The 56,435-nt window shown below is 59.5% G+C and carries 53 protein-coding genes and 6 pseudogenes (1 of these 59 cut by a window edge); 22 read left to right on the forward strand and 37 right to left on the reverse strand.

The genetic code is table 11. The annotated features are described in order from the left end of the window. The 5 genes and pseudogenes from AC1DLT_RS01340 to AC1DLT_RS01360 form a co-directional block, all read right to left on the reverse strand. Positions 1-568, reverse strand: a pseudogene (locus AC1DLT_RS01340) (ISKra4 family transposase); its annotated part reaches 825 nt to the left of the window's first position; the annotation flags it as partial. Between the two features lie 161 nt (positions 569-729). Beyond that, positions 730-1,218: an ureidoglycolate lyase gene (locus AC1DLT_RS01345; protein ID WP_477485623.1), complete on the reverse strand. Its 489-nt coding sequence runs from the start codon at positions 1,216-1,218 to the stop codon at positions 730-732. Then, positions 1,215-2,261 (reverse strand): L-idonate 5-dehydrogenase, encoded by a 1,047-nt coding sequence (locus AC1DLT_RS01350; protein WP_477485624.1) that lies wholly within the window; start codon positions 2,259-2,261, stop codon positions 1,215-1,217. The genes AC1DLT_RS01345 and AC1DLT_RS01350 overlap by 4 nt, the downstream gene beginning before the upstream one ends. Before the next feature lie 37 nt (positions 2,262-2,298). After that, positions 2,299-3,069: an SDR family oxidoreductase gene (locus tag AC1DLT_RS01355; RefSeq protein WP_477485625.1), complete on the reverse strand. Its 771-nt coding sequence runs from the start codon at positions 3,067-3,069 to the stop codon at positions 2,299-2,301. A gap of 13 nt (positions 3,070-3,082) precedes the next feature. Beyond that, a complete protein-coding gene (locus tag AC1DLT_RS01360) occupies positions 3,083-4,282 on the reverse strand; it encodes a mandelate racemase/muconate lactonizing enzyme family protein (protein WP_477485626.1) in 1,200 nt (399 codons plus the stop codon). 171 nt (positions 4,283-4,453) lie between these two features. Between AC1DLT_RS01360 and AC1DLT_RS01365 the strand changes: the two genes are divergently transcribed. The 7 genes from AC1DLT_RS01365 to AC1DLT_RS01395 all read left to right on the forward strand — a co-directional run bounded on the left by AC1DLT_RS01365 (position 4,454) and on the right by AC1DLT_RS01395 (position 11,235). After that, on the forward strand, positions 4,454-5,209 hold the full coding sequence (locus AC1DLT_RS01365) for a GntR family transcriptional regulator (RefSeq protein WP_247035484.1): 756 nt from the start codon (positions 4,454-4,456) through the stop codon (positions 5,207-5,209). Between the two features lie 24 nt (positions 5,210-5,233). Then, positions 5,234-6,226, forward strand: coding sequence for a 2-hydroxyacid dehydrogenase (locus tag AC1DLT_RS01370; protein WP_477485627.1), 993 nt, complete (start codon positions 5,234-5,236; stop codon positions 6,224-6,226). 61 nt (positions 6,227-6,287) lie between these two features. Then, positions 6,288-7,091, forward strand: coding sequence for a transporter substrate-binding domain-containing protein (locus AC1DLT_RS01375; protein WP_477485628.1), 804 nt, complete (start codon positions 6,288-6,290; stop codon positions 7,089-7,091). Between the two features lie 73 nt (positions 7,092-7,164). Further along, positions 7,165-7,869 (forward strand): amino acid ABC transporter permease, encoded by a 705-nt coding sequence (locus AC1DLT_RS01380; protein WP_247035479.1) that lies wholly within the window; start codon positions 7,165-7,167, stop codon positions 7,867-7,869. Continuing rightward, complete coding sequence (locus AC1DLT_RS01385) at positions 7,869-8,522, forward strand: amino acid ABC transporter permease (RefSeq protein ID WP_247035477.1); 654 nt, start codon at positions 7,869-7,871, stop codon at positions 8,520-8,522. Before AC1DLT_RS01380 ends, AC1DLT_RS01385 begins: the two co-directional genes overlap by 1 nt. Continuing rightward, entirely contained in the window at positions 8,503-9,234 is a 732-nt protein-coding gene (locus AC1DLT_RS01390; RefSeq protein WP_247035475.1) for an amino acid ABC transporter ATP-binding protein, read from the forward strand. Before AC1DLT_RS01385 ends, AC1DLT_RS01390 begins: the two co-directional genes overlap by 20 nt. A gap of 624 nt (positions 9,235-9,858) precedes the next feature. Beyond that, positions 9,859-11,235: a S41 family peptidase gene (locus AC1DLT_RS01395; protein ID WP_477485629.1), complete on the forward strand. Its 1,377-nt coding sequence runs from the start codon at positions 9,859-9,861 to the stop codon at positions 11,233-11,235. Between the two features lie 352 nt (positions 11,236-11,587). Here AC1DLT_RS01395 and AC1DLT_RS01400 read toward each other — a convergent pair whose 3' ends face one another. The 9 genes and pseudogenes from AC1DLT_RS01400 to AC1DLT_RS01440 all read right to left on the reverse strand — a co-directional run bounded on the left by AC1DLT_RS01400 (position 11,588) and on the right by AC1DLT_RS01440 (position 19,742). Next, positions 11,588-11,881, reverse strand: coding sequence for a hypothetical protein (locus AC1DLT_RS01400; RefSeq protein WP_477485630.1), 294 nt, complete (start codon positions 11,879-11,881; stop codon positions 11,588-11,590). A 64-nt stretch (positions 11,882-11,945) separates the two neighbouring features. Next, positions 11,946-12,743 (reverse strand): ABC transporter ATP-binding protein, encoded by a 798-nt coding sequence (locus AC1DLT_RS01405; RefSeq protein ID WP_477485985.1) that lies wholly within the window; start codon positions 12,741-12,743, stop codon positions 11,946-11,948. A 37-nt stretch (positions 12,744-12,780) separates the two neighbouring features. Next, positions 12,781-13,776 (reverse strand): ABC transporter substrate-binding protein, encoded by a 996-nt coding sequence (locus AC1DLT_RS01410; RefSeq protein WP_477485631.1) that lies wholly within the window; start codon positions 13,774-13,776, stop codon positions 12,781-12,783. Between the two features lie 28 nt (positions 13,777-13,804). Continuing rightward, positions 13,805-14,584: an ABC transporter permease gene (locus AC1DLT_RS01415; RefSeq protein WP_436113238.1), complete on the reverse strand. Its 780-nt coding sequence runs from the start codon at positions 14,582-14,584 to the stop codon at positions 13,805-13,807. A 306-nt stretch (positions 14,585-14,890) separates the two neighbouring features. After that, positions 14,891-16,012 (reverse strand): DUF4147 domain-containing protein, encoded by a 1,122-nt coding sequence (locus AC1DLT_RS01420; RefSeq protein WP_477485632.1) that lies wholly within the window; start codon positions 16,010-16,012, stop codon positions 14,891-14,893. A 19-nt stretch (positions 16,013-16,031) separates the two neighbouring features. After that, positions 16,032-16,583, reverse strand: a pseudogene (locus AC1DLT_RS01425) (NAD(P)(+) transhydrogenase (Re/Si-specific) subunit beta); the annotation flags it as partial. A gap of 24 nt (positions 16,584-16,607) precedes the next feature. Beyond that, the gene (locus AC1DLT_RS01430) at positions 16,608-17,426 is read right to left on the reverse strand and encodes a sugar phosphate isomerase/epimerase family protein (protein WP_477485633.1); all 819 of its coding nucleotides are present in this window, start codon (positions 17,424-17,426) and stop codon (positions 16,608-16,610) included. Between the two features lies 1 nt (position 17,427). Beyond that, entirely contained in the window at positions 17,428-18,585 is a 1,158-nt protein-coding gene (locus AC1DLT_RS01435) for a dihydrodipicolinate synthase family protein (protein WP_477485634.1), read from the reverse strand. A 2-nt stretch (positions 18,586-18,587) separates the two neighbouring features. Continuing rightward, positions 18,588-19,742: a Gfo/Idh/MocA family protein gene (locus tag AC1DLT_RS01440; RefSeq protein WP_477485635.1), complete on the reverse strand. Its 1,155-nt coding sequence runs from the start codon at positions 19,740-19,742 to the stop codon at positions 18,588-18,590. A 259-nt stretch (positions 19,743-20,001) separates the two neighbouring features. Between AC1DLT_RS01440 and AC1DLT_RS01445 the strand changes: the two genes are divergently transcribed. After that, positions 20,002-21,051, forward strand: a complete 1,050-nt coding sequence (locus tag AC1DLT_RS01445) for an amidohydrolase family protein (RefSeq protein WP_477485636.1) — start codon at positions 20,002-20,004, stop codon at positions 21,049-21,051. A gap of 175 nt (positions 21,052-21,226) precedes the next feature. Further along, the gene (locus AC1DLT_RS01450; RefSeq protein WP_477485637.1) at positions 21,227-21,928 is read left to right on the forward strand and encodes a TetR family transcriptional regulator; all 702 of its coding nucleotides are present in this window, start codon (positions 21,227-21,229) and stop codon (positions 21,926-21,928) included. A gap of 262 nt (positions 21,929-22,190) precedes the next feature. On the opposite strand, the gene AC1DLT_RS01455 is transcribed toward AC1DLT_RS01450, so the two are convergent. The 5 genes from AC1DLT_RS01455 to AC1DLT_RS01475 form a co-directional block, all read right to left on the reverse strand. Further along, complete coding sequence (locus tag AC1DLT_RS01455) at positions 22,191-23,189, reverse strand: ABC transporter ATP-binding protein (RefSeq protein ID WP_477485638.1); 999 nt, start codon at positions 23,187-23,189, stop codon at positions 22,191-22,193. A gap of 4 nt (positions 23,190-23,193) precedes the next feature. Then, positions 23,194-24,819, reverse strand: a complete 1,626-nt coding sequence (locus tag AC1DLT_RS01460) for a glycoside hydrolase family 43 protein (RefSeq protein ID WP_477485639.1) — start codon at positions 24,817-24,819, stop codon at positions 23,194-23,196. A 14-nt stretch (positions 24,820-24,833) separates the two neighbouring features. Continuing rightward, entirely contained in the window at positions 24,834-25,664 is an 831-nt protein-coding gene (locus tag AC1DLT_RS01465; protein WP_477485640.1) for a carbohydrate ABC transporter permease, read from the reverse strand. Further along, positions 25,661-26,593: a carbohydrate ABC transporter permease gene (locus AC1DLT_RS01470; protein WP_477485641.1), complete on the reverse strand. Its 933-nt coding sequence runs from the start codon at positions 26,591-26,593 to the stop codon at positions 25,661-25,663. Before AC1DLT_RS01470 ends, AC1DLT_RS01465 begins: the two co-directional genes overlap by 4 nt. A 65-nt stretch (positions 26,594-26,658) precedes the next feature. Further along, the gene (locus AC1DLT_RS01475) at positions 26,659-27,912 is read right to left on the reverse strand and encodes an ABC transporter substrate-binding protein (RefSeq protein ID WP_477485642.1); all 1,254 of its coding nucleotides are present in this window, start codon (positions 27,910-27,912) and stop codon (positions 26,659-26,661) included. Positions 27,913-28,125: 213 nt separating this feature from the next. Between AC1DLT_RS01475 and AC1DLT_RS01480 the strand changes: the two genes are divergently transcribed. From AC1DLT_RS01480 to AC1DLT_RS01495, 4 genes and pseudogenes are all read left to right on the forward strand, one after another. Further along, a complete protein-coding gene (locus AC1DLT_RS01480; RefSeq protein ID WP_477485643.1) occupies positions 28,126-29,307 on the forward strand; it encodes an AraC family transcriptional regulator in 1,182 nt (393 codons plus the stop codon). A gap of 146 nt (positions 29,308-29,453) precedes the next feature. After that, positions 29,454-30,665: pseudogene (locus AC1DLT_RS01485) on the forward strand (Tn3 family transposase); the annotation flags it as partial. Between the two features lie 243 nt (positions 30,666-30,908). Then, complete coding sequence (locus tag AC1DLT_RS01490) at positions 30,909-33,884, forward strand: Tn3 family transposase (RefSeq protein ID WP_477485644.1); 2,976 nt, start codon at positions 30,909-30,911, stop codon at positions 33,882-33,884. A 158-nt stretch (positions 33,885-34,042) separates the two neighbouring features. Beyond that, positions 34,043-34,396 carry a sensor histidine kinase gene (locus tag AC1DLT_RS01495; RefSeq protein WP_477485986.1) on the forward strand — a complete coding sequence of 118 codons (354 nt, stop codon included), beginning with the start codon at positions 34,043-34,045 and terminating at the stop codon, positions 34,394-34,396. A gap of 151 nt (positions 34,397-34,547) precedes the next feature. On the opposite strand, the pseudogene AC1DLT_RS01500 reads toward AC1DLT_RS01495, so the two are convergent. The 5 genes and pseudogenes from AC1DLT_RS01500 to AC1DLT_RS01520 form a co-directional block, all read right to left on the reverse strand. Next, positions 34,548-34,721: pseudogene (locus tag AC1DLT_RS01500) on the reverse strand (hypothetical protein); the annotation flags it as partial. Between the two features lie 27 nt (positions 34,722-34,748). Continuing rightward, entirely contained in the window at positions 34,749-35,537 is a 789-nt protein-coding gene (locus AC1DLT_RS01505) for an ABC transporter permease (RefSeq protein WP_477485645.1), read from the reverse strand. After that, complete coding sequence (locus AC1DLT_RS01510; protein ID WP_477485646.1) at positions 35,534-36,163, reverse strand: ABC transporter ATP-binding protein; 630 nt, start codon at positions 36,161-36,163, stop codon at positions 35,534-35,536. Before AC1DLT_RS01510 ends, AC1DLT_RS01505 begins: the two co-directional genes overlap by 4 nt. 2 nt (positions 36,164-36,165) lie before the next feature. Next, positions 36,166-36,393, reverse strand: a complete 228-nt coding sequence (locus AC1DLT_RS01515; RefSeq protein WP_477485647.1) for a phosphatase PAP2 family protein — start codon at positions 36,391-36,393, stop codon at positions 36,166-36,168. Further along, positions 36,394-36,525, reverse strand: coding sequence for a hypothetical protein (locus AC1DLT_RS01520; protein WP_477485648.1), 132 nt, complete (start codon positions 36,523-36,525; stop codon positions 36,394-36,396). A 47-nt stretch (positions 36,526-36,572) separates the two neighbouring features. Between AC1DLT_RS01520 and AC1DLT_RS01525 the strand changes: the two are divergent. From AC1DLT_RS01525 to AC1DLT_RS01540, 4 genes and pseudogenes are all read left to right on the forward strand, one after another. Next, positions 36,573-36,904, forward strand: a pseudogene (locus tag AC1DLT_RS01525) (TSUP family transporter); the annotation flags it as partial. A 1-nt stretch (position 36,905) separates the two neighbouring features. Then, a pseudogene (locus AC1DLT_RS01530) lies at positions 36,906-37,202 on the forward strand (PQQ-dependent sugar dehydrogenase); the annotation flags it as partial. 49 nt (positions 37,203-37,251) lie between these two features. Continuing rightward, complete coding sequence (locus tag AC1DLT_RS01535) at positions 37,252-37,434, forward strand: hypothetical protein (RefSeq protein WP_477486001.1); 183 nt, start codon at positions 37,252-37,254, stop codon at positions 37,432-37,434. Between the two features lie 124 nt (positions 37,435-37,558). Then, the gene (locus AC1DLT_RS01540; RefSeq protein WP_477485649.1) at positions 37,559-37,801 is read left to right on the forward strand and encodes an SDR family oxidoreductase; all 243 of its coding nucleotides are present in this window, start codon (positions 37,559-37,561) and stop codon (positions 37,799-37,801) included. Between the two features lie 13 nt (positions 37,802-37,814). On the opposite strand, the gene AC1DLT_RS01545 is transcribed toward AC1DLT_RS01540, so the two are convergent. From AC1DLT_RS01545 to AC1DLT_RS01595, 11 genes are all read right to left on the reverse strand, one after another. Further along, a complete protein-coding gene (locus AC1DLT_RS01545) occupies positions 37,815-39,836 on the reverse strand; it encodes a bifunctional DedA family/phosphatase PAP2 family protein (protein WP_477485650.1) in 2,022 nt (673 codons plus the stop codon). A 10-nt stretch (positions 39,837-39,846) separates the two neighbouring features. Then, the gene (locus tag AC1DLT_RS01550; RefSeq protein ID WP_477485651.1) at positions 39,847-40,398 is read right to left on the reverse strand and encodes a phosphatase PAP2 family protein; all 552 of its coding nucleotides are present in this window, start codon (positions 40,396-40,398) and stop codon (positions 39,847-39,849) included. Positions 40,399-40,485: 87 nt separating this feature from the next. Next, positions 40,486-41,625, reverse strand: a complete 1,140-nt coding sequence (locus AC1DLT_RS01555) for an MFS transporter (RefSeq protein ID WP_477485987.1) — start codon at positions 41,623-41,625, stop codon at positions 40,486-40,488. Positions 41,626-41,733: 108 nt separating this feature from the next. Beyond that, the gene (locus AC1DLT_RS01560; protein ID WP_477485652.1) at positions 41,734-42,276 is read right to left on the reverse strand and encodes a Chromate resistance protein ChrB; all 543 of its coding nucleotides are present in this window, start codon (positions 42,274-42,276) and stop codon (positions 41,734-41,736) included. A gap of 253 nt (positions 42,277-42,529) precedes the next feature. Then, complete coding sequence (locus AC1DLT_RS01565) at positions 42,530-43,369, reverse strand: COG4705 family protein (RefSeq protein WP_477485653.1); 840 nt, start codon at positions 43,367-43,369, stop codon at positions 42,530-42,532. 75 nt (positions 43,370-43,444) lie between these two features. Continuing rightward, positions 43,445-43,834: a hypothetical protein gene (locus AC1DLT_RS01570; RefSeq protein ID WP_477485654.1), complete on the reverse strand. Its 390-nt coding sequence runs from the start codon at positions 43,832-43,834 to the stop codon at positions 43,445-43,447. A gap of 257 nt (positions 43,835-44,091) precedes the next feature. Continuing rightward, positions 44,092-44,343 (reverse strand): DUF1344 domain-containing protein, encoded by a 252-nt coding sequence (locus AC1DLT_RS01575; RefSeq protein ID WP_477485655.1) that lies wholly within the window; start codon positions 44,341-44,343, stop codon positions 44,092-44,094. 81 nt (positions 44,344-44,424) lie between these two features. Further along, positions 44,425-47,079, reverse strand: coding sequence for an ABC transporter permease (locus AC1DLT_RS01580; RefSeq protein WP_477485656.1), 2,655 nt, complete (start codon positions 47,077-47,079; stop codon positions 44,425-44,427). After that, positions 47,061-47,744, reverse strand: coding sequence for an ABC transporter ATP-binding protein (locus AC1DLT_RS01585; RefSeq protein WP_477485657.1), 684 nt, complete (start codon positions 47,742-47,744; stop codon positions 47,061-47,063). The genes AC1DLT_RS01580 and AC1DLT_RS01585 overlap by 19 nt, the downstream gene beginning before the upstream one ends. Continuing rightward, positions 47,737-48,399, reverse strand: a complete 663-nt coding sequence (locus AC1DLT_RS01590) for an ABC transporter ATP-binding protein (protein ID WP_477485658.1) — start codon at positions 48,397-48,399, stop codon at positions 47,737-47,739. The genes AC1DLT_RS01585 and AC1DLT_RS01590 overlap by 8 nt, the downstream gene beginning before the upstream one ends. A 4-nt stretch (positions 48,400-48,403) precedes the next feature. Then, on the reverse strand, positions 48,404-48,976 hold the full coding sequence (locus AC1DLT_RS01595; protein WP_477485659.1) for a hypothetical protein: 573 nt from the start codon (positions 48,974-48,976) through the stop codon (positions 48,404-48,406). A 134-nt stretch (positions 48,977-49,110) separates the two neighbouring features. On the opposite strand from AC1DLT_RS01595, the gene AC1DLT_RS01600 reads away from it, so the two are divergent. The 5 genes from AC1DLT_RS01600 (at position 49,111) to AC1DLT_RS01620 (ending at position 54,090) form a co-directional block, all read left to right on the forward strand. Further along, positions 49,111-49,767: a response regulator transcription factor gene (locus tag AC1DLT_RS01600; RefSeq protein WP_477485660.1), complete on the forward strand. Its 657-nt coding sequence runs from the start codon at positions 49,111-49,113 to the stop codon at positions 49,765-49,767. Then, on the forward strand, positions 49,764-51,101 hold the full coding sequence (locus AC1DLT_RS01605; protein ID WP_477485661.1) for an ATP-binding protein: 1,338 nt from the start codon (positions 49,764-49,766) through the stop codon (positions 51,099-51,101). The genes AC1DLT_RS01600 and AC1DLT_RS01605 overlap by 4 nt, the downstream gene beginning before the upstream one ends. 173 nt (positions 51,102-51,274) lie before the next feature. After that, a complete protein-coding gene (locus AC1DLT_RS01610) occupies positions 51,275-52,288 on the forward strand; it encodes an ABC transporter substrate-binding protein (protein WP_477485662.1) in 1,014 nt (337 codons plus the stop codon). 91 nt (positions 52,289-52,379) lie between these two features. Then, positions 52,380-53,198 carry an ABC transporter ATP-binding protein gene (locus tag AC1DLT_RS01615; RefSeq protein ID WP_477485663.1) on the forward strand — a complete coding sequence of 273 codons (819 nt, stop codon included), beginning with the start codon at positions 52,380-52,382 and terminating at the stop codon, positions 53,196-53,198. Between the two features lie 10 nt (positions 53,199-53,208). Beyond that, a complete protein-coding gene (locus AC1DLT_RS01620; RefSeq protein WP_064250170.1) occupies positions 53,209-54,090 on the forward strand; it encodes an ABC transporter permease in 882 nt (293 codons plus the stop codon). Between the two features lie 62 nt (positions 54,091-54,152). On the opposite strand, the gene AC1DLT_RS01625 is transcribed toward AC1DLT_RS01620, so the two are convergent. Together AC1DLT_RS01625 and AC1DLT_RS01630 are read right to left on the reverse strand one after the other, a co-directional pair. Then, positions 54,153-55,574 (reverse strand): sensor histidine kinase, encoded by a 1,422-nt coding sequence (locus tag AC1DLT_RS01625; protein ID WP_477485664.1) that lies wholly within the window; start codon positions 55,572-55,574, stop codon positions 54,153-54,155. Then, the gene (locus AC1DLT_RS01630; RefSeq protein ID WP_477485665.1) at positions 55,564-56,232 is read right to left on the reverse strand and encodes a response regulator; all 669 of its coding nucleotides are present in this window, start codon (positions 56,230-56,232) and stop codon (positions 55,564-55,566) included. The genes AC1DLT_RS01625 and AC1DLT_RS01630 overlap by 11 nt, the downstream gene beginning before the upstream one ends. Positions 56,233-56,435 lie beyond the last annotated feature (203 nt).

Below are 56,435 nucleotides of genomic sequence, written 5' to 3' on the forward strand. Positions count from 1 at the left end.
TCCTTGTCGCGAGCCATTCTTCATTTGCAACATGGTTGTCGATCCGCTCGCCGACCCTGATGGTACGATTGCGCACGGTCGCGTGCGTCTCGATTGGCTCAACAGGGAGAAACTTGGCGAGTACATTCGCTGCCTGCCTGTAGGATATAACGCTTGCCAGCTGTGCCGTCAGTTCCATCAGCTCAGACGTCGCCCGATCGGGGCAGATTTCCTTCAGCGGCGCGAACGCACCCACCATGCCTGGATAGCAATCGCTGCACATCATCCAGCGGGGATTGCGAACCTTCACTGTGCCAAAGACGGTTCTGATGCAGCGCGTTGTGTAATCCTTGACCGCCCGGAACGTATGGCAATTCGGGCAGACTCGGCGATAAAGGGAATAGGTCTCGGCCTCATGGTTCACGACGGCGTTCTGCAGCGATTCCATAATTTTCTTGCCGTCCTCAATCGACAGGCCGAGGTCACCGTCAAACAGCCGCTCCCACCTCTTGTGGATGCGGACCTCCTTTCGGCAAATATCGCCGAACTCATTCTTGCCCTCGATCGTGATCTTCCATTCCACTGCCATCGTCGCCTCCTTCATCGAAGCAACCAAGATGGCCCGGCCGGCACTAACAGTTCATGCGCACCCCGGAAAAGTTACCGGTCTCGTTTTGCGTGGACCTCGCCGGACGTAGCGTCATCGTCCAATGGCGCGCCATATCGGCTGCGAACAACGAAAACCAATCCTCAGCCCGAGATCCAAGGCGCATTCGACACGGTGATCGGCGTGGATAGATCGTAAAGGACGGTATCGCCATCGGCGGAACTCATCATGGTCATGGCAAAATCGGCCGAGGCCTTTAATGGAGTTAGACGATGGTGCAGGACGCCACGATTGTAGGTGACGATCTGAGTCGGTTGGGCGACGAACGCTTTCAGCGTCGTTAGATTGGGCTCTCCGTCAGCACCGGTTTCGCAGACCACGACAAGCGACGGCGACATGTTGAGCGGCAAAAAAGTCTGCGCCGAATAAGGATGCTTCTCGAGGCGGGTTATTGTCAGTTGGCGGGGAACGCTCTCCACTTTGACGACTTGGAGGATAGGTTTCACGGCTGCGCCGATCGCCTCGTAGGCCGATGGCAGCGGCAGCAGACCAGAGAGATCGGACACGTCGCATACCGTGCCGAACGGTCGAAAAGCCTCTGCGGTCAGTGGTGCGGTGAGCAAACTTCTCATAACAGGCCTTCGCTGAAATCGAGCTGAACTTTCATGCTTCTGGTGCGATCGCTGGCAAGCTCAAATGCATCCTCCGCCGCCCTAAAGGGCAATGTCGCCGTTATCAAGGGCCTGACGTCAATGAGGCGTTGCCCCATCAGCTCTACAGCCTGCGCAAACTCGCTGTGAAAACGGAAAGTCCCTCGAAGCTGTAGTTCCTTGGCAACGATGGTATTTATAGGAAGCGTCATCTCGCCGCCCAGTCCAAGCTGCACAATGATGCCGCCCGGCCGAACTAGGTCCAAAGCGCCGGCAAGAGCGGCCTGATTGCCCGAGGCCTCGAACAAAACATCGAAGCAACCCTTGTCGGCACGATAAGGATCAAGCGCCTCGGCCGCGCTGGCAACATTGACGACCTGGTTCGCGCCGATTTGCCGGGCCAACGAAAGCGGGGCGTCCGCGACGTCAGTCACCACGATCTTCGCTGCGCCGGCAAATCGGGCAACGAGGACGCTGAGGATACCGATCGGCCCGGCACCGGTAATCAGCACTTTTTTTCCCAGCAATGAACCGGCCTGATGGGCCGCATGCAAGCACACCGCGAGCGGTTCGGCCATGGCCGCTTCGCCCATCGATAGCGTATCGGCGATCAAGACGGGCTGGGTTTCATGGACGACGACGGATTCCCGGAAACCGCCCTGCACAGGCGGCGAACGCATAGCGCTACCCATAAAGCGCATGTCGAGGCATTGATTCTGGCGCCCTTCAGCACAATATCGGCAGGCGCCGCATGGACGACTTGGATTGACCGAGACCCGCATGCCCGGGACCAAGTGCGAAACCGCACTGCCAATCTCACTGACCACGCCCGCAAATTCATGGCCCAGCGCCATCGGCTCGCGGATACGAACGGTGCCAAACCCGCCGTGGTGATAATAATGCAGGTCGGACCCGCAAATCCCCCCGGTAGCCACCCTCACCCTCACCTCGTCAGGTGCCAGGACGGATGACGCAACCTCTTCGATCCGCAGATCCTTCGGCGCATGTATGACAATTCCGAGCATGTCCTTCCCCTCCGATCTTCAAGTCTTCCAAGCGGGCTCAGAGCACGACCGACATCCCGCCATCAACGTAGATAATCTGCCCGTTGACATAGTCGGAGGCGCTCGATGCCAGGAAAACCGCAGCGCCGACCAATTCCTCCGGTCGGCCCCAGCGTTTCGCGGGGGTGCGTCCTTTAACCCAGGCATCAAAATCAGGATTGTCGACAAGGGCCTGGTTCATGTCGGTGAGCATATAGCCCGGACCGATAGCATTCGCTTGAATGCCATGCTGAGCCCATTCCGCCGCCATGGCCCGCGTCAGCATCTTGATGCCGCCTTTGGCCACGGTGTAGGGCGCAACCGTCGCACGGGCGAGTTCGCTCGTCAGGGACCCGATATTGATGATTTTACCACGGCCGCGCACGATCATTCGCGTCGCCGCTTCACGACCTATCACGAAGGCGCTGGTCAGGTTGGTGTCGATAACCCGCTGCCAGTCGGCGGTCTTAAGTTCGACCATCGGCTTGCGAAACTGGATGCCGGCATTGTTGACAAGAATGTCAATCGAAATCCCCTCGGTGTCGAAACGTTCGAAGGCGCCGAGGATATCTGCTTCGGAGTTGACGTCGAAGGTGGCGCCGTCAGCTGAATGACCGGCATCCCGGAGTTCCGAAACCGCGTCTGCCACACGGGCGGCATTGGTGCCATTGATGATAAGGCGAGCGCCGGCGCCGGCCAGTCCTTCTGCCATGGCGCGGCCCAATCCGCGGGAAGAACCGGTCACAAGTGCAGTTCGCCCATGAAGGCTGAAAAGTGGAACATTGGTCATGTCTGCCCTCTCCTTACACGGAGCTACGACGAACGTGCAGATCCTGCCGTTCGAAAACCTGCGGCAGGAGATCGACCCCTAGACCGGGGCCTTCCATAGGCAGGACGTAACCGTCCTTTATCACCGGGATCGTATCGACAAGCTCCTTATACCAGCCGGTATAAAAAGCCCGCACCGACTCCTGGATCAGGGTGTTGGGCTGGCTGAAGGAAGCATGGATGGCGGCGATGAACCCGACGGGACCTATACAGTCGTGAGGCGCGAACGGCCGGTGATAGGTGTCTGCAAGAGAGGCGATCTTGCGCCCTTCGGTCAGTCCGCCGGTCCAGCAAAGGTCTGCCATGACGATGTGCATGGCATCTCGGTCGAGCATGTCTTTGTAGGGGAAGCGGGATCCGAGCGTTTCGCTGGCGCAAACCGACACGGTCGTTGAGCGGGCAAATTCAGCCAGCGCCTGCGGCGAGTTCATTCGGATCGGATCTTCGTACCATGTCGGCTTGTATGGCTCCAGCGCCCGCGCGATCTGGATGGCGGCCGGAAGGTTCCAGAGCGAATGGAACTCGACCATGATCTCGATCCTGTCGCCGACGGCCTTGCGGATCTTCTCGAACGGCTCGATCGCCGTCTTCATCTGCGCCGGCGTGATATACGCGCCGTGGTTCTCAATGGCCGCCGGGTCGAACGGCCAGATCTTCATGGCGGTAATTCCGCTTTCCAGCAGGCTTTCGGCCACCGCATCGGCGCGATTCATGAAGCCGTCCAGATCTTCGTAGGGCCCACTGACATCGCCCAGGTTCCAGGTGGATACCGGTTTGATATTCTGTGAGCGTACATATTTGTAGCCCGCGCAGGTGTTGTAGATTCGCTGTTTGTCGCGGCAAAGGCCTCCCAGCATCTGGTGCACCGGCTGGGAGCATACTTTGCCGAACAGATCCCACAGCGCAATGTCGATTGCAGAAGTTGCCCGCGATTCCACACCGGTGGAAGCCTGGGCCATGGGCAGGTTGGTCATCTCCCTGTGCAAGGCCTCGATGTTCAGGGGGTTCTTGCCCAGAAGGCGCATCGCCAGGGTGTCGTGAATATGTGCCTCGACCGCGCCGGCGCCGTAAAAAGTCTCGCCAAGGCCGATCACCCCGGCGTCCGTGTGGACGCGCACCCATAGAACATTAGCGAACTCGTCGGTTCGCAATGTTTCTAGCGAAACAATCTTCATCCTCTCCTCCTCCTCGTGCCGGGCGATGCCGGCGCGCGTTCTGACCCATTGAAGCAAGGCTTCGGCTCTTCCGCATCAACGATAATATCGCTTGTAAAATTTCACAACATGTTTTAAAACATTTTTGAACGCAGAACAGAGTTTTGCCGTCGTGGGGGGAGGAGACCGTTCATGGCCAGACACAAAAGCAGGCCCCAGCTCGTGGTGGAAGGGGGAAAGCCGGCCCGCGCAAACCGAGTGAATTTTCTCGAGCTTGCCTATCAGAGGATCGAGGAGCTTCTTATCAATTGCGAACTGAAGCCGGGTCGCCAACTCACCCTTCAAGAGCTTCAGGATATGACGGGTTTTGGCCGCACACCTGTCCACAATGCCGTCAGCCGGCTGGCCGCTGATACTCTGCTGGTCATCCTCCCGCGCCACGGCCTTAGGGTCGCCCCTATCGACCTCTCCAGGGAGCGTATGCTTTTGCAGCTGCGGCGCGACGTCGAGCGTTTTGTCGTCAAGCTCGCCATCGAGCGCTCCAACCTATCGCATCGCAACCAGATGCTTCATATCGAGCGTGCCCTCAGGGAAAGACGAAGCAATATTACGCTGGATGAATTCAACGTGCTGGACCGGCGCATTGACGAGATTCTTCTGTCGGCTGCAGGCGAACCGTTTCTTGTCCACACGCTGCGCCCCCTGCACACGATCTACCGGCGCATCGGCTTCATTCACCACACCCACACGCTTGGAAAGCCCGATTTGACCCAGACGGTCGATTGTCATCTTTCGGTGCTCAACGCGGTGGCGAACCGGCATCTCGATACGGCTGTGGCGGCCACCGACGCTCTGATGGGATTCGTCGAATCGATGTTCGATGAGATGGAAGCAGGTATCGATCCTCGCCTTCTCGATTGCAGCATCGAGCCGATCTTCAGTCTTTAGCTTATCCATGGGGGAGGACTTCGTATGTCGCCAAGGATCGTTTTCCACGGTGAGAATGCCGCGTGTTTCAGCGAGGATTTCACCAGTTATGTCGCGGGGATCGGCGAAGTCGCGGTTCTGCCCGACGTGCTTAGCACCGAGGCGGAGCGCAGGATTTACGCGCAAGCCGAATTCATCGTCGGCGTCAAATTTGACGCGTCGCTGCCTACGCCCGAAAAACTCTCGCTGTTTCATGTTCCGGGCGCCGGGTTCGATGCGGTCGATCTGTCTCTGCTCCCGGATGGAGCGGTCGTCTGCAACTGCTTCGGCCACGATCCGGCGATCGCGGAATATGTCTTTGCCGCCATGTTGAGCAGGCACGTCCCGCTCCAGGCGGCCGATCGCAAGCTGCGAAACGGCGAATGGGCATACTGGTCCGGCGCTCCCGACCGTGTCCACGGCGAAATGTCGGGCAAGACCGTCGGCCTGGTCGGGTTCGGCCATATCGGCAAAGCCATTGCACGGCGCGCCAAAGCCTTCGACATGGGCGTCACCGTCGCTAATCGTAGCCGCGTCGAGACCTCCGATCTCGTCGATCGGTCCTTTTCACTGGACGAGCTTGTCCAGTTCTGGCCAACCGCCGATTTCATCGTGGTGTCGGTGCCGCTGACGCCATCCACCCGCAGCATCGTCGATGCAGCGGCCTTTGCCGTCATGAAGCCTGATGCGGTCATATTCAATGTCGGCCGCGGCCCGACCATCGATGAGCAGGCGCTTTTCGATGCGCTCAGGGACAAGCGGATCAGCGGCGCGGTAATAGACACCTGGTATGCTTATCCCAGCGCGGATGCGCCGATGAAACATCCGTCGTCGTTGCCGTTTCATCAACTCGACAACATCGTCATGACGCCGCACATGTCCGGCTGGACCAACGGTACCATACACCGTCGGCAGCGAACCATCGCCGACAACGTGAAGCTCCGGCTGGAGGGTGGCCGCTGCATCAATATCGTCAGGGATGAGGTCCGGCGGAGTTGAAAAGACCGCCTGGGTTCGATCGACAAGTTTCCGAATAGCTCAATCAACAAGGGAGAGAGTGATGAGCTTCTTGCATTCCATGAAATCAGTGGTGGCCATGCTGGCGATATCTGCCGGCCTTATGGCGGCCTGCTCTGCCAACGCGCAGAGTGTCGACGATATCGTCAAGCGTGGCTCCGTCAAGATCGGGGTCCTGGTTGGGGCGCCGCCGTTCGGTTCCGTCGATGCGCAGGGCAATGCGATCGGTTACGACGCCGATGTCGCCGCTTTGGTCGGGAAATATCTAGGCCTGCCCGTCACCATGGTTCAGCTCACGCCGCCATCGCGCATTCCGGCCCTGGAGTCCGGAAAGGTCGACTTTCTGGTGGCAACGCTTGCACCAACCCCGGAACGCGCCAAGGCGGTGATGTTCACGATTCCCTATAGCGCGTTCCAGGTCGGCATCTATGCTCCCAAGACCGCCAAGATCGAAAAATGGGAGGATCTCAAGGGGATGACGGTCGGCGTCAACCGTGGATCGAGCGTGGAAAAGGAATTCGTCAGCCGCGAGAAGGAATTGGGTCTGACGATCCTGCGCTTCGAGGACGATGCAACCACGATGCAGGCATTGTTCTCCGGCCAGGTCCAGGCGATCGCTGGCCCGGATGCCCAGGCCAACGCGGCCATCCGCTCGCGCGGGGATACGACGACCGAGGTAAAGTTCTTCTTCTCGATGCAACCGAATTCGATGACGGTCCGCAAGAACGCATTCGAACTGCATCAATGGCTGAACAATGCCATTTATATGATGAAGCAGAGTGGCGAACTTGACGCCATCGCCCGCAAATGGGTCGGAACGCCTCTACCTACCCTCCCCACCTTCTAGTCGCGCCTGTGACTTCCCGCGATCGGAGGCTCGGTTTCGGTCGCGGGCGGCAATTTTGGGAGGAGCCTGACCCATGGAATTTTCACTTCATTTCGAGTCCGTTTTCGCGGAGTCGGACCTGATCCTGCGCGGTATCCTGCTGACGATCGGATTGTCAGCGTGCGCCATAACGCTCGGCAGCGGCTTGGCGATTGTGCTGGTGGCACTGCGCGATCTTGGAAACGCGGCCGTTCGCCTGTTTGTCGATACCTATGTCGAACTTCTTCGCAACACGCCATTCCTCGTGCAGCTCTTCATGATCTTCTTCGGATTGCCGTTGCTGGGCCTGCGCATGTCCGGCACGCAGGCGGCACTTCTCGCGATGACGCTCAATCTGTCCGCCTATGCGACCGAGATCATTCGCGCCGGCGTGGATTCCATCCACAAGTCGCAAATCGAGGCCGGCCTGTCCCTGGCGCTGAGCCGGTTGCAGGTCTTCCGCTACGTCGTCATGAAACAGGCATTCGCGAAGGTGTGGCCAGCGCTTTCTAGCCAGTTCGTGCTGATGCTTCTGGCATCGAGTATTTGCTCATTCATCTCGGTTCCCGAACTCTCGGGCGCCGCGGCAATCGTGGAGCAACGGACCTTTCGCAGCTTCGAAACCTACATCGTCGTGACGTTGAGCTATCTCGTGCTCGCCCTTGTCCTCAAGTTTGCGCTGATCTGGCTCGGCCATCACCTGTTCCACAGGAAGGTCGTTTCCATCCTGAACACTGCCAGCAAGGAAGGGATAGCTTGATGTCGACTTTCGGTTGGCCGGAATTTCTGTTCCTCTTGCGCTCGGCAGGTTGGTCGGTTGTTTTGACAGCCATCGCCCTTGCCTTCGGCGCAGTCGGCGGCGGGACATTCGCGATCATGCGGCTTGCCACCAACGCCGTGCTGCGCAATGTCGCCGCCGTCTATATCCTGACCATCCAGTCCATTCCGGTTCTCATGATCCTGTTCATGTCATATTACGGGCTGTCGATCGCCGGGGTTGAAATTCCGCCGCTTCTGGCAGCGTCCGTCTCGCTTTCAATCTATGTGTCCGCATATCTCGCCGAAATCTGGCGCGGTTCGATCCAGGCGGTACCGTTTCAGCAATGGGAAGCATCGGCATCGCTCGCACTCACCCGTGTTCAGCAGTACCGCTATATCATCCTCCCCCAGGCACTACGTATCTCCCTGCCGCCGACGGTTGGCTTCCTGGTTCAACTCGTCAAGAACACTTCCATCGTCTCCGTCGTCGGATTCGTGGAACTGTCCCGAGCCGGGCAACTGGTCAACAACGCGACGTTCAGACCGTTCGAGGTCTTTATGACCGTCGCGGCCATTTATTTCGCCATCTGCTTTCCGCTATCTCGCCTAAGCCGCTATCTCGAAAGGGTTCTCCATGTCGGTCGTAGCCATTGATCAAGTTCACAAGCGGTACGGCGCCCTTGAAGTCCTGAAAGGGGTTTCGCTGAGCGTCGAATCGGGCCAGGTCGTCGCCATCATTGGACGGAGCGGCTCCGGCAAGAGCACTATGTTGCGCTGCATAAATGGGCTCGAAGCGTTCCAGTCCGGCACCATCACCGTCGCCGGCCACGACGTCCGGCAAGAAGCGGCCAGGCTGCGCGCGTTGCGTAAGGACGTTGGTATCGTATTCCAGAGCTACAATCTCTTTCCTCATCTGACCGTTAGCCAGAACATCAAGCTGTCCCCCACGATTACCCAAGGCGTCAAACCGGCGGAGGCGGAAGCCATCGCGCGACGGGTTCTGGCCCAAGTGGGATTGTTGGAGAAGTTCGACGCATTTCCTGACATGCTGTCTGGTGGTCAGCAACAACGTGTCGCCATTGCAAGGTCGCTCGCCATGCGGCCGAAAGTGATGCTGTTCGATGAGGTGACCTCCGCACTCGACCCGGAACTAACCGGCGAAGTGCTCCTCGTGATGGAACAACTTGCGAAGGAAGGCATGACCATGTTGCTCGTCACGCACGAGATGAGTTTCGCCCGCCGCGTCGCCCATGTCACGGTTTTCATGCACCAAGGCAAGATCTGGGAAACAGGGCCGTCGAAGGAGCTTTTCGAAGATCCGCAGACGCCTGAACTGCGAGCCTTCCTGTCAAATGGGGTGAAATAGTCCGCCGGAGGTGGCGATTTACAGCAAGTCAAGCCAGCCACGGATCTCGTTCTTCTATCTCGTCCAGAACACCTCTCTGCTGGAACAGGCGCAGGCCGATGGCATCAGGTTAGTGTCGTGGCCCAGTGCTGCGCCGTTCGCCCCCCAACTGCCCTGTCACCCCATTCCGGCTCGCATCAAGGCGGCTTTCACGATCCTCAAAGCCGTCGAGACCATACAGGAGCATTGGAAGCCGGGGGTAGGCGCCCACGGGGCCTCCCTTTCCGCGTAAATGTCTGTTGAGGGGGCTGCAGGCGGGTTCAGAGGGAAACGCACGGCGGCCACTACGGAAAGGATCGTGAAACCCGCTCACATCGCGAATGTCGATTTCGATGTTCCGTGCCCCCTCTCGCTTCGACGCGGAAGCATGACGGCCATCACCAGTGACAACATTATGGCCTTTTCGCAATGCCGCCTATGGGCTTGCCCAGCAAGATACGTCTCGCATCAGACGCACGCCGATGCGGATCCTACTGAATGGCTTTCTGGATTTCTTCGCGCACAATTGTCGCAAGCCCACAAACTCGATCGTCATGATGAATGTGGCGGCGAGACCGCCTAAATTTAAACTAGAGGAAAGCACGTATGTCTCCAGGATGGCTCGCAATCCCTCGAACTGCCGTGGTGGCCCTCACGCTAGCTGTTACCGGTTCTGCGCAGGCGGCTGATGTTAATTTGACGCCGCCCCAGATGCGAGAGGATCTTACCTTTTTAAAAGAGAAATGGGCTCCGCTGGATAAAAGCTTCAGCGACAGCCAGAGGGTGGCGTTCGGCCGGCATCTCGATGAGACCGCCTCTGCGGTGGAAGATCTGGAGCCGGAAGAGTTCGCGCTCGAAGTGATGAAGGCCGTGGCCATCGCGCGCAACGGACACACCAACGCCAATGTCGGGACTTTGCTTGGCGCCGACCTTCCCGTACGCGTGTGGTCGTTTTCCGACGGGCTTTATATCGTCAAGACTCACCCCGATTTCGAATGGTTGCTTGGCGCACGGATCGACGGGATCGGCTCCCTAACCACGCAGGAAGCGCTCGACCGGGTGCGCGCCTACCTTCCCGGCACGGAGCAGCGGATTCGTTTTCTCTCCCCCGGCTACCTGGTCGCGCCCGCCGTCCTTGAGCAGATCGGCGCCGTCGACGGCACGGACCACGTTCCGTTGACCTTGCAGTTTGACGATGGACGGACGGAGATCGTCGAGCTTGCGCCTACGAAAGGCGAAGATCCCGGCGATGAGCGCAAGGCAAGCCTGAACAGGGGCTATTCCGTGCTTATTCCCGACGATCCAGACTTGCCAGGGCGCTGGCGCCATCTGCTCGACGGCCGCAAGGAGCTGCCGCCGATCTATGGTAAGCGCAGTGACGTGCAGGCGCGCTTCCTCGATGATTCCAGGAAGGTGCTCTACATCCGTAACGACACGGCAAGAAGCATCGACGAAACCCCTCTACCGGACAAGTTCGCCGGCATTATCCTCGACAAAATCCTGCCGATGCAGCCCAAGCACATCATCGTCGACCTCCGCCTGAACAATGGCGGCGACTTCTTCAACACGATCCTGTTTTCCCGGGCGATACCTCGACTTGTGCCGCGCGACGGACGTGTGTTCGTGCTTGTTGGGAGGGCAACCTTCTCTGCCGGCATAACGACCGCCGCCATGCTCAAGGGAGAGGGAGGCGACAAGGTCACTCTTGTCGGCGAACCGATGGGGGATGGCGGCCAGTTCTGGTCCGAGGGCAAGTATGTCAAGTTGCCGAACTCCCAGATCGCTGTTCGCTACAGCCACCAATTTCATGATTACGAGACCGGCTGCTTTGACGTCGACGACTGCTATTGGGCGACTGTCGCCTTCGGCCCACGCGGTATTTCGATTGCGCCGGAAACCACAGTTGAGCTGAGTTTCAAGGCTTATGCGCAGGGGCGAGACCCTGTCCAGGAGAAAGTGCTGGACTTGGCCGGCAGGCACTAAACCGATTTTATCCCCACCGATGCGATCGAAAAAGCTTGGGCGCCCAAGGAGGGCAGCGCTTTATGCTCCTCATCCTCGCCTTCGAGGATGAGGGTGGAAGGACGTGTATCCCGCACCGGTACGCCACTGCGCAGCGGCAGCGCGTGCCCGGCATGAAGCGGGACGTGCTGGCTGACTGTCTTCTTGCGGAATGCTGGCAAATATCAATTCCGCCCTGATACGGGCTTTGTCGTTGAGCCGTGAGACGCCACCCTTGAACTTAAGAGTTCGCAATGTTTTTGCGAAGCTGTCGGCTACGCGCATATGCCCTTTCGATCGAGCTACTGTTTGACTCATTTACTAACATAAGCCTTCAAATCCCCAGCGCGCACATTAGCGACAGCGTGAGCAGGCCCAGAATCCCGGTTAGCAGGACCGCGATCTTTGGGGTTTCTGCCGCCGCAATTGGTACGCCGCGCGCCCGCAAGTCGGCCAGCGCAGCCTTCTCAGGAAGCAGGTCGTCGAAGAAGAACTCATGCTCGTAGCCTTCGATTATGAAGATGATCGAGACGCCCTTCTTCCACAACGCGTTCTTGGCCCGCATGAGTGCCTCTTCATACGTGAACTCCGACCAGTGCGCCGACCAGTCCATTTCCATCGTGTTCACAGGAACCTCCCATTCCAAGTATTCCGGGAGAGCGGCCGCATGCTCACGGCCACCCTGCTACGCATCAGTGATCGTCGAGCGAACCCTGCGCGTAGAAATGCTGTCGAATTGTTTTCGTGTACGAGGCGAACTGGGTTGACGCCATGACGCTCAGGTCACGGGGCCGTGGCAGATCGATGTCGTAGACCGCTGCAACCGATCCAGGACGCTCGCTCATCACGACCACCCTATCCGATAGGTAAACTGCTTCGGGAATGCTGTGTGTGATCAGCAGAACCGTCTTCTTGGACTCAAGCCAGATCCGCTGAAGCTCCACGTTCATCTTCTCCCGGGTCATCGCGTCAAGCGCGCCGAAGGGTTCATCCATGAGGAGCACCTGCGGGTCATGGAGCAGTGCGCGGCAAATCGATGCGCGCTGCTGCATGCCGCCCGAAAGCTGCCATGGATACTTGTTCTCGAATCCCTGCAGGCCCGCCATCGCGATCAGGGCTTCGGCGCGCCTGCGCGCCGCCACCTTGTTCATGTTCCGCATCTCCGCCTGGAGGAGGATGTTGTCCATGATGTTTCGCCAGGCGAGAAGAACCGAGCTTTGAAACACGATGCCGACGTCGGTCTGCGGTCCGGAGATCTTCCGCCCGGCGAGCAGGAGCTCGCCGTCGGAGATGGGTGCCAGTCCGGCAACCAGTTTGAGAAGCGTGCTCTTGCCGCAGCCCGAAGGGCCGACGACCGACACGAACTCGCCTTCCTTGATCGAAAGGTCGATCGGCTTGAGGGCTTCGAAGGAGCCGAACTTCTTCGTGACGCCGTTCAACTGGATGAGGGTCGACCTGTCCACCGGCCGGGGCAACTTATCTGTCATCATGTCCTCGGATGCGCGTAGCGATCTCATGTGCTGTACCTCACGGCAGGAAGGCGTCGGTGTAGTACTTCCCGACATCCTTGTCTGATGCCTTGAGCGTACCGACTGCGATCATTGTGGCGATGGTCTCTTCGACCTGCGCGCTCGTCACGCGCAGCGGCCGCGAGCCTTCTGTTTCCTTGGCCTTGAATAGCGGAATGGCGGTCTTGAGACCGGTCATCAGGCTTTCCGGGGTGCCGGCGTTCGGATAGGCCTTGCGGACCGCTTCGACGGCTTCCTGTGGATGCTCCGACGCATATTCGAACGACTTGGTGGCGGCACGCATGAACTTCTTCAGGAGCTCCGGCTTCTCGGCGATCGTCGCGGTGTTCACGATAAAAGACGACCCGATGCTGTTGACGCCGAAGTCGGCGAACAGCATGTTCGTGACCGGCTTTCCGGTCGCCGCCTCGATCTGCGTTCCCTGATCGGTCGCGAAGCCGAGCAGCGCATCGGCCTGGCCGGTGATGACGGCGTTTACCTTGGTCTTGGCGTCGCCATTGACCGTCTTGAAGTCGCCGTTCTTGAGCTTGTTTTTTTCCAGGAAGAGCGGCCAGGACTGGGACGGCGAGTCCCCTGCCGTCATAGCGATGGTCAGTCCCTTCACCTTCTCGGGGGTGTCAATACCCTTCTCCTTCAGGCTGATGACGGCGAAGGGGCTGCGCTGAAGCGCCGAGCCGATGGAGATGACCGGAGCGCCCTTGACGGCGAGAGCCATCATGGTCGTCATATCGGCAAAGCCGATCTGCACGTTACCAGCAGCGACGGCCTGAACGGTCGGCCCTGAGCCGCGGCCTTCCTGGATCTCCAGGTCGACGCCCTCCGCCTTGAAGAAGCCCTTCTCCTTACCGAGTATGAGTGGCGAATGCAGTCCCGTGACGTACCAGTTGAGCATCAACGTGGTTTTCTCGGCGTTTTGTGCAGCGGCCAGGTTCGGCTGCGAAAAGGCACTTGCGACGGCCACGGCTGCGCCGAAGACCAGGTTAGAGATTTTCATCAGACTTTCCTCCTCTTTGATGAATTCTTCAGTGCGCGCCGGCGGTCGCCAGGCGATTGGAGATGTGCCACGGCAGCATCAGCTTCTCGATGAGGTCGATGATCATGAAGAGCAGCACGCCCATGAGCGACAGGATGATCAGCGCGGAGAACATCAAAGGCAGGTCGAAATTGCCATTCGCCCGCTGGAGCACATAGCCGATCCCGGAATTGGAACCCACGAACTCGCCGACGACGGCACCGACGACCGCCAGCGTGATGGAGACCTTCATGCTTGCAAAGATCGCTGGAAGGGCGTTCGGGAGGCTGATCTTGTAGAACATCTTCAGCCGGCTGCTGCCCATGGACTTTGCCAGGTCGATCATGTCGGATTCGAGCGACTTAAAGCCGAGGACGGTAGAAACCACGATTGGGAAGAAGCCGAGTAGGAAGGCCACGATGACCTTCGGAAACAGCCCGAATCCGAACCAGACGACGAATAGCGGCGCGATGGCCACCTTCGGAATGCTCTGCGAGAAGACGAGCAGCGGATAGACATAGCTCTCGATGGTCTTGGAGTAGGCGATGAGCATCGCCAGCGGCACTCCGATCAGCACAGAAAGCAGGAAGCCGCCGACCGTCGCCTGCAGGGTGGGAACGGACTCCGCCAGCAGCATCGGCCATTGAGCGTACATCTGCACCGCGACGTCGATCGGAGTGGGAATGAGATAGGCGGGAATGCCGAACAGACGAATGGTGAGATCCCAGACCACGACCAGAAAAAGGACCAGCAGCACCGGCCTCACGAACGGAGAGTTGAACGACCGCATCATGGCTTCCTCCGGGCTCCCGAATGTTCAATAAGACGCATCACGAAATTTCCTCCTCTAAGAACTTTGCAATGTGGCCAGCCGGAAAGGTCGACGGGTTGGCGCCTTGGAAGGCCTAGGTCTTTTGGGCGACGAACTGCTCCGGCTCAGATAGTGCCGCCGCGAAGGCTCCTGCTGGCCTGCTGTCTGACGAATTTCATTAATTCACCATCTAGGGAATTAATGAAATTCTTCACCTCGAAAGTCAATAAGTCGGCCATCGATTTCCCTGATTCCGATGAAATTTGCGTGAGACGCCCATCCCAGTCACTCCCTGACCAGGATCGCGATGTCGGCTACGTTCGTACCAGTTGGCCCGGTCACGATGGCATCGCCTGTCTTTCGAAAAAAGGTTCCGGAATCGGCGCGACGAAGATGGTCCTCGGCGTTTTCGAACAGTTCGAAAGTCCGCCCGTCGACCACGGCGCCGGCCGCATCGGAAACTCCGTCGCTGCCGTCTGTTCCGGACACGAGCACGTGGAGGTCCTGCCTGCCGTCGATCGCCTTCGCAAATAGGAGCGCGAGGGCCTGGGCGCGACCTCCGATGCCGGGTTTTTCGGGTAGAGAAATGGTGGGCTCACCCCCGAAGACATAGACGCCAGGACCGCCACGGTTAGTCGTCTCCAGGCAAACATCGACTACAGTGTCGATAGGCGCGCTGAGTGTTTCAGAATTGACGACCACATCGAGGCCGATGAGCCTGAAGCGTCTTGCCAGTTCTTCCCGAAGGAGGCGGTTCGACGCTACGATGGTCGCCTTGTAATCGCCACGGTAGGTGCCGCGGTCTCCGATCCCGGATCCGATCAGATCGATGCCATCCGAGCCGACATCAGAAATCGCAAGGACGCGGACCTCGCGACCGGCGAAACGACTGAGGAGCTTGCCGCCCTTGATGTCGGACATCGCAATGCGGCGGGCGTTAAGCTGCTCGATCGTGCTTCCGTCGGCGAGACCGGCGGACGTCATATTCCGGAGGTCAGGAAGCGATTTTCCGGATAACAGTCTCTCCACAAGAGAGGAGGCCCCGCCGGAGACCAGCATCAGCAGCCTCGCGTCCGAACCTGCGTTCCCGATCCACGATGCGAGCGCCTCGCCGGCTCGGAGCGACTTATCGTCCGGCACCGGGTGGGCCGCCTCCAGGAACTGGACGTCGGATCCGGCAGGGACACCGTGCCCGTACTTGCTGACGATAAGCGCGGGTATCTCGGGGAACCGCGGTCGACAGCCTTCATACATGTCGACGGCCGCCTTTCCTACGGCCACGATCATTGTGGGCTGAAACTCCGGGTGCTCGTTCAGATCTCTGGAGACGCCAACCTTGCCGGTGACCGTTCCAAGACTGTCCAGGAATACATTCCGAAGGGTATCGCTCCAGTTCCGCCTCGCCATTATCCCTGCACTCCCCACATCAGGCCAACTTGGGCAGGAGCCCGCTTACCGAGTGTTTCGCATCGCCGTAGAACATGCGGGTATTGTCCTTGTAGAAGAGCGGGTTCTCGATGCCGGAATATCCGGCTCCCTGGCCGCGCTTTGAGATGAAGACCTGCTTTGCCTTCCAGACCTCGAGAACCGGCATTCCGGCGATCGGTGAATTGGGATCGTCCTGCGCAGCCGGATTGACGATGTCGTTGGAGCCGATGACGATGACCACGTCGGTGTTGGCGAAATCCCCGTTGATCTCGTCCATTTCCATGACGATGTCGTAGGGCACCTTGGCTTCGGCGAGCAGGACGTTCATGTGGCCCGGCAGACGGCCTGCCACCGGATGGATGGCGAAGCGAACGGTCTTGCCGGCGGCGCGTAGCTTGCGGGTCAGTTCCGAGACGGCAGCCTGGGCTTGCGCCACCGCCATGCCGTAGCCGGGCACGATGACGACGCTGTCGGCTTCATTGAGCGCCGCCGCCACACCATCCGCATCGACGGCGATCTGTTCACCGATGATTTCCATCTGCGGCCCCGATCTTCACTCCTCTCTCCCGATGCTTCAGCAGTCGGCGGCCCGTTCGACGATCGTGCGCATCACTTCGTCGGCGTCTCGCTTCCACCAGTTGTTCGTGGAGAAGATCTCCACTTCGTTGAGGCCCTTGAAGCCGTTGGCTTCGACCCGCTTGCGAAGGCGCGAAATGTTGATCACTCCGTCCCCCACCATGCCGCGGTCCAGCAGCAGATCAGTGGTCGGCACAAGCCAGTCGCAGATATGGAACGCCATCAGGCGCTCGGGGCCTGCCCTGTCGATCTGCTCCTCGATTTCCGGGTCCCACCAAACGTGATAGACGTCAACGGCAACACCAATTCCCGAGCCAAGCCGGTCGCAGATGTCGAGTGCCTGGCGCATCGTATTCACGCAGGCTCGGTCCGCAGCGTACATTGGATGAAGCGGCTCGATCGCAATCTTTACGCCGCACGTTCTGGCGTATTCAAGCGACCTGGCGAGGCCTTCCTCGGCGATCGCGCGCGCGGCCCCGATGTCCTTCGAGCCTGGAACGATGCCTCCGACGACCATGACAAGGCATTCCGCGCCGATGGTCGCTGCATCGTCGATCGCCTTTTTGTTGTCGTCGATCGCCTTCTGGTCGAGCGGATCCGCGATGGTGTACCAGCCGCCACGGCACAGACCTGATACGGACAGACCGGCGTCTCGGATGAGCCTTGCCGCTGTGTCCGCGCCGAGCTCGTCCAACTTGTCGCGCCATGGCGAGATGCCGCCGAATCCATGCCGGGCGCAGCCTTCGATGGCCTCGCGAAGGTTCCACTGCGATCGGACGGTCGCAGTATTAAGTGAAAGCTGTTGTGCTGTGGGCATTTCAGACTCCGATCCCGTAGGTTGCGAAGACACGGCCTGCGCGCCGGGCGGCACGATCCGGGTCGGCAAAGAGACCCGCCGCGCTGGCGAGCCGGACGATGTCGGCGAGATGCTGCGCCGAGCGCGTGCTCTGCTGGCCGCCAAGCATGGTGAAGTGATCCTGATGGCCATTGAGATAGGCCATGAACACGACGCCGGTCTTGTAGAAGCGGGTCGGAGCCTTGAAGATGTGACGCGACAGCGGAACCGTCGGATCGAAGGCGGAGTTGTAGGCCACCATGTCGCCCCTGTTCAGAGCGCTGAGGGCCTGAGCCGCGGCGGTTGCGATCGGATCGAAAATGCCGAGGAGAGCGTGGCTGTAGCCCTGCTCGTCGCCCGCGATCAGTGCCGGGTAGTTGAAATCATCACCGGTGTACATTCGCACGCCCTTCGGCAGCCGGCGGCGCATCGAGACCTCTTTCTCCGCGGAAAGCAGGGAGATCTTGATACCGTCGACCTTGGATGCATTGTCGGCGATGACGCCGAGGCAGGTGTCCATTGCGGCCATATGGTCGCGGTCGCCCCAGTAGCCTTCAAGTGCCGGATCAAACATCTCGCCCAGCCAGTGGAGGATGGCCGGCTCCTTCAAGGAGCGGAGGATCCGGCCGTAGACCCTCCCGTAATCCTCCGGAGACTTCGCCACCTTGGCAAGGGCACGCGACGCCATGAGGATGATCCGGCCGCCCGCCGCCTCGACGGCCTCGCATTGTTTCTCGTAGGCTGCGATGACGTCGTCGAGGCTGAGGGCGTCCGAGGGCACCAGATGGTCTGTTCCGGCTCCGCAGGCGATCAGACGGCCACCTGCCTTTGCGAGGGACACGCTCCGCTGGATCAGCTCCAGCGAAGTGGGCCAGTCCATGCCCATGCCGCGCTGGGCGGTGTCCATTGCTTCGGCGACGCCGAAGCCCTTGGCCCAGAGGTGTTCGCGAAAAGCCAGCGTCCTGTCCCAGTCGACCGAACAGTCGAGCCACGGATCGTTGTCCGCAAAGGGATCGACGACGACGTGAGCGGCGGCATAGGCGGTGCGATTCCATTCGCCGCTCTGGACAGCAGCAACCGCAGGGCCGATCTTGAAAGTCTCAAGACCACCATCTTTTGTAGGAAGGGTAACCGAAGCCATCGTCACAGCCCCAGGTCTTCCAGATCGATCCAGCGGCGCTCGCGGGCGCTCTGGTATCCGGCTTCGGCGAGCTGCACGCCCTTGGCGCCTTCGACGAAGGTGTAACGCCACTCAGAACCTTCCAGCACATGGCGCAGGAACTGCTCCCACTGAACCTTAAAACCGTTATCAAGCGGGACATTGTCCGGAACCTCCTCCCAGGATTCGTAGAAGTTGAGCGGCTGCGGTACGTCCGGGTTCCAGACAGGCTTCGGAGTATTGACGCGGTGCTGGCTGTAGCACCTGTGGAGGCCGGCGACTGCCGAACCGTGTGTCCCGTCGATCTGGAAGGTAACGAGGTCGTCGCGACGGACGCGGGTGCACCAGCTGGAATTGATGTGCGCGACGATGTCGCCTTCAAGCATGAAGGTCGCATAGGCGGCGTCGTCTGCGGTCGCCTGATATTCCTTTCCACTCTCGTCCCACCGCTTGTCAATGTGGGTCGCAGTCGTGCAGCTCACCGATTTGACTGGCGCGACCACGTTGTCGAGGACATAGCGCCAGTGGCATAGCATGTCTGACACCATGCCGCCGCCGTCGGCAGCGCGGTAGTTCCAGCTCGGGCGCTGTGCGGGAAGGTAGTCGCCTTCGAACACCCAGTAGCCGAATTCGCCCTTTACGGAGAGGATCTTTCCGAAGAAGCCGCTGTCACGCAGACGCTTCAGCTTGACCAGTCCGGGGAGGTCGAGTTTGTCGTGAACGATACCGTTCTTGACGCCCTTTGCCTTTGCGTACCTGGCGATTTCGATGGCTTCCTCGAGTCCCTCGGAAATCGGCTTTTCGCAGTAGACGTGCTTGCCCGCGTCGATCGCCTTGCGAAGAAGCGTCGGACGAAGCTTGGTGGAGGCAGCGTCGAAGAAGATCTCGTTGTAGGGATCGGCCAGGGCGCCGTCGAGGTCAGTGGTCCAACGCTCGACGTTGTGGGTCTTGGCAAGGCGCTCGACCTTGGAGCCGTCACGGCCGACGATGATGGGATCCGGGACGATCCGGCTGCCGTCGGAGAGTACGACGCCACCCTGATTCCTGATCGCGAGGACCGAACGTATGAGATGCTGGTTCATCCCCATTCGGCCGGTCACGCCGTGCATTACGATGCCAATTTTCCTGTCACTAGCCATAGCTTGCCTCCCGTCTCGGCGGTCGCCCGCCCTTCGATAGTTGCCGTTAGAGATTTAATTCACCATCTGGAGAATTGACAGCGTTATTGCAGACGACAAACCGTTTGGCAAGTTGACAATTCATCGTCCGGTGAATTAATTGAAAAAAATCGCAGGTACCCAATTAGTTTTGGGCCCGGCGTCCGCCACGGCGTGAGATCGTCAACTCCGTTTAATGAAGCCGATCGGCGTGCATTCTGAACCTTAAGGAGAAGTGACGATGGCCCCTGGACCTGACACAAACGACATGTCGAGCATGATCGATGGTTGGACGCACATCTTTCCGGAGGAGTACTTCGAGAAGATCAAATCAGTCTCGACCGCCGCCGGACCGCTCAAGCGCTGGGTCACGTTGAAACCCCTATTTGATCTCGGCGAACGCTTCAGGCTGATGGACAAGTTCGCCGGCTATCAGCAGATTCTGACACCGTCGATGCCAGCCTTCGACGAGATCGCCGAAGTGCAGGATGCCGCGGACCTCGCCCGGTTGATGAACGACGGATTGGCGAACCTGGTACAGACCTACCCGGACCGGTTTCCTTATTTCGTGGCAGGAATCGCCATGATGGACGAGGCGGCCGCAGTCTCCGAAATCGAACGGGCAGTCGCCCTTGGCGCCATTGGCTTCCAGCTTCCCACGCATGTGCGCGGCATGCCGCTGGATCACGAGCGGTTCTCCAGCATCTGGGACGCGCTTGCCGCCACGGGGCGCCCCGTCTGGCTTCATCCGATCAAAGGGCCAACGGCCGATTATCCGACGGAAGAGAAATCCAAGTTCGAGATCTGGTGGTGTTTTGGCTGGCCGTATGAATCCACGGTTGCGATGTCGCGGCTGGCGCTTTCGGGTCTCTTCGACCGCCACCCCCATCTGCGGATCGTCACCCATCATATGGGTGGCATGATTCCGTTTTTCTCCGGGCGCATCGAGCAGGGCCTGGGCCTGGAGATGGGCGCAAGAACCCCTCCTTCGGATGCGCACCTCCTCCCAGGCGACCTGAAGCACCCGGTGTCCAAATACTTCAAGGCGTTCTATGGCGACACTTCGTTGTCGGGAGCGGCGGGTGCGCTTCAGTGCGGCATCGACTTCTTCGGCCTTGACCATGTGGTCTTCGCCACCGATTTCCCGTTTGACGCCGAGGGGGGATCGTATCTGATACGAGAAACCCTCCGTTCGTTCCAATCAGCAACGATGTCGAAGGACGAGATACTCACGATCGGGAACCGCAACATCCACAAGCTATCGAACCCTTCCTTCGAGTCGCTGTTTTGATCAACCAGATCGGCGCCGGCATTCGCTTCCGAAGAGAGCGTGTCTGGTCGTCGTCGGGGGGCTTGTTTATATTGCCTACAGTAGAGGTCACCTGGAGCAGTCGGTCCCAAGGCGGATTGCTTCATATCTCTGAGCGGCCACTAACCGGCATGTTTATGCGAAAGGCTGACGCCCAATGGCGCGACGTAAATTGAGTTCATCAGCAACTGAGGATGAGATCCCCGCGGAGGCCCTGACCAAGTTCCGGGATGCAGACCGCTCAAAGAGGCTCATCCTGGAGGTCGCGGGGGAAGAATTCGCCGAGCACGGACTCGGAGGTGCACGGATGGCCCGCATCGCCGAACGGGCAAACCTCGACAAGAAACTGATCTTCTACTACTTCGACAATAAGGAACGCCTCTACACAGAGGTACTCGCCGACGCCTACGCAAAGATCCGAAGCGCGGAGTCCAAGCTCCACCTCACTGAATTGGACCCTGCGGACGCGGTTTGTCGCCTCGCCGAGTTCACCTGGAATTACTATGTCGAGAACCCCGAGTTCATCACATTCCTCAACAGCGAGAACCTGCACCGGGCGCGACACGTACAGACTCTTCCAAACATCCAGAACCTCAATTCGCCGCTCGTCTCGATGCTGAGATCCATACTCAAGCGCGGGGAGGACGAAGGTACGTTCAAGCGGGACATCGATCCCATCCAACTCTACATCTCGATCGCTGCTCTCTCGTATTTCTATCTTTCCAACAACTATACACTTTCGGCAATATTTGGGAGGAATCTTCTTTCGGATGACGCGCGAAAGGAACGGCTGGAGCATATAAAGCAGATCGTCCTCAGTTATGTTATCCTCCCCTCGACTGAGGCCGTAGAACCGTAGTCGAGCAGCGGCATAATTTTATTGAGAAGTGGTATTGGGAGAGGTTCCGATCGTTCGCCTTGACAGGACTCGAACCGACGACCCGCTTATTGTGTCGGCTGAATCTACCGAAACGACTGATCATGCGTTCATTTTCACAAACTCGAAAACTGCATCGATCACTGCGCCCTGCCTGGCGATCTTCTCGCTGCCACGACGCCGATGCGGCCTCCTGGCGAGGCCGCTTTTCGTCTCCGATCTCTTCACGTCTAGATAACTCAACTCAGATACGGTTGCCGTTAGCGTCGAAAAGATGCGTCACGGCAGGTTCATAGGACAACCAGACCTGCTCCCCCGCAGACAAATTTGCGTCTCCGATAGTGCGTGCGATCACGGTTCCCAAGCGCTCAACCAAAACATGTAAAAACGTGTCACTCCCAAGACGCTCCGTGAACTGAACTTGGCCCTGTAAGGCGCCACTCTCCCGGCTCACGGTTATATGCTCGGGCCTGACACCGAGCGTCTGTGCTCCCGCGACCTCGGCTACAGCGCCGGTAAAGAAGTTCATTTTCGGCGAGCCGATGAAACCGGCGACAAACAGGGTCTGCGGGCGATTGTAGAGGTCGATCGGTGCGCCGACCTGTTCAATACGACCCTTGTTGAGCACGACGATCTGGTCGGCAAGCGTCATGGCTTCTACCTGGTCGTGTGTCACATAGATCATCGTCGCGCCCAGACGCTGGTGAAGCTGCGCGAGCTCGACGCGCATCTGGGTACGCAGGGCCGCATCGAGGTTCGAAAGCGGTTCGTCGAACAGGAATACCTTCGGTTCCCGCACGATCGCCCGGCCGATGGCCACGCGCTGACGCTGGCCGCCGGAAAGCTCTGCCGGTTTGCGCTTCAAAAGCGGGGTCAATTGCAGGAGGTCGGCGGCGGCGGCGACCTTCCGCTTGATCTCGGCGGTCGACTCCTTTGCCATCTTCAGCGCGAAGCCGATATTGCCCTCGACGTCCATGTGCGGATAAAGCGCGTAGGACTGGAAGACCATGGCGATGCCGCGCTCCGTCGGCCGATCGTCCGTCACGTCGCGGCCGTCGATGAAGAGATGGCCGTCGGTCGTTTCCTCAAGCCCTGCCGTCAGCCGTAGGAGCGTCGATTTTCCGCAGCCGGATGGTCCGACGAAGACGGTGAACGATCCGTCGGGGATGTGCAGGGAAACGTCCGGAATGACATCAATGGCTCCGAAGGTCTTTTTGATATTGCGATATTCGAGCGCGGCCATGGGATCAATCCTGCGGAAGGTTCTTGTAGATGAAGTGCGAGAAGTCCGCCGGCATTGCGAGCCCGCCGAGATCGTTCGCCGCCATGCCGACGAAAGCGCCGGTGAAATTGCCGATGCCGACGAACGATCCGGTAATCTTGCTCTGCTCGCCTTCGCCGCTTTCGTCGGAAAGGACAGAGTTGTCGAGCACCGGCCCGATGCGGGTCCACGCGTCGTCTTTCCAGTAGAAGAAGCGGAGAGCCGCCCCCCTTACCTCGACGCGCATGCGCACCGGACCATCCGGAACGGGGATCGGATCGGCAAGGCCAAGCATTGTCATGCCGTTCGGCCATTGGCCGTTGCAGTAGAAGATTTGCAGCGAACGGCCCGCTTTCTCGTCATGGCTGAGGCAGAGATAATGATAGGCGAAGCGGTTATAATAGGCGATCAGCCCAGCCATCTGCAGATAGGACGTCGGATCGCAATCGACTTCCGTTTCGGCGTCGTAATCGAAATGCGTCTGGCGACGGGCGACGAGAGACTGCTCAAACCACGACCCGATGGATTCGCGGCCGAACAGGCGCAGGTGGCCGGGGCGATCCGACAGCGAAAACAGTCGTTCCGGATGAGGTGTTCTCAACCACTGGAATGCGGTGGGCAGGCCGATGTCCGGATTGAATTCGTAGCGCTCCGGCTCTGCCGGGAAGGGATGCGGAGGAAAGGCCGGAGCCGGCACCTCGTCCATCGGCACGTACTTCTCGCCTTCCAGCCTCAGCCAACCGTCATCGCCCCAAACGCATTTCTGGATCGCCGTCTCGCGACCGAGCACGGAACGATAGAGACCCGGGAGCGGCCGGCTGCAGAGATGTACCATGTAGGTATCGCCGTCAGGCGTCTCGACGAAGTCGCCGTGGCCGCCGCGCTGCAGCGTCGCATCAGGATGGAAGCGCGACGTGACGACATGAGTGTCGGGGTGCAACTCGTAGGGACCGGCGATGTTGCGCGACCGGGCCATGGTCACGGCGTGGGAATAACCTGTGCCACCCTCGGCGACCATCAGATAATACCAACCGTTCCGCTTGTAGAGGTGTGGTCCCTCCGCTAGGCCCAGCGGCGAGCCGCGAAAGATGTTGGTGATCGGACCGACGAGCTTCTTCTCGACCGAATCGTATTCCTGGAGAAGGATCCCGCCGAAACGTGACGGGCGCCCGCGGTGATCCCAGATCAGGTTGACGTGCCACTTGCGGCCGTCGTCGTCATGGAAGAGGGACGGATCGAAACCCGAGGAGTTGAGATAGACCGGGTCGGACCATGGTCCCTCGATGGTCGGGGAGGTGACGAGATAATTGTGGCAGTCCTTGAAGGCCCCGCTCTTTCGCTTCACGTCCGTATAGATGAGCCAGAACAGGCCATCCGCATACGTGAGGCAAGGGGCCCAGATGCCGCAGCTGTCCGGATCGCCGCGCATGTCGAGTTGCGAGGCGCGGTTGAGGGGCCGGCTTGCGAGGCGCCAGTTCACGAGATCGCGCGAGTGATGGATCTGCACGCCCGGATACCATTCGAAGGTCGAGACGGCGATGTAATAGTCCCCGCCCACGCGGCAGATGGAGGGATCAGGATTGAATCCAGGGAGGATCGGATTCTGGATCATGACGCGATTCATAACTAACCTTTCACGGAGCCACGGGTGAGGCCGGCAACGATGTATTTCTGGGTAAAGGTGAAGAAGATGAGTGCCGGCAGGATGGTCAGCGACACGAAAGCAAGGATCTTGTTCCACTCGATCAGGAACTCACCGCGGAATTGCATGATGCCCAGCGGCCAGGTGTAGAGGCTGCGCTCGTTCAGCACGACCAGTGGCAGCAGGTAGTTATTCCAGCTCTGCACAAAAACGAAGGTGCCGACGGTCGCCAGGATTGGCGTCGAAAGCGGCAGAGTGAACCGGAAGAAGAAGCCGATATAGTCACAGCCATCGACATAAGCTGCCTCGAACAGCTCCCTCGGCAATTGCTGGAAGAAACTGCGCAGAAGAACGACGGCGAAGGCCATCGAGAAAGCCGTCTGCGGCAGGATAATGCCCAGTGGATTGTCGAGCAGATCGAGATCGCGAATCTGGATGAAGAGAGGCACGATGGCTGTAGCAAAGGGGAACATGAGTCCCAGGAGCAGGTAAGATTGTATGTATCGGGAACCGAAGAACCGGATCTGGGCAAACACATAGGCTGCCATCGACGCGGATAGAAGCGTCAGGATCACGGCCGAAATCGAGACCACCAACGAGTTGCGCATGTAGGTCCAGAACAGGGGACTGAACAGGATGTCGGAATAGGTGCCCAGGTCCCACACTTTCGGGATGCCAAATGGTGACGACCGCAATTCGCCCATGGACTTGAAACCACCCAGGAAGGTGGAAAGCAGGGGCAATATGACAATGGCCGCAACAATGGAAAGCACGGCTGCACGCAACAGCGCCGAGAAAAAACCGGGACGGATCACAATACGTCTCCCTTGGAAAGCGCTAGGCGCCGATAGCCAAATGCGGAGACCAGGCACAGGATGAACAACACGACGCCGACGGCGCTACCATAGCCCACGTTCAGCTGGGCGAGGCCATAGGTATAGAGATAGCTGACGATGGAGTGGGTCGAGTTCGACGGCCCGCCGTTTGTTAGCGGGATGATGATGTCGAAGACCTGCAGGGCGCCGATGATCGCGAAGAAAGCGGATAGCTTGATCGCGTGGGCGATCAGCGGCAGCTTGACGTAGAAGACCTTTTGCCATGGTCCTGCTCCGTCAATATCCGCAGCTTCGATGAGATCCGAAGGAACCGCCTGCAGTGCGGCTATGAAAATCATCATGTGGTAGCCGAAATACTTCCACACGATCACCGTGATGATGGCCATGAAAGCGTATTGCCGGTCGGCCAGGATGTAGATCGGCTCGATGCCGAGCGCCGCAGCGATCTGGCCGGATACTCCGTAGTCGCCATCGAAGATGAAGCTCCATATCAAACCGGTGGCGATTTCAGCGAGAATGTAAGGTGCGAAAAAGATCAACCGGAACACCGTGTTAACCGGCGTCTTCCTGTAAATGAGCAGCGCCATGGCCAAAGCGAGCGGTATCTGGATCAAGATCGACGCCAATACCAGCTTGAGCGAATTCCACATCGACTGATGAAAGACGGAGTGGTTGATCAGGCGCTGGTAGTTCTGCATGCCGACGAAATTCGTGACGGCGCCATAGCCGCTCCATTTGAAGAAGCTCAGATGGGCGGCATTGATGATGGGCCAGATGACGAAGATCGTGAAAAGGACCAAAGCTGGCGGCAGGAAGAGCAGGATTGTTGCCAGCTTCCCGTCCTTTTGCATGCGCGATAAGCGCGCCATCCGGCTGCGCCCCGGGCGTGTTCTCGTAAAAGTGTCCATAAGTAACCTTGCTGGTTCAACCGGCGGACGGGCGGCGGGGCCGCCCGTCTGAATTGGGAGAAAGGTCAGCGCATCTCGCGCGCTTCTTCGACCTTCTGCGCAGCTTCTTCAGGCTTGATGTCGCCGGTCGCAATCTCTGCGGCGGCATCGTTCAGGGCGGCCCCGACGCTCGCACCGAGCGCCTGGTCGAGATAGAGCTGGTGGTGCGGCGCCCTGGCGAGTAATTCTCCGATGCCGCGCAGGCGAGCGTCCTGGATATTGGCCTGAGCGTCCTTCGCAATGGGAAGCCAGATGCCCAGCTTGCCGCCTTCGAGTTGGTTTTCTTTGCTGGTCAGGAACCGGAGGAACTTGACGGTGGAGGGCGCAGCATCCTTGGTGATCAGCCAGCCGTTGACCCCGCCGAACGTGTCGTTGGCATCGCCCTTTCCACCCGCAACGGTCGGAAAGGGGATGAAGTCGAGATCATCGCCGAGGCCTTTGCCGGATGTCGAATTTTTGGCCTGCACGCCGATGAAGAAATTGCCCATCAAATAGAACGCGCCCTTGGCGTCGCCGAAAAGACCGGCCGCCTTGTTCTGCGTTGTATCCATGAAGCCGGGCTGAAAGGGCTCGAGGTCAACGAGCTGCTTGAAGGCTCCACCGGCCCTGACGAAGTCCGGATTGTTGAAGCCGCCATTCTCACCCCGGTCGGCAGCGGCGATGCCTTCGGTCCCAGCAAAGCGGGTCGCGAGATAACCATAATAGAAGGCGATCGGCCACTTGTCCTTGCCGCCGAGCACGATGGGCGTAATGCCAGCAGCCTTCACCTTCTTGACCGCTCCGAGGAAGTCATCCCAGGTCTTGATGGATTTCGGATCGACATTGGTTTTGGCCAACAGCGCTTTGTTGTAGAACAGGGCGACGCCGGCAGCATAGAGCGGAACGCCGTAGAGCTTGCCCTTGTATGTATGCGCAGCGATACCAGCGGGGGCATATTGTGCGCGGGCATTCTCATCCATCTGCGCAGAAATGTCCTTCAGGACACCGGCCTCTGCCTGTTCGTGAAATACGCCGCCCGTCCAGGTGAAGAACGCATCCGGACGCGATGAAGATTGGAGCAACGTCGGGAGCTTTGCCTTGAACGACGTGTCGTCCATGTAATCGAACTGGATCTTGACGTCCGGGTTCGCGGCTTCGAAAACCTTGATGGCGTTCGTGTAATAGTCGCGGGCCCCTGGTGTGTTGGTCTCAATCGTCAGAATGCGAACGGTCTCGGCCCATGCCGGGCCAGCAAAAATCATCCCCAGAGCCGTGGCGGCTCCAAGCCAAAGCGATCTCATAATCTTTTCCTCCAACTGGTCTGGCGGTTACGCCAGTTCCTCCGACCCGGTTCTTGCGGGCTTGCTGGCACCTTAGAGGAAGCAATTTCTCAACCGGCGTTATAATTTTTAACAGGTTGGCATAAAATCAGCATTCCACTTGCAACGCGTCGATATTGATAAGAATGGCAGATATCATATGAACTCAAAGTCCGGCCCCGGAGGAGGAGAGTTTTGGTCTCAAAGCCCAGCAGCTATCAGGTTGCCCTGTTTTTAAAGGCTCGAGGCGACTACGGCAGAGAGATCATCGCTGGCGTGTGCGATTACGTTCGATCCACGCGGTCGGTATGGGACCTGCTCCTGCATGAAGATTTTCGCGATAGCGTCGATGGAATTTCCGAATGGTCGGGACACGGTATCATAGCGGATTTTGATGATCCGGATTTCGAGTCCACATTGTCGGATTTGAGTATTCCGGTTATCGGCGTCGGCGGATCATACCAGCGTGAATCGGATTATCCACGCAACGTGCCCTATGTGGCGACAGACAACGAGAAGCTCGTAACGGAAGCCTATACCCATCTGGTCGATATGGGGCTTCCGCGATTTGCGTTCTACGGATCCCCGGAAGCCCATCGTTACCGTTGGGCCGTCGAGCGTGAAAAGGTGTATCTCAAGCTGTGCGCCCGCGATTTGACGAAGCCTGAGATCTTCCGCGGCAAAGGCACGTTCGGTCCTGACTGGGATGAGATTTTGTCGGACGTCATTGCTTGGCTGAGGGAGCTTCCCAAGCCGATCGGCATTATCGCCGTCACCGATTCACGCGCGCGCCACATTTTGCAAGCTTGCATTCTTGCAGACATAGCGGTGCCGGAAGAAGTATCGATCGTCGGGATAGATGACGATCCTCTTCTGCGTATGCTCACGCGCATTCCGATTAGCTCCGTGCGGCAGGGGACGCGCAAGATGGGGCAGATCGCTGCGTCAATGCTTCACCGCCGTTTGAAGGGCGCTATCCTGGATGAGCCGCGGATCATCATTCCGCCCGCCGGGCTCAACCCGCAAATATCCTCGCGATACCAACCCATCTATGATCCCTACGTCATGCGCGCGAGACATTATATCCGCCAGTTCGCGGGCCAGGGGATCAAAGTTGCTCAAGTTGCGGCGTATGTGGGCGTTTCCAGGACGACCCTCGAAACCCATTTCCGGCGCGCGTTTGGCTGGACCGTCCACGACGACATGTTGGCATTTCGACTTCAACTCGCACGTGAAATGCTGGAGGAAGGTGAGCGATCGCTTGAGAGGATTGCCGAATTGAGCGGCTTCACCAGTAATCAATACATGCATGCAGTCTTTAAACGAGAGCTGGGTTGCAGCCCCCGGGAGTATCAGAGGCAACAGGTCATGCGATAGTCGCCGCGCCGAAAAGCCCGGCGTGTTCGGTAGGTAGGAGACGCAGCTTGTCTTGTAAACGCGATCCATCAATAACGGTTACCACTGAACCGCGTCGGATTTACCGGAGGCCCCAACTCGTGAGAAGCAGGGTCTATGACAAGCAAGACGACCGAACGGAATTTTCGAACGCCTTTACCCATCTGCGCAGCGGTCGGACGGCCGACAACAAGCTTGCGCTCCTCACCGCCATCCTGGCGGACGGCATCAATCTCGGTCTCACGAGAATGGCGGACGTTTCCCCCGGCATTACGATGCGCCAACTCGCCTGGGCGCACGATTGGCATATTCGCGAGGAAGGTTACACGGCCGCGCACGCCATTCTCTTCAACGCCCAGAGGCAATTGCCTCTGGCAAGCTTGTGGGGCGATGGAACAACGTCATCCTCCGATGGCCAGTATTTTCCGGCGGGCGGACACGCCGAGGCGATCGGCGACCTCAACGCCCGCTATGGTCCCAACCCCGGCGCCAAGTTCTACCGGTTCACCTCTGACCAGTACGGCGCTTTCTACATCATCGCCATGAATGCCAATGCGAGCGAAGCCATCTATGTCCTCGACGGACTGCTCTATCATGGCAGCGATCTCGCCATCGAAACCCACTATGTCGATACCGGCGGGGTAAGCGATATGAGCTTCGCCCTTTGCCATCTCGTTGGTTTCCAGATTGTGCCCCGGCTGCGCGGTCTCAAGGATCGCAAGCTCTATCTCTTCCCGGGCGACACGCCTCCCGAAAACCTTGCATCGCTCGTTGGCGAGCCCATCAACGTCGAGCGGATCAAGGCAAACTGGAACGACATCCTGCGGCTGGTCACGACGATCCGTTCCGGGCAGGTTCGGCCTTCGACCCTGTTGGCAAAGCTGTCCGCATTCCCACGCCAGAACGGACTGGCGTTGGCGCTACGCGATCTCGGTCGCATCAATCGGTCCATCTTTCTGCCCCAGTGGTGGCAGAACCCCGAAATGCGCAGGAACGCGACGGCCGGCCTCAACAAGAGTGAATCCCAGAACACCTTGGCCCGTGCGCTGTTCTTCAACCGGCTCGGAGAACTGCGAGACAGGACCTTCGAGAGTCAGTTCTACCGGGCGTCCGGGCTGAACCTGCTGATCAATGCCATCGTCTACTGGAACACTCTCTATCTCGAACCGGCCTCCGCCGACCTCAACCGGGAGGGTATCGCCACGCCGCCCGACCTAGTCAAACACATCACCCCGCTCGGGTGGCAACACATCAGTCTCACTGGCGATTACATCTGGACCTCGACGGAAAGCCTCGATCTCAGGCCGCTACGGCGCGAAACATCCATCCTCGCAGCGTGATCACCATACGTTCTCAAAAGTCGGACAGATTCAACACTTTCGTGTCGTGACGCCAGGTCGGGCCGAGAACAAGAGCAGTGCGATATCGTACGCTAAGGCCGAACGAAACGGGAACCATGCCGTAGATCGGATGCGCAACATCTGATCTCTGTGGATTGCTATCGACATGCGCCAGTTTTGATTTCTCTTGTCGGCCCGACTCGACAACGCTCGATGCAGATTGGTCAAGAATGGAGTCGGGCGATGGCAAAGCGCAAGCTTCTCAAAGATCAAGATCGACGGAAGCTTGTCGACGTACCAGTCGACGAGGACAGCCTAATCCGCCACTATTCGTTGTCATTGGCGGATCGTCTGGAGATAGAACTGCGAAGACGTAATCATAATCGGCTCGGCTTTACCATACAGCTATGTCTGATGCGGTACCCAGGTCGAGTATTGGGGGCAGAAGAAACTCCACCTCCCGCCATGCTGAAGTATGTTGCCGATCAGATCGGCGCCGCTCCAGACGAATTTTCCCTCTATGCACGCCGTGAAGAAACCCGCCGGGATCATATTGCGCGGCTAATGGCGTATCTGGATACGAGAAGCGCGACGCTGCAAGATCGCCGCGCCGCGCTATTGGCTGCAATTCAAGCGGCGACCATGTCCGACGACGGTGCTGCGATAGCCAATTCGATTGTCGCAACGTTTCGCGAACGCGGAGCTCTTTTGCCGGCGATCGACACGATCGAACGCATCGGCCTTGTCGGCCGTGCCATAGCCCGGCGCCGGGCAGAAAGAACCCTGATTGAAGATATCCCACTCGATAGGCTTCAATCACTGGATAGACTGTTAGAGGTTGACCCGTCGATCGGCCAGACGCGCTTTCATTGGCTGCGGTCGGCGCCAGAAGCGCCGGCTGCGTCGAACCTCGTCGGGCTGACCGAGCGGATAGCTTTTCTGCGGCGGCTGGAGATCGATCCGGAACTGCAGGCGCGCGTATCATCCGGACGGTGGGTCCAGATGATCCGGGAGGGCAAAGCAACGCCGGCGTGGCTTGCCAACGACTTCAACGCCAGCCGTCGCCACGCTCTGATCGTGGCTCAAGTCATCAAGCTTTCCCAGAAGCTTACGGACGATGCGGTGACGATGTTCATCAAGCTGATGGGCAGGTTGTTCTCGCAAGCCAACAATCGAAAGAAGCAGCGACAGGTGGACTGCAGAGCGAGTACCGCCAAAGCGCTGCGCATGTTTCTAGATACGATCACCGCCCTGCAATCCGCCAACGACTATGGTCGGAACCCATTGGATGTTCTCGACCAAAGAGTCGGCTGGGACCGGCTCCTTCAGATGAAGCCTGAGCTCGAGTCGCTGGTCGACGACAACGAGGCACCGCCGTTGACCGTAGCGGCCGAACAATATGCGACCGTTCACAAGTACACAGGTGCGTTTCTTAATGCCTTCACGTTCCGCTCGGCGCGTCGTCACGATCCGCTTCTCGCGGCAATTGCACTGCTGAAGCGCCTCCATGCCGAGAAGCGGCGTACACTGCCGGATCGCATCCCGCTCACCCACCTCAGCCAGACCGATCGGCGACTCATCTTCGACCAGGGGAAACCCGATCGCCGTCTCTACGAGATCGCAACGCTCGCGGTTTTGCGAGACCGGCTTAGATCTGCGGAGATCTGGATCGACGGCAGTCGATCTTTCCGGCCGATTGACGAACATCTGATGCCGCGGTCGACATTCATCACGATGAAGGAAGAGGATCGTCTTGGATTGGGCGTCGAGGCTGATGGCGCGCAGTGGCTTGCCGAAGCCCGTCAGATGCTTGACTTCAACCTGAAGCGTCTGGCGCACAGAGCCCGATCCGGAAAGCTCGAAGGAGTTCGTCTTGCGGCCGGAACGTTGATAGTCACACCAACCGCCGGCGAAGTCCCCGTGGCCGCCGAGGACCTGAATGCCGAGATCAGCGACATGTATCCGCTGGTCGAGGTTCCCGACTTGTTAAGGGAAGTGCATGAATGGACCGGCTTTGCGGATTTCTTCACGCATGTTCGCACCGGCGACTCTCCGAAAAATGTCTCTGCCATGCTCGCTGGCGTACTGGCCGATGCGACCAATCTCGGACCGAAACGAATGGCGGTCGCATCCAAGGGGATCAGCGCTCACCAGATTGGGTGGATGCGCACATTCCATGCTCGATCGGAGACCTACCGCACGGCGCAAGCGTGCATCACCGATGCCCACACCCAGCATCCGTATTCCCGCCTTTGGGGCAACGGCACGACATCTTCGTCAGATGGCCAATTCTTCCGAGCGAGCGACCGAGCCGCAAAGCGCGGCGACATCAATTTGCATTACGGCAGTGAACCCGGATCGAAATTCTATAGCCATCTGTCAGATCAATACGGCTACTTCAGCATTTTGCCCATCAGTCCGACCGAAAGCGAGGCGGCCTATGTGCTCGATGGGCTCTTCGATCAGGACACGGTCCTCGACATCCATGAACATCTTACCGACACAGGGGGTGCCAGTGATCATATCTTCGGGCTGTTCGCCTTGATCGGAAAGCGGTTCTCACCGCGACTGCGCAATCTCAAAGACCGGAAGTTCCACACGTTCGAAAAGAGCGATGCATATCCGGCGCTGTCGAACCACATCGGGGCGCCGATCAATGCCAATCTGATCCTCGATCATTGGGACGATCTGCTCCATCTTGCGGCGTCGATCACGACGCGGTCCGTGGTGCCGTCTACCATCCTCAAGAAACTGTCCGCATCTCCGAAGCAAAGCCATCTCGCCAGGGCGCTCCGCGAACTCGGCCGTATCGAAAGGTCGCTCTTCATGATCGAATGGTACTCAAGTCCGGCACTACGACGGAGATGCCAAGCCGGCCTCAACAAGGGCGAGGCAGCGCATAAGCTGAAGCGCGCTGTCTTCTTCCACGAGCGCGGCGAAATCCGTGATCGGTCGTTCGAAAGCCAAGCTTTCCGTGCCTCGGGGCTCAATCTCGTCGTCAGCGCGATCGTCCACTGGAATACGGTTTATCTTGATCGCGCGGTCACGCAACTGAAACGAGCGGGGCGAGACATTCCTGACGCTCTGTTGAAGCACATCTCGCCGCTCAGTTGGGAGCATATCAATCTTACCGGCATCTACACCTGGGATGCCGAACATCAGATGCCGAACGGATTTCGATCGCTCCGTCTGCCAGCCGTGCTGCGGCGGGTCGCATAAGTTCTCATTCCGTTCGCCCTTAGCGTACGATTTCGCACTGCTCTTGTTCCGACCCCAACCGACCTGATGCCCGTCCTGCGGATCGTCTTGCACGATATAGAGCGGACTGTGATCGGCAGCAGCCGAATCGTGATCCGGGCCAAGCCCTGGACGTTCGCATCGAATGGCCCGCCAATCCGGATGCTTTCGGGATCATTATCCGCAATCTGGTCGAAAACGCCCTGGTTCATAGCCCTGCGGCCAGTATCGTCACGATCGACGTGAACGAACGGGGCCTGATTTGCGTGACAAACGAAGGACCGACTATCGACCGACAGGTCCTGAAGGAGCTGACTGCCCGGTTTGCGCGAGGAACGACGCAGGCCTCCGGTTCCGGCCTTGGCTTGTCCATCGTCCAGCGGCTTGTGACGCAGATGCACGGGACGCTCGTGCTCCACTCGCCCGCTCCGGGATCGAGCCAGGGGTTTCAGGCAGTCGTGGATCTTTCGTTGGACCATAAAGCGAGCAAGTAAGTGCCGCGGGACAGGCCACGGCCAGGCTCGGTACCTTTGGCGGCAGGAAAAGGGACCGGCAAAAACAATCAGTACCCCACTTTCAGACGGGATAACCAGACGATCGGCAGTGAGATTCCATCGGACGAAAACGGCCCTACCGAATGGGGTGTCAGGTCTTCCGGGATACCTTCCAGTGGACGTTGGCCGGCTTGGTGCGAAAGGTCATGTAGATCACCAGGGCGACGATCGCGGCGAGGAAGACTAGGCTGGTGACGATGGTGCCGAAACCAAGGCCGCCATATTCGAGCGGCTGGGACAGCAGGTCGCCGAACGAGGCTTCGAGCCGACAGCCGGGAGCCAGGCTGATCGCTCAGACGATCCGATCGAAACGAAGCCTGTGGCGTTTGTCCGTGAAGCGCAATCCAGTCAGGTAGACCGCCGCTATGACGCTGGCGGTGCCGCTTGCCGCGAGCAAAAGCATCAGAAATATCTGATATTTTGCGGCTTCCAGAGGATCCTGGCCGGCAAGGATCTGCCCGCTCATGATTCCCGGCATGGTGATGATGCCGGCACCGACCATCTGGTTCATGACCGGAATGATCCCGGCTCTGATCGCCCGCGTCATCAGTGGTAAGAGCGCTGTGAGCCGCGTGGCACCTAATGCGAGATGCGCTTCGATCGCCACGCGCTCGTTGCTGATGTTGGACAAAAGCGCATTGAGCGCGATGCTGGCGGAATTCATCGCTGTGCCAAGGATAATCCCCGCGATAGGTATGGCATGAGCCGGTTCGAGCCAGCCTCGCGAGCCAAGCACCGTCAGCAACGCGAATGTCGAAACGACCATGGTCGAGAACGAAACCGACGCCCCGCTGATCAGGAATTGCCAGCGGCCTCGCAGGCGATGCGGCTGCCGCGCCCCGACCTCATAGGCTGCCGCGGTCACCATCGCCAAGAAGATCAGGATCGTCAGCCCGGCGGAATTCTGCTGGAACACGAACCGCAGTAAGACGCCGACCACCAGCAACTGCACGATCATTCTGACGGCCGCCCAAAGCAGGCTCCGATGGAAGCCGAGCGACAGGATCAGGGACAGGCTCGCGGAGAGCATGACGAGCGTAACAGCCAGTCCCAGTTCCAGAGGTGTCAGTACGATGGTCATGAACGGGCCCGCATCGAAATCTGCGCATCGGCAAGCCGTTCGACCTGCGCGGCGTCGTGACTGACGATCAGCAGGCCGCAACTGGCGTGTTTTGTTTCGGTCAGAATATCCTCCACTTTCAGGACGGTCTCGTGATCGAGTGCCGATGTCGGCTCGTCCAGGAGCAGAAATTTTGGCCTGTACGAAAGCGCCCTGACCAGAGCCATGCGTTGTCGCTCCCCGGACGACAAAAGACCCGGCAGCATGTCCAGCTTCTCCGCCTTGATGCCGAACTTCTCCAGCATCGCCAGGACCTCGCCGGTGACGGCGAAATGGTCCCGCACACGCGGTGCCCACCAACCCGCCTCGGAGGCAAGATACATGACGTTGCGCCGCCAGTCCGGTGCTGGGATATCTGCCTGCGAAACCGATCCCAGAAAAACCTTTCCGTCATGCATGTCGAGATCGGCGACCTTGCGCAGAAGGGTGGTTTTTCCGATGCCGGAAGGGCCGGTCAGAACCGTGCAGGACCCACCGGGCAATTCGAATTCGATGGCATCTAGCTGACCCGATGCAGGAAAGCTCGCCCTCAAGGTTTCGGCGGCGTTCGATAAGCCCGAAGATCGGTCTGAACTTGTTTCGATCATAGTCACGTCTTGTGCCGGGACTCCTCGCCGCTGACAACCCCGCAATGTCGCGCCACCAGCCAGCACAACATGGCCCAGGCGGCTCCACCGCACCAGCCCCCCAACACGTCCGACGGATAATGAACGCCAAGGTAGATCCGGCTAAAGCCGATAAGGGTTGTCAGAACGACGGCCACCACCAGAAAGAAGACCTTCGCGGCACAGATCGTTTGCAATTCGGAAAGAAGCACTCAGAGCGTGAAATAGGCCGCGGCAAACATCATGGCATGGCCGCTCGGAAAACTGAGATCGCCGACTTCGACCAGATGCGGCACGACATCCGGTCGCTGGCGGCCGATGCTGATCCTGAGACCGTTGCTCAAGGCCCACCCACAACGACCGATGCGAGCAACAGCAGGGCGATCGACCTATTGCCGACAATTGGGTAATCATCGGCAACCTGCTTGCCGGAAGCCTGCTCGGTGCGTGGTTTGGGGCGGGCTGGGCGATCCGCCTGAAATCGGCAACATTGTACAAGGTCATTGCCATCGTGCTCATTGCCATCGCCATCGTGCTGGTGCTCGGGCATGACGCGACGGCAGGACAGCCGCTGTTGACCGGAGCGGCGCAACTCAATGCCGGTGTGATCGCCGGCTTCGTCATCGGCATCGTTGCCGCGCTGCTCGGGGTGGCGAACTGCTTATTCCCAGCCTGGTGCTGTTGTTAGGCGCGGATATCAAACTCACGGGAAGCCTATCTGTATGTGACGACCGGATGGACCGAGAACAGGCAGCGGCCACAGGACATCTCGAACCTCGCCGGCAAGGTCTTGCGCATGACCATCGACGGCAAGGTGCCGAACGACAATCCATTTCCCGGCTCCTACGTCTATTCTCTTGGACACAGAAACCCGCAAGGGATCGCCCGGGGTACTGACGGCCGGTTGTTCGTCGCAGAACACGGACAGTCCGATCACGACGAGATCAACATGATCACCGCCGGTCACAATTGCGGTTGGCCCGTCGTTTCCGGCGACGAGGAACGGCAGGGAATGGAAAGGCCTCTTCTTCATTCCGGCAACAATACCTGGGCGCCCTCGGGCATCGCATTTGCTGGAAACGAACTCCTCGTCTCCGCTCTTGTCGGCAAAAGGCCTCTACGTCTTCGACGCCGTCGAGGGCGGCCTGAAACCGATCTTCACCTCCCGCGATCGGCTCCGCGACGTGCTGCCCGTCGGCCAGGACATCTACGTCGTGACGACGAACCGCTCGCCTCGGGCGGAAGGTCTCTGAAGACAGGCTCCTGAAGCTGACCCGGACGAAATAGCCCGGCCCACACTATTCGACACAACAGGAAGACCGAGTTGAAATTCAACTTCGAAAACAACGTGTCGCTCGTCACAGGCGCTGCATCGGCATGGGGCTGGCGACCGCGAAGGCATTCGCAGCCGCCGGTGCCGCCGTCGCACTCGTTGACGTCAACGAAGACGCGGTCAAGGCTGCGGCGGACGGGCTGATCGCGGACGGCCACAGGGTTATCGGCATTCGATGCGATGTCACGAACATGGGAGAGGTCGAGGCGATGGTCGCCGACGATCACCACCTTCGGCGGTCGCCAGGGGCATCACCAATATCGAACTCTTCGACACCTGTGAGGTGAACGCCGGCCGCGATTATTGATGGGCCAAGAGAACCCGCCCGTCCCACTCGTTGCTCGGTTGCTCGACAGCCCGTGACACGAGGCTGCCGCCTTCAAAAGACTGCGCCAGCGCCTGCCTCGGCGCGTTGAAGTCGGGTCGCGTCGAAACCAGAGTGATCAGCGAGAGGGGGCGATAGATACGCTCTTCCGTGACCGAACCCACCCAAAGTGGAGTCGGCTGCCCGTCCATGAGTTCCAAGTCGGCGGTCCACAGGCGAAGAACGAGACGCGAATTTGAGTTGGTAGGCGTGCCCCGGGATCGGACGAAGGTTAGATCTGGAAGACGTCCGCTCGCAAATAGAGGGACGACCGGGACAGCAACGGCGTCGGTGGATGCAGTGAGCCATGCGAGGGCGGTTACGGGCGTCCAACCCGTCGAGGGCCTCCAACAATGTTGCTGCAGCACATCCTGCAAATCTGGTAGACCACCCGCCCATTGGAACGTCAGCGGTTCCTCCACTTCACCGGTGAGATCAATCCGCCGCTCGGGTAGCCTCTGCCAACCTGTCGCCCACCAGTTGGCAACAGCCGTGATCTGTGTTGCGCTCTTGGCTGCATACCGCTCCACATCGATCGCATGGCTTCGATAGATGTTGCTTCCTCCAGCAAGGAGAAGTGCTACGGACGTCGTGACAAGCAAGGCTGGCGATCCTATTCGTTCGACCGGCCGACGCAGATAGAAGAGGCCGAGCAGTATCAGCCACGCGGATCCGAATGCCGCCCCGCCAACCACGTCGGAAAACCAATGCGCGCCGAGATACAGGCGCGAGAACGTGATTAGGAAGATCAGAGCCGCGGCGCCCAGGGCGACGGACAGCTGCAGCGCCGGACGAAGCTCGCGGGCAATGAGAAACGCAAGAAAACCGTAAAGCACCATGTTCGTCGTGCTATGGCCGCTCGGGAAGGAAAATGCACTCCAGCCGGAATAGAGCAGCTCATCTGGTCTCGCTCTGTGGAGTGTGACCTTGATGATGGTGTTGAGGGCCGATGCCCCTGCGATAGCAACCAGCCAGAAAACAGCCGTGCGCCATGCATGTTTCCACAGGAGCCATAGGAACACGATAGCCGTGACCGCCACTACCACTTTCGTGTCGCCAAGCTCCGTGATGCCGATCATAATCGCATCACCAGCTGGCGTGCGAACCTCCTGCAGTGCATTGTAGATAGCGCTATCGGCGAGAACCAGCGGGTCACCGTTGATCACGTCCTCAAGGACGCCGAAGAACAGCCAGGCCGCGCCGCCGAGGAGGACAAGCATTAAGGCGAGGACCCGCGCTTCGGAACGCTCCGGGTCGAGCAGGCTGGCGACACTGCGGCTGAGCCATGTGTCGCGGGTCTCAGCCCAGCTCCGCATCTCTGCGATGCCAACGTTCAGAAGCGGAACAGCGCGCCTCATTGTCGAGCGTACAAGACACCAGGTGACCCAGCCCGCTGCGATCAGAATGACCAAAAGGATCGCCAGTGGTTTTGACGCTGCGCCGAGGACACCGAATGTGGCGCCGACGAGAACGCCGGGCAAAATGTGTGACGGCGCCCAGACAAGGGCCGAGGCGATGTTGACGGCATAGAATCGCCTCACCGACATTCCGAGCATGCCAGCGAGAAGCGGGACGAAGGCGCGAACCCCCGGCGCAAATCGGGCGATAAAGACACTCTTGTCGCCGTGCCGCTTGAAAAAGGCTTCGCTACGCGCGATCAGTTCGGGGTGTCTGTTCAGTGGCCAGCGCCCAAGAATCTCGCGGTGGTATCGATGGCCAAGCCAGAAAGAAACACCATCCCCGACGATCGCACCTGATGTCGCTGCGGCGAGCAAGGGCCACAGCACCAGGACGCCACTCGGAACGAGAGCGCTCAAGGCAAGTATGACCGCCGTGCCCGGAACGATGACGCCGATCATTGGGATCGACTCAGAGAGCGCCAGCAGAAATACTGCGAGATAGGCAATGTGCGAATGCGCGCTCAACCAGTCGATTGCCGATGAGACCAAGGACGCCATCTCCGTCGTCCTAAAGGATGTTGGTGATCAGTCGGTCGGCTCTGGTGCCTTCCCGATACACCGCACGGACAATCAATGCTGCGATGATTCCGGTCAGAGCACCGCCGAGAACGTCACTGGCATAGTGGGTGCCGATATAAATACGGGAGAAGGTGACCAGGCAGGCCGCGGCAAGGAAAGCAAGGCCGGCTCGTCGCGAGCCATGAATGAGCAAGGCTGCCGCAATGGCAAAGGTCGCCGTTGCGTGGTCGGACGGAAACGAAAAGTCGGCGCTTCGTTCGATCAGCAGGTTGGTTATTCCGCCGTCATAAGGGCGGGCCCTGTGAATGAAGAGAAGAATGATCTGGTTGATGCCGAGCCCCAGTAGAAACGAGAACCCTGCCGCGACGAGGATATGTCGCATGTGCGGTCTGTCTGGCCTCCGCCACCATTGAACGGCGACCGCCAGAATCATAAGCGGAACGCCGATACTGGAGATCCAGATCATCAGAAGATCGAGAGCAGCGCTATGTCCTGCCAGTCCGTTGATCGCATGCGTTAGGGCGGCGTCGAGTTCATACATCGGCAGTCTCCAGTTTGCTTCAAGCAGCCTCAGACGCGCTGCCTTGGTAGTTGATTGGACGCGATCACATGGCCGGGCGGCGGATGCTCACACATGGGTCCGATCTCCCAGCCGGACGCGCACGACGGACAAGCCGACGAGAGTCATCATGGTGAAAGCGGCTCCCGCCAGGAATGTGCCCTGCGGCCCTGTCACGTCCCATAGGGCACCGGCGACGACACTGGCTGCAAGCAGTGCGATGCCTGTCACCAGGTTGAACACGCCGAAGGCGGTTCCACGCAGTTCGGCGGGAGCGCTTTCTGCAATCAAGGTTGCCAGCAGGCCTTGGGTGAATCCCATATGAAGACCCCAGAGCACGACACCAACCCCAACCCAGACAATATCGCCCGCGAATGCAAGCGCGAGGTCGGCTCCGAGCAGAAGAACGAGCCCAATTGCGAGAAGGGTCGTGCGATTGACGCGATCCGACAGCACACCAACTGGATAGGCCGAAAGGGAGTAGGCAAGGCTCATGACGACCAGGACAACGGGGATCACCGTTACCGAGAAGCCGATGGATTGTGCCCGCAAGATCAAAAATGCTTCGCTGAAGCGGGCGAGCGTGAAGACGGCCGCGACCCCGACCACCCACCAATAGGTTGCTCCCAATCGGCGCAGTTCATCGCGATGCAGCGGCATCCGGACACGACGTTGCTCCTTCGGCCGATCCGGCTCCTTGACTGCAACGACGATCAGACCAACGGACAGGAACGCCGGGATAACGGCGATCCAAAACACCGCTTGGAAATGGTCGGCCGTCAGCCACATCAAGCCAATGGCGAACAGCGGTCCGAGAAAGGCGCCGACCGTGTCGAGTGATTGCCGCAGGCCAAAGCTGGCGCCACGCAGATCGGGTGGGGCAATGTCGGCGACGAGGGCGTCACGTGGCGCGCCTCTGATGCCTTTGCCGACACGGTCGATGAATCGCGCCGCGATCAGCCATTCGATGGACGCAGCCAGCGGGAAGATAGGCTTGGTGAAGGCGGCTAGGCCATAGCCGATCGCCGCCAGAAGCTTGCGCTTGCCGAGCCAGTCGCTGAGTGCGCCGGAAAAGACCTTCGTGATGGAAGCTGTCGCCTCGGCGATACCTTCAATGATGCCGACGCTCAATGCCGACGTCCCGAGCACTGTGACCATGTAGATGGGTAACAGAGCGTGGATCATCTCGGAGGATATATCCATAAGCATCGAGACGAACCCAAGGACCCAGATGCCCGTCGGAAGACCGGACCTGCGGATAAGCGAGCTGCCGGTGCTCGCCGTGGCTCGGTCAGGCCTGTCCAGTTGACCGCTCATTTATCGGTTCTCGTCATGAGCATCGAAGACCCTTTGCGCGTAGCTGTCGAGCAATGCCTCGCACCCCCGCAAGCGCTCGCTCGCCTCTGCCGAGAGCGTGGCTCCGTAAAAATCGAGCTTCTTGATCTTCTCCAGCCAGCCCTGGAGCTTCTTCAGGTCGGTGTCTTCTTCTTCGAGTTCGGCATAAGTGAACTTGTTGAACGCGATCTCCTTTGCGATCTCGGCCTCGAAATCGGCACACCGTCCCAGAAACTCCCGATACTGATCGTCGCGATCGGCTTTGAAGCGGTATACGACTTTGTCCTCTTGCGCGCGGTCGAGGGCGACTGTCTCCAGGATGACGGATTCACCGCCCATCTTGGAAACATCGTTCTCGAGCATCTTCAGCCGTCGGAAATGATCGTCGGTCTTCGGCAGCAAGCAAACGCCGTTCTGCAGATAGACGGCGCCCATTCCCTTCAGCCGCCGCCAAAGCGCGATGCGTTTGGTCGCGGGGTCTGGGGGCACTTTATATGTGAGCAAGAGCCAAGCCAATTTGGTCATGTAGCAATCATGTTGCAACGACCGTTACAAATCAACCATGGTTGCTGGCGCATTGAAAGAGTGCCGTTGGCGGCAGGAACTCCGGAAAGCGCGTCTTTGGTCTAAGCTAAGCTTCCGCTGGAATATCCATGTCAGAGCCTCCAAGCCGACACAGGCGTATAGGAAGCCCTTAGCCATCAATCGGGTATGCGCGATGCTCACAAAGGTCGAGAAGTACGGATCCGCCCCGATGACAACGATACGCTGGGCCTCTTTAGAGTTCTTCTTCGGTAACAGTAAACGTCTCGCTTCGGCTGGCCTTTGCCCATTCCCCATCCTCTTCGACGCCAATCAGTTCCTCGCCTTCATGTCCCATGCTCATGAAGACTACGATCGTGACGATCGCGGCGAGAAAGATTGCGCTTGTTATGATCGTGCCAAGACCGAGGCCGCCATATTGCGCAGGTTGAGACATCAGATCGCCGAACGAAGCACCCAGAGGCCTGGTCAGGATGTAGACCAGCCAGAAGCCAAGTATCGGGTCGAGACCGAGGAAGAAGTAGCCGATACTGAGCGAGATGATCATCATCCCGAACAGAACGCCGGTCGCCAGATAACCCAGCGCGAACTGCTCGGCCACCAGATCGCCCGCCGCCGTGCCGAGCGCGAAGGTGAACAGGATAGCGAGCCAATAGAAGGCCTCGCGCCGGCCGGTGAATATCGAGTGGATCGAAAGCGTCCGCTCCTTCTGAAACCACAGCAGGAAAGTCAGCGCCAGGGCGATCGAGAAAGCAATCGTCGTAGCCATCAGTGGCACATGGAAGTTGTCGACCAGATTGTCGGTAATCAATGTGCCAACAATGCTGATCAGCACCACGGAAAGCCAATAGGCGGCGGGAACATATTTCCTCTGCGCAAACTGCCAGAGCAATGCGACCGCCAGAATAGCGGACATAACCAGCGACGTCACCGTCAAGCCCAAACCCATCTGCACATCGAGATAGTCGGCGGCCGTTTCACCCATGGTAACGGCCATCAATTTGATGAGCCAGAAGTCGGCCGTGACGCGGGGAACGCGATTGTAGACAACGGCTTTGGCGGTCGGTGCAGGCATGACGAGTATCCTCAGATGGGCGTCGAACGTCTCGGAGGGCCGTTCCGGCGCGGGGGTGACGCGGTTCGCTGCCGCCTATTGAGCAGGCTGAGCCGGATTGTTGAAAACCGCCATGAGAGCGGCGAGCGTTTTATTAACTTTGTCAGCCGACGGAGCGGACTGACGCAGCGCCTTCAGCGCTGCGTCAGAGGCGGCGTCAACGTTGTTCCAGTCGTTCGGGTTCAGCGGACGGATCGCGGTCTCGGCCTGGTCCCAGGCCGTCTCATAGTCGGTGATCCGCTTTGCGGCGGCCGACAGGTCCCCCTTGGACGCGAGCGCCTGAACGTTGGCTATGATGGTCTTGAACGATGATAGATCGCCGAGATCCGCCGATTTGGCGGGCGCATTGTTGGCGTAGAGCTCAAAACCCGTGAAGGCCGCCACCGGAGCGGCAATGAGCGCGATGGCAAGAAAGATCTGTCTCATCAGTGGATTTCCCGAATTTGGCAGTGCAAGGAAGGCGTCACTTCAGTGTCGCCCCTCGCGGGTTGAATGGCGCGCCTGCGGTGGTAGCGCGATACGTTCGCTCTTTGCCGGCGGCGTTCGGCTGGCCTGCTATGACTACGCGGGTTCAATTAGCTGAGAATTAGAGCGGATGTCGGCGTGGCACCGGACACGCAATCAACCGTGTGCCAATTGCGCGCGAAGGCGGCGGCCGGCAATGGCACCGGCCGCCGCAATCGTCATTTCTGCGGTATCAGATGGGAGACAACCGCCTTGCCGCCCTTGTCCGCATAGGTTAGCTGGACCTTCTCGCCGACGCGGAGTTTGGTGTCTTCGATTCCCTCGGGCAGGACGTAAGTCTTGCCGTCCGACAGAGTGATCGTATCGGCATTCTTGCTGATTGCGGTGATCGTGCCGGATGTCTGGGCAGCGAATGCGGCACTGATCGGCGCCAGCACCAGCATCGCAGCTATAATCATTTGCGATTTCATCTCTTTTTCCTTTCACGGTTTCTGCCGCCGATATCTATCGTTTCTCGCAATGGCGGCATGGGTTGCGAGGAAAGCAGGTCCTCATTCGCCTCTGAGCTTCTCCGCGACGTGTGTCCGGCTGCGCATTGTCTCACCCGTAGCGGCCACCAGAGCAGCGCCTGCGGCGGTGACGATGAGAGCAACGAGGTAGAGCCACGGCACGGAAAGCACCTCGGGTGGCGGGTCGAACACGCCGGTCAGCAGCTTGACGAGCACATAAGCAATCAGCGTGCCTGCCCCCAGACCCAGGACCATGCCGCTGCCCGTAACGAGTGCCGCTTCGCTCCAGACGAAGGCGCCGAGTTGTCGTGGGCCGGCCCCGAGAGCGACGAGAACCGCGAAGGAGCGCTCGCGGTCGGCAAGGCCGAGGCCAAGCACCAGTCCGCCCGAGGCGGCCAGCATGACAAGCGCGAAGATCAGCTCAAGCCGCGTTAGACCGGCGAGATCAACGGCGGTGAGGCTCGACCCGATCAGGGCGACGGCATCGCCGATCTGGCTGACCTTGTGTCCAGGCAGGCCTGCGGTCGCATTTCGGGCGGCCAAAGCGACGCGGGCCGGATCGCCGTTCGATCGGATGAGAACGATCTCGCTTGCCGCGGAACCGGTCTGCTGCGCAATGTACGTGGCGTTGGCGACCAGAAATGAATCCTTGGGTGCAGTCGGGAATTCGCGCACCACGCCGACAATGTGAAACGGCACGACGTGATATTGATGATCGGCCGCGTTTTGCAGGCGGAGATTGATGCTGTCGCCGCGGCTGAGTTGATAGTCGTTCACGGTTTCCTGCGAGACCAGCACGCCATCGGGCGTCTGCGCGAGGTCGGTAAGTGTCGCCTTGGCGTCGCCATTGGCGAAATAAGCGTCGGACATCGCCGTGACTGCCCCGATGCGCGTCGGATCGATGCCGTAGAGATCCTGAAGGTCGGTTCCAACGTACGCGTATCGGTGTTGCATCGGTTGGGCAGCCGCCACGCCCGGCAGCCTGGAAAGACGCTCGAGCGCCTGGGAGGCGGGCGCGACGGATGTGCCGGTGACGGTCACGTCGGCCCCGTTGGTGAGTTCAGCGTCGATCCGTGCCTGAGCCTCATAGGTCGCGTTGAAAATCGCGGTCGATGCGGCGAAGGCAAAAGCAAGCGCAGCCAGGCCGATGCCAGCAGTCAGTCGCGGACCTTGGCGTCCAAATGTTGCGGCCACCACATCCGCGAGACGTCCGGCGACGGGCCGCAAGCCCCTGGCAATGACCGACCGGCCGTGCCGCAACCCGGCGCCAACGAGCCGCATGGCCAATAGGGCGATGCCGGTCCATAGCAATACCGGGGCAAGGAAAGCGGTGTAGTCGACCGCGGTCGCCGCCACGCCCTCCGGCGCGAGAACGACCTGGTATCCGCTCGCTGCCGAACGCCAGTAGAGCGCCGCCGCGAGCGCCAGCAGCACCAGATCAAGATAGAAGCGAACCCACAGTGGTGGCCGGTCATTGCCGATTGGCCGCCGGGCGGCCGCAATGGTCGAGCCACGGGCGTCGCGCCAGGCTGGGATCAGGATTACTGCGAGCGAAAGCGCGATCCCGACCACCGCTACAGCGCTGAGCAAAGGAAGCGCTGCGCTTCGCAAGAGCGCCACCCCGAGGATGAAATTCGCGGCAAGAGCAGCAAGGAGAAGACCGAGGATCGCACCGCCCACACCCGCGACGAGCGCTTCAGCCGCAGCCAGGCGAAGGACGGCATCGACCGTTGCTCCCCGCAAGCGCAACAAAGCCTGGTCGCGGCGGCGTCTGTCCCGTCCAGCCCCTGCTACTGCAAGCGTCAGCAGGATGGCGAGGATGGCCCCGGGGGCACCGAGGAACAGGAAAACCAGCCGAGCGTAGAGGGCATCCTCACGGACTGCCTCCAAACGGGCCGCCAGGTTGTTTGCGAGCAGCGCGGTTCCAGCCACGCGAGCCTCGAAATTGTGGCCGCGCTCGGTCGCCCAGGTGCTCGCAGCGACCGGGCCGGAGGGCAGATCACGATGATCGAGCTTGACGTGGAACTCGGTCCGAATGGTATCGGACCGGCTGGCGCCTTGCTGCTCGAACACCTGCTGCCACTGAGACATCGGCAACAGCAGAACGTTGTCGGGCGGGGCTTGCGGTGCGGCGCCAGCCGGGACACCGATCGCCTGAAACATCGCGTCGGCGTTCGGCAAATCGACGATACCGGCAATCGTCACGTTGGTATCCGGCGCTTGGTGGCGGCGGATGATGACCTGATCCCCCGCCGCGACATGCAGGTTGGCCGCGGTCTGCTGCGCTATCAGGACGCCGTCGACCGATCCTACGAGCCGTCGAACCTGTGCCGGGAATTGGTCGAAATAGCCCGGTCCGATGCCAAGTACCGTGCCCCCACCTGAGGTCTGCACGGTGCCTCCCGTGTTCGCCTCAAAGCCTGGTACGTCGGCATAGTTGATCAACTCCAAGCCGGTAACCCGCGCGGCAGAGTGGATCGCAGCCTCGACTGCATTATGATCCGCCCCCGGCAGCGACCGGACCTGCCAGTCGACGGGCACTTGGGCGACCGACCGTGCCGTCATCTCCGTCGCGCTCAATTGCAAAAAGGCGCCCAAGCACGCGATGAAGGCGACCGTCAGCGCTACACCGCCGATGGTGCCGACGAGGCGGCCGGAACGGGTTCGCACAAGTCCGATCAACCAGTGCCTGTACATGCGGGCCTCTCGTCCATTCTTTCAAATTTGCCATGACGCATCCGCCAGATGCGGTTCATCTTTGCCGCCACACGCTCATCATGCGTGGCGATAATGATGGCGCTTCCGGTCTGCTGCCCCCAAGCGAGGAGCCGGTCGACCAGTATCGCAGCGCCAGCCTGATCGAGTTGGCCTGTTGGCTCGTCAGCGACAATCAATTCCGGATTGGTCACAATGGCACGGGCTACGGCGATCCGCTCAGCCTGGCCGCCGGAGAGCTGCTCTGGCAACTTTCCCGCGAGTGCTTCGACGCTGAACGTCGCAAGCGCTGCCAGGGCGCGCGCCTCGGCTTCGGAGCCGCTACCGAGAAGGATCGGTAGCTCGACGTTCTCGACGGCGGTGAGTGCGGGCATCAAGTTCGCAGATTGGAAGACGACGCCGATCCGCTCGGGGCGCAACGTGTCGCACGAACCAAGCCCAGGCCATTCCACGCGTCCCGAGCTTGGGACGTCCAGTCCCGCGATCAGGTTCAAGAGCGTCGTCTTTCCGCAGCCCGAAGGTCCCACGATGGCGATGGTTTCGCCTGCGTGAATCCTGAAGGAGCAGCCTTGAACGGCCGCCACGACGCCGCGTTCGCGCTGGAAGCTGCGCCACAGATCCGTGGCTACTACCAGGGTCTTAGCCATGCACGATGCCTCCATCCCGGATGTCGATAATGCGATCAGACCGCGCGGCGAGTGCGGGGCTGTGTGTGACGACGAGGACGGCAGCGCCGCTGCGACAAATTTCGATGAGGCGATCAATGACGAGCTGTTCCGTTGTCGCGTCGACTTCGGCAGTGGGTTCATCGCAGAGTAGGATCTGTGGTTTTGCTGCAAGCGCGACGGCTAGGCCAGCGCGCGCCGCCTCACCGCCTGAAAGGTGAGCTGGTAAGACACCCGCGAGGCCGTCGAGGCCCAGGCTGCTGACAAGATCACCAATTTCTCCCGGTCGGCCGTGGCCGGAAATCTCCATCTGGAGACGGATGTTGGCCCGCACGGTCAGATGCTCGAACAGATTGCCGGACTGCATGAGAATGCCGAAATGGCGAGCCCTAAGCCGAGCCCGTTCCGGCTCGGGGCGTCGGGTCATGCGCTCGCCCATGACCGACACCACGCCGCCGTCCGGCTCATCGATCCCGGCAAGACAGGCAAGCAGCGTCGATTTCCCGCTACCGGAGGGCCCCCGCAAGGCGGTAAACTCCCCCGCATCGAGTGTGAAGGCAACCCCACGCAAAGCCACAACTTCGTCATCGCCGGCATGAAAGAAGCGGTAAAGCTCGGTCGCTACCAGTGCAGGCATGCACTCACCTCCACTGCAAAGAATTGGAGATCAGCTGCCACTGGTCGGCGTTATCCGCACCCGCCGGTGCGGCAAGATCGAGGGTGACCGTCTTGCCATCCTTGAACAAAATGAAGCGCTCGTGTTCGAGCCTGATCTGCTTGTTCGTGACCGGGTTTGGCGCGGAATTCGACAGATAGCTGATGCGAACGGCCGGCCCGGCCGCGAGCTTTACATCCTTGACCGTGGTGACTTTGACGGCGTGTGCGGCTGCCTTGAGGTCCGGGATCACGAGGGCCTTGGCTGAAGAAACCGTTGGAGCAGCACTCGCGGTATCAAGGGTGGCATCTATCTGATCGTATTTATCGAAGAACCGAACGCCGTGATCGATCGGGGTCCGTGACCATCCCTCGGGCACCTTCAAGCCAAATCCGTCAGGAGAGGTGTAGGTAATGAAGACCTGATTATCCGGAATGTCACCGGGCGGGTTCGTCTCGGGCGCCACGAGTTTCTCCTGCGCCACAGCGGGAGCAAACGCGCCGAATGACAGCATGAGCAGCGCGGTTAGTGCGGCGGATATTCGATAGCGGACAGTCATGATTAACGCTCCTCTGCGGTCTCGAGAAGACATGTGACGCCAACAGAATTAGGAGGGTCTTAGATGATCAGCCATAGTGCAGTCGACCTGCACCAAAATCTGTGCAGGTGGATGCGTTTAGGCTACCTTGAAGCATGCGAATTCTTGTGATCGAAGATGATGTCATGCTTGGTCGGGCCCTCGTGCAAGCTCTCGACGATGCCGGTATGTCGGTAGACTGGGTGCGTGACGGACAACTCGGGGAAGAAGCCGTCGCGGTTGGCGGGCATGGCCTTGTGTTGCTCGACATCGGCTTGCCCGGCCGTTCTGGCCTGGAAATCCTGCGTTCGCTGAGAACGGCCGGCGACAAGAGGCCAATCCTGGTGATCACCGCCCGTGACGAACTCGACGATCGCGTCGCGGGACTCGACCTCGGGGCCGACGACTATCTGGTGAAGCCATTCGAGGTCAAGGAACTGCTCGCACGCATGCGCGCGGTCCTGCGCCGGCATGGCGGTCAGGCGGTTTCGATCCTCTACACGAGCGAGATTGAGCTCGATCTATCGAGTCATGAGGTGAAATATCGCGGGTGCAGCGAAGTGTTGCCAGCGCGCGAATTTGCCCTGATTCAGGCCCTGTTGGAGCGCCCCGGAACCATCCTCTCGCGCAGCCAGCTTGAGGAAAGGCTCTATGGTTGGGGGGAAGAGGTGGAAAGCAACACGATCGACGTGCTCATCCATTACGTGCGACGCAAGTTCGACAAGGATATCATACGCAACGTCCGAGGAGCTGGCTGGATGGTTCCCAAGTGAAAGGCACGATTTCGATCCGACGCACGGCTTTCACATGGCTCGCCGGCTTAATGGCGACTATCGGCGTCTGCGCGGCGACGACATCGTACGTCCTGGTGAGGAACGAGGCATCCGACTTCCTCGACAATCAGCTGCGGCAGATCGCGCTCTATGTCGGGGATGCCCGTTCATCGCCAGAAACAGGCCCAGATAACGGTGCACCACACGATCCCGAGGACGACTTCGTCATCCAAGTCTGGGATGCGTCCGGCCAGCCGCTGCAACAGTCGGATCGCTCCATAGCTATTCCCCGGCAGCAGGCGAACGGTTTGGCCGATATTTCAGCCGCCGATAGCAACTGGCGAGTCTACACGCTCGTGACGCCGGATCGAACTGTTCAGGTTTCCCAGGAGATGAGCGTACGGCAGGAGCTGGCCGCCAATGCAGCGCTTCAGGCGGCGCTCCCGATCGCAATTCTTATTCCATTGTCGTTGCTGACGCTGAGCTGGATCATTGATCGCATCATGGCCCGGCTCGATCGCCTCGCCGTCGCGATCGCCTCTCGAGACGCCGCAGCGGACGACCCCGTACCGATCGACGACGTGCCCGCTGAAGTCATTCCCTTCGTAAGTTCGATCAATCTGTTGCTCGCCCGGCTCCGCGCATTGCTGGAGAGACAGCGGCAGTTCGTTTCCGATGCGGCCCATGAATTGCGCACACCGCTCTCGGCACTGCAGATTCAAATCGACAACCTTAGACACGACGACCGCGATGGCCTATTTGCCCAACGGTTGTCCGAGCTGGAGGCCGGGATCGGCAGGTCCACAAGCCTTGTAGATAAGCTCTTGCGCCTGGCGCGCTACGATGCCCGCGAACCCGCGCCCGTGCCGGGGCCGATCGACCTCGTCCAGCTTGCTGTCGATACCATCGGGCGCCTGACACCGCTTGCTAGCAGTCGGTCGATCGATCTTGGCATCACCCGCCGGGATGAGGCCGTCACGATCGGCGCCCTTGCCGATTTCGAAATCGTACTCGACAATTTGGTCGAGAACGCCGTGCGCTACACGCCGTCGGGTGGAACCGTCGATGTCTCGGTCGAGGTCGCCGGACAAGAGGCACGGATCGAGATCCGCGATACAGGACCCGGCATCGCGGACGAAGAGATGCCGCGCGTCTTCGAGCGGTTCTTCCGCGTCAGCCCTCAGGATAGCGAGGGGAGTGGCTTAGGGCTTGCGGTCGCGAAGGCGGCAGCTGAAAGACAAGGGGCGCGGGTCGCACTCGCCAAGCGCCAGGACAGGCCCGGCCTTATCGCGTGCCTCGTAGTACGGCTGGTCTCAATGAAGGCGTCGCGTTAGTACCCGCCCAACAAGTATGATGCGGAAGAGCCTCAGTCGGAACCTTTTTCCTCATTCTTGATCGGCTTGAAAGCTGGTTGAAAGCTTGGGCCAGCTATCTTCACGTTGTCGCAGAGGAGCGCGTGGCCGTCGTGGCAACGTAAGTGCGATACGAAAACTCAGGAGGAGACCTCATGCGTTCTACACGCACATTATCCAATTCGGCTGCATTGTCCGTCGTCATGCTCGCGTCGATGCTTGCAGCAAATTCCGCGCATGCAGCCGGCAAGATCACGCTGATGGTCGGCGGCTACGAAAAGCAGATTTATCTGCCCGCAAAACTGGCTGAAGGGCTAGGTTACTTTAAGGATGAAGGCCTGGATGTCGAGCTTTTGAACGAACCGGCCGGCGTCGACGCCGAAAACCAGCTTCTGGCCGGCGCCGTCCAGGGCGTTGTCGGCTTCTATGACCATTGCGTCGACCTGCAGGGGAAGGGGAAGTTCGTCGAATCGGTCGTCCAGTTCAGTCAGGCTCCGGGAGAAGTCGAACTCGTCTCGGCCAAGCATCCGGAAATCAAGTCCATCGCTGACTTCAAGGGTCACAGCGCTGGGGTCACCGGCCTTGGTTCCTCGACCAATTTTCTGACCCAATACATGGCCAACAAGGCTGGCCTGAAGGCCGGCGACGTCATCTCCGTTCCGGTCGGCGCAGGCGCGACCTTTATCGCCGCCATGCAGCAAGATGCGATCCAGGTAGGCATGACGACAGAACCGACGATCTCCCGTCTTCTGAAGACCAAGGAAGCAACCGTCCTCGTCGATATGCGCACGATGGAAGGCGCACGCCAGGCGCTCGGCGGCACTTATCCCGCAGCCTCGCTCTACATGGAAACCTCATGGGTCGATGCCCACAAGGACGATACCCAGAAGCTTGCCAATGCCTTCGTGAAGACGCTGCGCTTCATCAATACGCATTCCGGCGCCGAGATCGCCGACAAGATGCCGAAGGAATATTATGTCGGCGACAAGGAAGGATACGTCAAAGCGCTTGACGAAGGTAAGGCAATGTTTACCGCCGACGGCGTGATGCCGGAAGATGGTCCGAAGACCGTTCTCTCTGTTCTTTCGTCCTTCTCGAAGAATATGCAGGGCAAGCAGATCGATCTTTCGAAGACCTACACCACGGAATTCGTCAAGAAGGTTATGTAAGCCGCTTTCATATCCGCCTCCGGCACGTTCGCCGGGGGCGGGCATGCCTCGGCTTCGCATGCGAGCCTTACCAGCGCGTCAGGAAAAACCAATGTCAGACATCAACATTCGGAAGCCGGCTATCGAGCTTCTCAATGTCAGCAGGCGCTTTGTCTCTCCGACAGGCAAGTCGCTGACAGCATTGCGCGATTTCACCATGTCCGTGGAAGAAGGCGAATTCGTCGCTGTCGTAGGCCCGACCGGCTGCGGCAAATCCACCACGCTTAACCTGGTAACGGGTCTTGCGCGGCCGAGCGCCGGCGAGGTCAGGCTAATGGGCGGACCCGTCGACGGTATTGATCCGCGCGTCGGCTTCGTTTTCCAAACGGACGCGCTCTTTCCCTGGAGGAATGTCATCGACAATGTTATGGCCGGCCCCCTGTTTCGCGGCAAGAGTAAGAAGGAAGCAGAAGATAGCGCCAAACGCTGGCTTCAGCGCGTCGGCCTTTCAAAGTTTCTGCATCACTATCCGCATCAGCTTTCGGGCGGTATGCGCAAGCGCGTATCGCTGGCGCAGACCTTCATCAACGAGCCGGAAATCCTGCTGATGGATGAACCCTTCTCGGCGCTCGACGTGCAGACCCGCACCGTGATGCACGAGGAATTGCTGAGACTGTGGGCGGAACGGAAAGCTTCGGTCGTTTTCGTGACCCATGATCTGGAGGAAGCCGTCGCGCTGGCCGACAAGGTCTATGTGCTCACAGCCGGCCCAGCCACGGTCAAGTCCGTCTACACGATCGATCTTCCACGACCGCGGATAGTGTCGGAAATTCGCTACGAGCAGCGCTTCATCGACTATTGCAAGACGATCTGGGAGGATCTCCGACAGGAGGTCGAGGCCAGCTATCGCCGTTCCAGCGAAGCTGCGTAAGGAGACAAGCATGGCAAACATCATCGCAGACAACGTACCGGCCGTCGTCTTTCGCCCGGGCACATCGGATTCCGAAATCGAGGCCGCAGCGCTCCGCGCGATCAAGAGACGTAAGCAGCAGGTTCTGTCGCTGCAGATCGGGATCTTCGTCGCGGTTGTGGCACTCTGGCAGCTGTCATCCAACCTGCTTTGGATCGACCCGTTTTTCTACTCCAGCCCGAGCGACATTATCTTCCGTCTCTACGATTGGGCGGTCAACGGAACCAGTGAAGGTTCACTTTGGTACAACCTCTGGGTGACGATGGAAGAGGCTCTGATTGGCTTTTTCTGCGGCTCCATTACCGGCGTCATCGTTGGTGTAAGCCTCGGTCGCAACCGTTTTCTGTCGGATGTTCTGTCGGTCTATATCAAGGCGATCAATTCCATTCCGCGTGTGGTTCTGGCACCGATCTTCATCATGATCCTCGGCCTTGGCCTGCCATCCAAAGTGGCGCTTGCCTTCATCATGGTATTCTTCGTCGTGTTCGCCAATGCGTTCCAGGGGGTTCGTGAAGCCGACCGCAACATGATCGCCAATGCGAGGATCCTCGGTGCTTCTGATTGGCAGGTCACGCGGGCCGTGATCGTTCCTTCGGCCATGAGTTGGATTTTTGCGAGCCTTCACGTCTCCTTCGGTTTTGCCATCATCGGCGCTATCGTCGGAGAGTTTGTCGGCGCCCGCTTCGGTATCGGCCAGCTGATTTCAATCGCCAAGGGTACCTTCGACGCTGCAGGTATGTATGCCGCGATCGTCCTTGTGATGATCGTAACGCTGATCGCGGAATTCATCATGACGCATATCGAAAATCGCTTGGCGAAGTGGCGCCCGCAGCAGAGCCTCGATATTCAATGATCCTCCCAGGGAATCAGCATAGAACACCGACGCCGGGTATTTTTGTTTCAGGATCTGTTCGATCAGGGGCCGACAGCCGGAATTCTCACCGTCAACAGCAACCCTCCGGTCGTCGCGTCCCTGAGCGAGACGTTTCCGCCGGCGCCGGTCACCACTTCCCGCACGATCGCCAATCCGAGCCCGCTTCCTTCAGCCTGTGTTCCGACAATCCTATAGAACCGCTCGAACACATGGTCCCTTTCGCCCTCGGGAATGCCGGGGCCGCTGTCCTCGATCTGCAGCACGGCCTCGTCGCCCTCACGCGTGGTCCTCACGGTCACGGTTCCGCCAGGCGGGGTATAGCGCAGTGCGTTATCCACGAGGTTGACGACCATCTCGCGCAGCATCGTGCCATCGCCCTCCACGAAGATCGGCTGCTCGTCGGCCTCGAGGCCGAGGTCCAGACCACGTCCCAATGCTTCCTCCGCATGATATTCCAGGACTTGGCGGACGGTTGCTGCAAAATCGATCCTGTCGCTACGAGGCCGACGGCTTCCGGGCTCGGCACGCGAGAGGGTCAGCAACTGGCTTGCCAGTCGTGTCATCTGGCGCGTGCTGGTTCGCAGGGACTGCAGGGCCTCGTCGCGCCGCGCCGGGTCTGCCTCGCGCGCCGCCACGCTTGCCTGCATCGCAATGAGCGCGAGGGGTGTACGCAATTGGTGTGCTGCGTTTGCGACAAACCGCCTCTGTGCCGCAATCTGGTTTTGCACGCGCTCCATATGGTCGTTGAGCGTCGCGACAAGGGGGCGCAGTTCCGTCTGCACGATGTCGAGCGGCAGCGGATCAAGCCGCTCGCGCCCCCGGTCGCGAACGGCGTCGCGCAGGCGCAAGACCGGCGCCAAGCCGCGTTGCAGCCCGACGATCGTGACAGTTCCGGCAAGCAGCGCGAGGACCAGCTGTTTGCTGAAATCCGATAACCAGAGCCCGTCCCTCATTGCCGTCCACCCGTTGCGGGTCGCCGCGACGGTTACCGCTATGTCGCCTTGGTGTTTTAATCCGACCAGAGGATGGTAAAGCGTCAGCAGGCGCACCGGGCTATCGTGAAAGACCGCTTCTTCGCCGATCCCCGGCCCCGTCGATTCCGGCAGGTCCGGAAATCCGGCGACGAGATTGCCCCAGGCCGTGATCACCCGGTAGAAAACGCGGTCCCGATAGCCGGTATCGAACATTTCCAGCGCCGCCGGCGGTATATCAATCTGCGCTGCTCCGCTTTCGTCGACGGTGACATCCTCGGCAATCACGCGCGCCGAGGCCATCAATGTCCGGTCGAAGATAAGGTTGGCCGTCGCGTTGGCTGTGAGGAAACTGAGGTAGAGATTGATGCAGATCGCACCGATGAGGGTCAGAAAAATCCATGCCAACAGCTGGATGCGCAGACTTGCACCGAGCAGCCGGATGGTTTGCCAGGCGCCTTTTCCGAGACTTTTGGCGTTTTCACCCAGCATGGCGCAACATGTAGCCAAGGCCGCGGAGCGTTGCAATCTGGGCGGAGCTGCCCTCGAGCTTCTTGCGCACCCGATGGACGTAGATTTCGATCGCGCTTGCGTCGGCTGCGTCGTCGAAGCCGAAGACGCTTTCCGACAATGTTGCCTTTGCGACCGTCGTACCGACCTTCAGGACAAGGTGTTCGAGTACCGCATGTTCCCGCGGCGTTAGAACCAGCGTCTCGCCCGCCAGGGTGAACTGGCGCGTGCCGCCGTCGAAAAGTAAGTCTCCGATGGCTATTTGGGGCGATGCCCGATCATGGCCGCGCCGGACAAGCGCGCGGATCCGGGCTTCCAGCTCCGCTATCTCGAAAGGTTTGGCAAGATAATCGTCCGCACCACCATCCAGTCCGGCGACCCTGCCATCGAGGCTGGCATTGGCGGTGAGGATGATAACGGGGACCTTGTTGCCGGCTTGTCGGAGCCCCTTGAGCAGTGTCATGCCGTCAATTTTCGGAAGTGACAGATCGAGAATGACGACGGCATATTCCGCTACCTTCAGGAGATGGCCAGCGTCTTCGCCGTCATGTGCGATATCGACCGCATAATTCGCCTGCTTGAGCGCCTTGCCAAGCCACGCCGCTAACTCATGATTGTCTTCGACAACGAGGATTCTCATAGGTGAATACTACTACAAATCATCCGGGAATGTCGCGACGTTAGAGGTATCCTACGCCTAGCATGTAAGGCGACGCTAAGAAAAGATGGCATGGTCGATGATCAGCCTGCCGGCGCCGATCGAGGCGCCGAGCAGCTTCGATTTCACCAAAAGGCCAACGCGATGATCAGGACCAACGCCCCTCCCTAGCGATCGCCCTTTGG

The sequence above is a fragment of the Neorhizobium sp. 05N33 genome (genome assembly GCF_056397445.1).

Bases quoted from the DNA above. Each gene is read 5' to 3' on its own strand.
- AC1DLT_RS01345 (WP_477485623.1), bottom strand. From the start codon at position 1,218: ATGAGAAGTTTGCTCACCGCACCACTGACCGCAGAGGCTTTTCGACCG.
- AC1DLT_RS01350 (WP_477485624.1), bottom strand. From the start codon at position 2,261: ATGCTCGGAATTGTCATACATGCGCCGAAGGATCTGCGGATCGAAGAG.
- AC1DLT_RS01355 (WP_477485625.1), bottom strand. From the start codon at position 3,069: ATGACCAATGTTCCACTTTTCAGCCTTCATGGGCGAACTGCACTTGTG.
- AC1DLT_RS01360 (WP_477485626.1), bottom strand. From the start codon at position 4,282: ATGAAGATTGTTTCGCTAGAAACATTGCGAACCGACGAGTTCGCTAAT.
- AC1DLT_RS01365 (WP_247035484.1), top strand. From the start codon at position 4,454: ATGGCCAGACACAAAAGCAGGCCCCAGCTCGTGGTGGAAGGGGGAAAG.
- AC1DLT_RS01370 (WP_477485627.1), top strand. From the start codon at position 5,234: ATGTCGCCAAGGATCGTTTTCCACGGTGAGAATGCCGCGTGTTTCAGC.
- AC1DLT_RS01375 (WP_477485628.1), top strand. From the start codon at position 6,288: ATGAGCTTCTTGCATTCCATGAAATCAGTGGTGGCCATGCTGGCGATA.
- AC1DLT_RS01380 (WP_247035479.1), top strand. From the start codon at position 7,165: ATGGAATTTTCACTTCATTTCGAGTCCGTTTTCGCGGAGTCGGACCTG.
- AC1DLT_RS01385 (WP_247035477.1), top strand. From the start codon at position 7,869: ATGTCGACTTTCGGTTGGCCGGAATTTCTGTTCCTCTTGCGCTCGGCA.
- AC1DLT_RS01390 (WP_247035475.1), top strand. From the start codon at position 8,503: ATGTCGGTCGTAGCCATTGATCAAGTTCACAAGCGGTACGGCGCCCTT.
- AC1DLT_RS01395 (WP_477485629.1), top strand. From the start codon at position 9,859: ATGTCTCCAGGATGGCTCGCAATCCCTCGAACTGCCGTGGTGGCCCTC.
- AC1DLT_RS01405 (WP_477485985.1), bottom strand. From the start codon at position 12,743: ATGATGACAGATAAGTTGCCCCGGCCGGTGGACAGGTCGACCCTCATC.
- AC1DLT_RS01410 (WP_477485631.1), bottom strand. From the start codon at position 13,776: ATGAAAATCTCTAACCTGGTCTTCGGCGCAGCCGTGGCCGTCGCAAGT.
- AC1DLT_RS01415 (WP_436113238.1), bottom strand. From the start codon at position 14,584: ATGCGGTCGTTCAACTCTCCGTTCGTGAGGCCGGTGCTGCTGGTCCTT.
- AC1DLT_RS01420 (WP_477485632.1), bottom strand. From the start codon at position 16,012: ATGGCGAGGCGGAACTGGAGCGATACCCTTCGGAATGTATTCCTGGAC.
- AC1DLT_RS01430 (WP_477485633.1), bottom strand. From the start codon at position 17,426: ATGCCCACAGCACAACAGCTTTCACTTAATACTGCGACCGTCCGATCG.
- AC1DLT_RS01435 (WP_477485634.1), bottom strand. From the start codon at position 18,585: ATGGCTTCGGTTACCCTTCCTACAAAAGATGGTGGTCTTGAGACTTTC.
- AC1DLT_RS01440 (WP_477485635.1), bottom strand. From the start codon at position 19,742: ATGGCTAGTGACAGGAAAATTGGCATCGTAATGCACGGCGTGACCGGC.
- AC1DLT_RS01445 (WP_477485636.1), top strand. From the start codon at position 20,002: ATGGCCCCTGGACCTGACACAAACGACATGTCGAGCATGATCGATGGT.
- AC1DLT_RS01450 (WP_477485637.1), top strand. From the start codon at position 21,227: ATGGCGCGACGTAAATTGAGTTCATCAGCAACTGAGGATGAGATCCCC.
- AC1DLT_RS01455 (WP_477485638.1), bottom strand. From the start codon at position 23,189: ATGGCCGCGCTCGAATATCGCAATATCAAAAAGACCTTCGGAGCCATT.
- AC1DLT_RS01460 (WP_477485639.1), bottom strand. From the start codon at position 24,819: ATGATCCAGAATCCGATCCTCCCTGGATTCAATCCTGATCCCTCCATC.
- AC1DLT_RS01470 (WP_477485641.1), bottom strand. From the start codon at position 26,593: ATGGACACTTTTACGAGAACACGCCCGGGGCGCAGCCGGATGGCGCGC.
- AC1DLT_RS01475 (WP_477485642.1), bottom strand. From the start codon at position 27,912: ATGAGATCGCTTTGGCTTGGAGCCGCCACGGCTCTGGGGATGATTTTT.
- AC1DLT_RS01490 (WP_477485644.1), top strand. From the start codon at position 30,909: ATGGCAAAGCGCAAGCTTCTCAAAGATCAAGATCGACGGAAGCTTGTC.
- AC1DLT_RS01505 (WP_477485645.1), bottom strand. From the start codon at position 35,537: ATGACCATCGTACTGACACCTCTGGAACTGGGACTGGCTGTTACGCTC.
- AC1DLT_RS01510 (WP_477485646.1), bottom strand. From the start codon at position 36,163: ATGATCGAAACAAGTTCAGACCGATCTTCGGGCTTATCGAACGCCGCC.
- AC1DLT_RS01540 (WP_477485649.1), top strand. From the start codon at position 37,559: ATGGGGCTGGCGACCGCGAAGGCATTCGCAGCCGCCGGTGCCGCCGTC.
- AC1DLT_RS01545 (WP_477485650.1), bottom strand. From the start codon at position 39,836: ATGGCGTCCTTGGTCTCATCGGCAATCGACTGGTTGAGCGCGCATTCG.
- AC1DLT_RS01550 (WP_477485651.1), bottom strand. From the start codon at position 40,398: ATGTATGAACTCGACGCCGCCCTAACGCATGCGATCAACGGACTGGCA.
- AC1DLT_RS01555 (WP_477485987.1), bottom strand. From the start codon at position 41,625: ATGCTTATGGATATATCCTCCGAGATGATCCACGCTCTGTTACCCATC.
- AC1DLT_RS01560 (WP_477485652.1), bottom strand. From the start codon at position 42,276: ATGACCAAATTGGCTTGGCTCTTGCTCACATATAAAGTGCCCCCAGAC.
- AC1DLT_RS01565 (WP_477485653.1), bottom strand. From the start codon at position 43,369: ATGCCTGCACCGACCGCCAAAGCCGTTGTCTACAATCGCGTTCCCCGC.
- AC1DLT_RS01570 (WP_477485654.1), bottom strand. From the start codon at position 43,834: ATGAGACAGATCTTTCTTGCCATCGCGCTCATTGCCGCTCCGGTGGCG.
- AC1DLT_RS01575 (WP_477485655.1), bottom strand. From the start codon at position 44,343: ATGAAATCGCAAATGATTATAGCTGCGATGCTGGTGCTGGCGCCGATC.
- AC1DLT_RS01580 (WP_477485656.1), bottom strand. From the start codon at position 47,079: ATGTACAGGCACTGGTTGATCGGACTTGTGCGAACCCGTTCCGGCCGC.
- AC1DLT_RS01585 (WP_477485657.1), bottom strand. From the start codon at position 47,744: ATGGCTAAGACCCTGGTAGTAGCCACGGATCTGTGGCGCAGCTTCCAG.
- AC1DLT_RS01590 (WP_477485658.1), bottom strand. From the start codon at position 48,399: ATGCCTGCACTGGTAGCGACCGAGCTTTACCGCTTCTTTCATGCCGGC.
- AC1DLT_RS01595 (WP_477485659.1), bottom strand. From the start codon at position 48,976: ATGACTGTCCGCTATCGAATATCCGCCGCACTAACCGCGCTGCTCATG.
- AC1DLT_RS01600 (WP_477485660.1), top strand. From the start codon at position 49,111: ATGCGAATTCTTGTGATCGAAGATGATGTCATGCTTGGTCGGGCCCTC.
- AC1DLT_RS01610 (WP_477485662.1), top strand. From the start codon at position 51,275: ATGCGTTCTACACGCACATTATCCAATTCGGCTGCATTGTCCGTCGTC.
- AC1DLT_RS01615 (WP_477485663.1), top strand. From the start codon at position 52,380: ATGTCAGACATCAACATTCGGAAGCCGGCTATCGAGCTTCTCAATGTC.
- AC1DLT_RS01620 (WP_064250170.1), top strand. From the start codon at position 53,209: ATGGCAAACATCATCGCAGACAACGTACCGGCCGTCGTCTTTCGCCCG.
- AC1DLT_RS01625 (WP_477485664.1), bottom strand. From the start codon at position 55,574: ATGCTGGGTGAAAACGCCAAAAGTCTCGGAAAAGGCGCCTGGCAAACC.
- AC1DLT_RS01630 (WP_477485665.1), bottom strand. From the start codon at position 56,232: ATGAGAATCCTCGTTGTCGAAGACAATCATGAGTTAGCGGCGTGGCTT.